Source organism: Luteimicrobium sp. NPDC057192, from assembly GCF_042670205.1.
Lineage (GTDB): Bacteria > Actinomycetota > Actinomycetes > Actinomycetales > Cellulomonadaceae > Luteimicrobium.
Map to the genome: position 1 here is coordinate 54,885 of NZ_JBHUWD010000010.1, position 41,286 is coordinate 96,170.

General features: G+C 73.4%; 37 protein-coding genes (1 of these 37 cut by a window edge). 19 read left to right on the forward strand and 18 right to left on the reverse strand.

Annotation, left to right across the window (positions count from 1 at the left end):
- Positions 1 to 1,752, reverse strand: partial view of an ATP-binding protein gene (locus ACFT5B_RS07150; protein ID WP_386797295.1) — the start only. 2,352 nt of this gene lie to the left of the window's left edge; 1,752 of the gene's 4,104 nt are visible here — the first part of the coding sequence; the start codon lies at positions 1,750 to 1,752; its stop codon lies beyond the left edge, outside the window.
- 277 nt (positions 1,753 to 2,029) lie between these two features.
- On the opposite strand from ACFT5B_RS07150, the gene ACFT5B_RS07155 reads away from it, so the two are divergent.
- On the forward strand, positions 2,030 to 3,019 hold the full coding sequence (locus tag ACFT5B_RS07155) for an NAD(P)H-quinone oxidoreductase (RefSeq protein WP_386797296.1): 990 nt from the start codon (positions 2,030 to 2,032) through the stop codon (positions 3,017 to 3,019).
- Between the two features lie 18 nt (positions 3,020 to 3,037).
- The gene (locus ACFT5B_RS07160; RefSeq protein ID WP_386797297.1) at positions 3,038 to 3,718 is read left to right on the forward strand and encodes a bacterial proteasome activator family protein; all 681 of its coding nucleotides are present in this window, start codon (positions 3,038 to 3,040) and stop codon (positions 3,716 to 3,718) included.
- A gap of 81 nt (positions 3,719 to 3,799) precedes the next feature.
- On the opposite strand, the gene ACFT5B_RS07165 is transcribed toward ACFT5B_RS07160, so the two are convergent.
- Positions 3,800 to 4,699 (reverse strand): DMT family transporter, encoded by a 900-nt coding sequence (locus ACFT5B_RS07165; RefSeq protein ID WP_386797298.1) that lies wholly within the window; start codon positions 4,697 to 4,699, stop codon positions 3,800 to 3,802.
- A gap of 153 nt (positions 4,700 to 4,852) precedes the next feature.
- Between ACFT5B_RS07165 and ACFT5B_RS07170 the strand changes: the two genes are divergently transcribed.
- Positions 4,853 to 5,239, forward strand: coding sequence for a DUF805 domain-containing protein (locus tag ACFT5B_RS07170; protein ID WP_386797299.1), 387 nt, complete (start codon positions 4,853 to 4,855; stop codon positions 5,237 to 5,239).
- 58 nt (positions 5,240 to 5,297) lie between these two features.
- Here ACFT5B_RS07170 and ACFT5B_RS07175 read toward each other — a convergent pair whose 3' ends face one another.
- The 6 genes from ACFT5B_RS07175 to serS form a co-directional block, all read right to left on the reverse strand.
- Positions 5,298 to 6,227 (reverse strand): carbohydrate ABC transporter permease, encoded by a 930-nt coding sequence (locus tag ACFT5B_RS07175; RefSeq protein WP_386797300.1) that lies wholly within the window; start codon positions 6,225 to 6,227, stop codon positions 5,298 to 5,300.
- Complete coding sequence (locus ACFT5B_RS07180; protein ID WP_386797301.1) at positions 6,227 to 7,207, reverse strand: carbohydrate ABC transporter permease; 981 nt, start codon at positions 7,205 to 7,207, stop codon at positions 6,227 to 6,229. The genes ACFT5B_RS07175 and ACFT5B_RS07180 overlap by 1 nt, the downstream gene beginning before the upstream one ends.
- A gap of 86 nt (positions 7,208 to 7,293) precedes the next feature.
- Complete coding sequence (locus tag ACFT5B_RS07185; RefSeq protein WP_386797302.1) at positions 7,294 to 8,700, reverse strand: ABC transporter substrate-binding protein; 1,407 nt, start codon at positions 8,698 to 8,700, stop codon at positions 7,294 to 7,296.
- A gap of 214 nt (positions 8,701 to 8,914) precedes the next feature.
- On the reverse strand, positions 8,915 to 9,940 hold the full coding sequence (locus ACFT5B_RS07190; protein WP_386797303.1) for a LacI family DNA-binding transcriptional regulator: 1,026 nt from the start codon (positions 9,938 to 9,940) through the stop codon (positions 8,915 to 8,917).
- A gap of 17 nt (positions 9,941 to 9,957) precedes the next feature.
- Entirely contained in the window at positions 9,958 to 10,773 is an 816-nt protein-coding gene (locus ACFT5B_RS07195) for an HAD family hydrolase (RefSeq protein ID WP_386797304.1), read from the reverse strand.
- Positions 10,774 to 10,778: 5 nt separating this feature from the next.
- A complete protein-coding gene (gene serS / locus ACFT5B_RS07200; protein ID WP_386797305.1) occupies positions 10,779 to 12,059 on the reverse strand; it encodes a serine--tRNA ligase in 1,281 nt (426 codons plus the stop codon).
- A gap of 99 nt (positions 12,060 to 12,158) precedes the next feature.
- On the opposite strand from serS, the gene ACFT5B_RS07205 reads away from it, so the two are divergent.
- The 4 genes from ACFT5B_RS07205 (at position 12,159) to ACFT5B_RS07220 (ending at position 18,069) form a co-directional block, all read left to right on the forward strand.
- Positions 12,159 to 13,298, forward strand: coding sequence for a diacylglycerol/lipid kinase family protein (locus tag ACFT5B_RS07205; protein WP_386797306.1), 1,140 nt, complete (start codon positions 12,159 to 12,161; stop codon positions 13,296 to 13,298).
- A gap of 295 nt (positions 13,299 to 13,593) precedes the next feature.
- Entirely contained in the window at positions 13,594 to 15,159 is a 1,566-nt protein-coding gene (locus ACFT5B_RS07210; RefSeq protein ID WP_386797307.1) for a Hint domain-containing protein, read from the forward strand.
- Positions 15,156 to 15,527 (forward strand): hypothetical protein, encoded by a 372-nt coding sequence (locus ACFT5B_RS07215; RefSeq protein WP_386797308.1) that lies wholly within the window; start codon positions 15,156 to 15,158, stop codon positions 15,525 to 15,527. Before ACFT5B_RS07210 ends, ACFT5B_RS07215 begins: the two co-directional genes overlap by 4 nt.
- A 139-nt stretch (positions 15,528 to 15,666) precedes the next feature.
- Positions 15,667 to 18,069 carry a hypothetical protein gene (locus ACFT5B_RS07220; RefSeq protein ID WP_386797309.1) on the forward strand — a complete coding sequence of 801 codons (2,403 nt, stop codon included), beginning with the start codon at positions 15,667 to 15,669 and terminating at the stop codon, positions 18,067 to 18,069.
- On the opposite strand, the gene ACFT5B_RS07225 is transcribed toward ACFT5B_RS07220, so the two are convergent.
- Together ACFT5B_RS07225 and ACFT5B_RS07230 are read right to left on the reverse strand one after the other, a co-directional pair.
- A complete protein-coding gene (locus ACFT5B_RS07225) occupies positions 18,008 to 18,793 on the reverse strand; it encodes a glycosyltransferase family 2 protein (protein WP_386797330.1) in 786 nt (261 codons plus the stop codon). The genes ACFT5B_RS07220 and ACFT5B_RS07225 overlap by 62 nt on opposite strands.
- Before the next feature lie 259 nt (positions 18,794 to 19,052).
- Positions 19,053 to 19,874, reverse strand: a complete 822-nt coding sequence (locus ACFT5B_RS07230) for a DUF5926 family protein (RefSeq protein WP_386797310.1) — start codon at positions 19,872 to 19,874, stop codon at positions 19,053 to 19,055.
- A gap of 51 nt (positions 19,875 to 19,925) precedes the next feature.
- Between ACFT5B_RS07230 and ACFT5B_RS07235 the strand changes: the two genes are divergently transcribed.
- On the forward strand, positions 19,926 to 20,555 hold the full coding sequence (locus ACFT5B_RS07235) for a GNAT family N-acetyltransferase (protein ID WP_386797311.1): 630 nt from the start codon (positions 19,926 to 19,928) through the stop codon (positions 20,553 to 20,555).
- A 58-nt stretch (positions 20,556 to 20,613) separates the two neighbouring features.
- Here ACFT5B_RS07235 and ACFT5B_RS07240 read toward each other — a convergent pair whose 3' ends face one another.
- Complete coding sequence (locus ACFT5B_RS07240; RefSeq protein WP_386797312.1) at positions 20,614 to 22,728, reverse strand: elongation factor G; 2,115 nt, start codon at positions 22,726 to 22,728, stop codon at positions 20,614 to 20,616.
- Positions 22,729 to 22,864: 136 nt separating this feature from the next.
- On the opposite strand from ACFT5B_RS07240, the gene ACFT5B_RS07245 reads away from it, so the two are divergent.
- Positions 22,865 to 23,950, forward strand: a complete 1,086-nt coding sequence (locus ACFT5B_RS07245; protein WP_386797313.1) for a DUF4037 domain-containing protein — start codon at positions 22,865 to 22,867, stop codon at positions 23,948 to 23,950.
- On the opposite strand, the gene ACFT5B_RS07250 is transcribed toward ACFT5B_RS07245, so the two are convergent.
- Together ACFT5B_RS07250 and ACFT5B_RS07255 are read right to left on the reverse strand one after the other, a co-directional pair.
- Positions 23,931 to 24,872, reverse strand: coding sequence for a DUF389 domain-containing protein (locus ACFT5B_RS07250; protein WP_386797331.1), 942 nt, complete (start codon positions 24,870 to 24,872; stop codon positions 23,931 to 23,933). The genes ACFT5B_RS07245 and ACFT5B_RS07250 overlap by 20 nt on opposite strands.
- A gap of 74 nt (positions 24,873 to 24,946) precedes the next feature.
- Entirely contained in the window at positions 24,947 to 25,726 is a 780-nt protein-coding gene (locus ACFT5B_RS07255; protein ID WP_386797314.1) for an LLM class F420-dependent oxidoreductase, read from the reverse strand.
- A 143-nt stretch (positions 25,727 to 25,869) separates the two neighbouring features.
- On the opposite strand from ACFT5B_RS07255, the gene ACFT5B_RS07260 reads away from it, so the two are divergent.
- Positions 25,870 to 26,778, forward strand: a complete 909-nt coding sequence (locus tag ACFT5B_RS07260; RefSeq protein WP_386797315.1) for a hypothetical protein — start codon at positions 25,870 to 25,872, stop codon at positions 26,776 to 26,778.
- Between the two features lie 28 nt (positions 26,779 to 26,806).
- On the opposite strand, the gene ACFT5B_RS07265 is transcribed toward ACFT5B_RS07260, so the two are convergent.
- A complete protein-coding gene (locus ACFT5B_RS07265; RefSeq protein WP_386797316.1) occupies positions 26,807 to 27,880 on the reverse strand; it encodes a M15 family metallopeptidase in 1,074 nt (357 codons plus the stop codon).
- Positions 27,881 to 27,936: 56 nt separating this feature from the next.
- Positions 27,937 to 28,464 carry a redox-sensitive transcriptional activator SoxR gene (gene soxR, locus ACFT5B_RS07270; protein WP_386797317.1) on the reverse strand — a complete coding sequence of 176 codons (528 nt, stop codon included), beginning with the start codon at positions 28,462 to 28,464 and terminating at the stop codon, positions 27,937 to 27,939.
- 64 nt (positions 28,465 to 28,528) lie between these two features.
- Here soxR and ACFT5B_RS07275 point away from each other — a divergent pair, with 64 nt between their 5' ends.
- The 5 genes from ACFT5B_RS07275 (at position 28,529) to ACFT5B_RS07295 (ending at position 35,405) form a co-directional block, all read left to right on the forward strand.
- Positions 28,529 to 30,067 carry an MFS transporter gene (locus ACFT5B_RS07275; protein ID WP_386797318.1) on the forward strand — a complete coding sequence of 513 codons (1,539 nt, stop codon included), beginning with the start codon at positions 28,529 to 28,531 and terminating at the stop codon, positions 30,065 to 30,067.
- Positions 30,068 to 30,117: 50 nt separating this feature from the next.
- On the forward strand, positions 30,118 to 31,818 hold the full coding sequence (gene pgm / locus ACFT5B_RS07280; protein ID WP_386797319.1) for a phosphoglucomutase (alpha-D-glucose-1,6-bisphosphate-dependent): 1,701 nt from the start codon (positions 30,118 to 30,120) through the stop codon (positions 31,816 to 31,818).
- Positions 31,819 to 31,932: 114 nt separating this feature from the next.
- Entirely contained in the window at positions 31,933 to 33,573 is a 1,641-nt protein-coding gene (locus tag ACFT5B_RS07285; RefSeq protein WP_386797320.1) for a heme peroxidase family protein, read from the forward strand.
- 193 nt (positions 33,574 to 33,766) lie between these two features.
- Positions 33,767 to 34,159 carry a YciI family protein gene (locus tag ACFT5B_RS07290; protein WP_386797332.1) on the forward strand — a complete coding sequence of 131 codons (393 nt, stop codon included), beginning with the start codon at positions 33,767 to 33,769 and terminating at the stop codon, positions 34,157 to 34,159.
- Entirely contained in the window at positions 34,089 to 35,405 is a 1,317-nt protein-coding gene (locus ACFT5B_RS07295; RefSeq protein WP_386797321.1) for an RNA polymerase sigma factor, read from the forward strand. Before ACFT5B_RS07290 ends, ACFT5B_RS07295 begins: the two co-directional genes overlap by 71 nt.
- A gap of 53 nt (positions 35,406 to 35,458) precedes the next feature.
- On the opposite strand, the gene ACFT5B_RS07300 is transcribed toward ACFT5B_RS07295, so the two are convergent.
- Positions 35,459 to 36,217, reverse strand: coding sequence for an SDR family NAD(P)-dependent oxidoreductase (locus ACFT5B_RS07300; protein WP_386797322.1), 759 nt, complete (start codon positions 36,215 to 36,217; stop codon positions 35,459 to 35,461).
- A gap of 163 nt (positions 36,218 to 36,380) precedes the next feature.
- Here ACFT5B_RS07300 and ACFT5B_RS07305 point away from each other — a divergent pair, with 163 nt between their 5' ends.
- The 3 genes from ACFT5B_RS07305 to ACFT5B_RS07315 all read left to right on the forward strand — a co-directional run bounded on the left by ACFT5B_RS07305 (position 36,381) and on the right by ACFT5B_RS07315 (position 37,734).
- A complete protein-coding gene (locus tag ACFT5B_RS07305) occupies positions 36,381 to 36,914 on the forward strand; it encodes a MarR family winged helix-turn-helix transcriptional regulator (protein WP_386797323.1) in 534 nt (177 codons plus the stop codon).
- Entirely contained in the window at positions 36,911 to 37,150 is a 240-nt protein-coding gene (locus ACFT5B_RS07310; protein ID WP_386797324.1) for a hypothetical protein, read from the forward strand. The genes ACFT5B_RS07305 and ACFT5B_RS07310 overlap by 4 nt, the downstream gene beginning before the upstream one ends.
- Positions 37,151 to 37,248: 98 nt before the next feature.
- A complete protein-coding gene (locus ACFT5B_RS07315; RefSeq protein WP_386797325.1) occupies positions 37,249 to 37,734 on the forward strand; it encodes a hypothetical protein in 486 nt (161 codons plus the stop codon).
- Positions 37,735 to 37,755: 21 nt separating this feature from the next.
- Here ACFT5B_RS07315 and ACFT5B_RS07320 read toward each other — a convergent pair whose 3' ends face one another.
- Positions 37,756 to 38,508 (reverse strand): alkaline phosphatase family protein, encoded by a 753-nt coding sequence (locus tag ACFT5B_RS07320; protein WP_386797326.1) that lies wholly within the window; start codon positions 38,506 to 38,508, stop codon positions 37,756 to 37,758.
- 485 nt (positions 38,509 to 38,993) lie between these two features.
- Here ACFT5B_RS07320 and ACFT5B_RS07325 point away from each other — a divergent pair, with 485 nt between their 5' ends.
- Positions 38,994 to 40,673 carry an esterase-like activity of phytase family protein gene (locus tag ACFT5B_RS07325; protein WP_386797327.1) on the forward strand — a complete coding sequence of 560 codons (1,680 nt, stop codon included), beginning with the start codon at positions 38,994 to 38,996 and terminating at the stop codon, positions 40,671 to 40,673.
- A 170-nt stretch (positions 40,674 to 40,843) separates the two neighbouring features.
- Here ACFT5B_RS07325 and ACFT5B_RS07330 read toward each other — a convergent pair whose 3' ends face one another.
- Positions 40,844 to 41,173, reverse strand: coding sequence for a GNAT family N-acetyltransferase (locus tag ACFT5B_RS07330; RefSeq protein WP_386797328.1), 330 nt, complete (start codon positions 41,171 to 41,173; stop codon positions 40,844 to 40,846).
- Positions 41,174 to 41,286 lie beyond the last annotated feature (113 nt).

Here is a 41,286-nt window from a genome sequence, read left to right on the forward strand (position 1 = left end):
GTAGTCGCGGATGATGATCTGCACGCCCGACGACGTGCGGTTCGTCGAGACCTCGACGGGGGTGTGCGGCTCCGAGAAGCGCGTCGCGTTCTCGAGCAGCTCGGCGAGCAGGTGCGCCGCGGAGAGCGCGTTGTGACCGAGCATCAGCGGGTCGACCGGGAGGATGAGGCGCACGCGGTCGTACATCTCGATCTCGGACGACGCCGTACGGATGACGTCCGAGGTCGGCATGGGCTGGCGGACGCGACGACCCGAGTCGATGCCCGCGAGGACGAGGAGCGACTCCGCGTTACGACGCATCCGGGTCGCGAGGTGGTCGAGCCGGAACAGGTTCGACAGCGAGCTCGGGTCCTCTTCGGTGCGCTCCAGGTCGTCGAGGAACGACAGCTGCCGGTTGAGGAGCACCTGGTCGCGGCGGGCGACGTTGACGAACATCTCGGCGATGGAGCCGCGGAGGGCCGCCTGCTCCTTCGCGACGGTGATGGTCGTGGCGTTCACGTCGTTGAACGCGCGGGCGAGCTGCCCGACCTCGTCGTTCGACTCGACCGGGATCTCCTCGAGCGCGAGGTCCGGGCCGCGGCCGGGCTCGGCCACCTGCTCGACGAGCGTCGGGAGCTCCTCCCGGACCGTCGAGGCCGCATCGGTGAGGCGACGCAGCGGGCGGACGATCGTGCGGGCGATCGCGAGGGCGATGATCACCGAGAGCGCGAACGCGAGGACGCCGATGCCGAGCGTGATGGCCGCGCGCGTGGTCGCGGACGACTGCAGGTCGGCCGCCTTGGCGTCGACGGCGGTGGCGACGTCGTCGCGCATGGACGCCGTCGCGGCCGTCTGGTTCTGGGACAGCTCGACCCACTGGTTGGCGTTCGCCGCCGAGGCTGCGGAGACCTCGGACGACCGGATCGCGTTGCGGAGGATCTGGTACGGCCCGGACACCGACGGCACGTCGGCGTGGATGCCGAGCGCAGAGAGCGTGTTGGAGAGCTGGCTGGCGCGCGTCGTGTCGTCGGAGATGAGACCCGAGATCTGCACGGCGTTGGCGACGACGCCGGCCCCGACGAGCTGGTCCAGCGTCGCGTTCTTGTCGAACTTGTCGCTGAGGACGAGGTAGCCGCCGGCCGTCTCGGTGTGCATCTGGTTCGTGAGCGTCGCCGCCGAGTTGTACGCGTCGACGATCTGCGCGAGCGTGCGGTCCGCGGCGGTCTCGGAGAGCAGGGTCCCGATGTTCGTCGCGAGGCCGAGGACGTTCTCGTACGAGTTGTCGACGTACGTCGACGTCAGCTTGGACGAGCCGGTCTGCTCCGCGACGTCGAACTGGCGGCGGACGGTCTCGAGCCGGTCCTTGGCCGCGAGCGACGTCGTGATCGTCGAGGTGAGCTGGTTGTTGTACTGCCCCAGCGACAGGTCGCGCAGCTGCCGGTCGCGATTGGCGAGCGTCGTGTCGGTGAGGTTGCGAGCCTTCTTCAGCTCGGCCATGCCGGCAGCGACCTGGTCGGGGTCGACCAACGACGCGACGACCTCGCCCTTCGCGTTGGTCGGGCTCTGTGCGGCCGTCACCTGGCTGGTCGCGAACCGCTCCGCCTGGACGGCGTCGAGGAACGCGTCCTGGCTCGCGAAGACGGACGTCAGCTGGTGCGCCGCACGCGCCTCGCGCGCGTCGGCGATCGCCTGGGACGAGATGTACGCGGCGGCCACGAAGAGGACGAGGACCGGCACAGCGAGGGCGGCGAGGATCTTCCCTCGAACGCTCAACCTGCGGAGCATACGCACCTTCCTGTCGACGCTGTGACCAGCGCCTTCTCCTGCCGGGACGGCTCGCGCACGTCACGGGACCGCGCGCGTAGGGCAACGCCACGAACGAACTTCCCGCTAACTATCCGGGATCGAGCCACGATCACCTAATCCGGACCACGGCCCGGGCCAGCCCCCACCGGCGTCGGGGCCCGCGGTGCGAGCGGGCGTCCGAGCGCCTCCCACCTTCGGCGATGACCACCCCCGAGCGCAACCCCCTCCGCCTAGGCTCGTGGACATGCGCGCCGTCGAGATCACCCGCCCGGGCGGGCCCGAGCAGCTGCACGTCCGCGAGGTCGAGGACCCGCGCCCGGGACCGGGCGAGGTGCTCGTCGAGGTCGCGGCCGCGGGGGTCAACCGAGCCGACCTGCTGCAACGCGAGGGCCACTACCCGCCGCCCCCCGGCGCGCCACCGTGGCCCGGGCTCGAGGCCTCGGGGACCGTCGTCGCTCTCGGGGACGACCTGGACACCTGGGCCGTCGGGGACCGCGTCGCGGCCCTCGTGTCCGGCGGCGGGTACGCCGAGCTCCTCGCCGTGCCGACCGGCCAGCTCCTCCGGGTGCCCGACCACCTCGACCTCGTCGACGCCGCAGGGCTTCCCGAGGCCGTCTGCACCGCCTGGAGCAACCTCACCGGACCCGGACGCCTCGGGGTGGGTCCGGCGTCGGGCGCGCGGGTGCTCGTGCACGGTGGCTCGGGCGGGATCGGCACGGTCGCGCTGCAGCTCCTCGCCGCGCAGGGCGCCTGGGTCGCGACGACGGCCGGCGGCACCGAGCGGACCGCCCGGTGCCGCGAGCTCGGCGCCGACCTCGCGGTCGACCACCGGACCGAGGACTTCGTCACGGCGGTCCGCGAGGCGACGGGCGGACGCGGGGTCGACGTCGTGCTCGACGTCGTGGGCGGGGCCTACCTGGGACGCAATCTCGAGGTCCTCGCCGACGAGGGCCGCCTCGTCGTGATCGGCACGCAGCGCGGCCGGAACGCCGAGCTCGACCTGGGCGCCGTGATGGCGCGCCGCCTCACGGTCACGGGGACGACGCTGCGCTCGCGCAGCCTCGAGGCCAAGGCGGCGATCGTCGCGGACGTCGCGGCGCACGCGTGGCCCTGGCTCGACGACGGCCGCCTGCGTCCCGTCGTCGGCGCCCGGGTCCCGCTCGACGAGGCACCGCGCGCCCACGAGCTCGTCGAGTCGGGGACGGTCTTCGGCAAGGTGCTGCTGCTCCCCTGACGGGGCAGACTGGACGGCATGCCCGACGACGCACAGCAGCAGGTCCCCCCGCCGCCCGACGACGCGGAGCAGGACACCGACCAGGAGCGTGACGACGAGGACCAGGCCGAGCGCGAGGCCCGGCGAGCGGCTGAGGAAGCGGTCCGTGAGGCCGCTGCGGCGCAGCAGGCGTCGCAGCTGATCCTCCCGCCCGGTGTCACGGTGTCGGGCGAGGACGCGGGCGAGGAGGGCGAACGCGCCTCGATCGAGGAACCCGCGAAGGTCATGCGGATCGGCACCATGATCAAGCGCCTGCTCGACGAGGTCCGCGAGTCCCCGCTCGACGAGGCCGCGCGCGCCCGCCTCGCGTCGATCCACGAACGGTCGCTCCACGAGCTCGAGGACGGCCTCTCCCCCGACCTCATCGACGAGCTGCACCGGATCACGCTGCCGTTCACGGACGACCAGACGCCGTCGGACGCGGAGCTCCGGATCGCCCAGGCCCAGCTCGTCGGCTGGCTGGAGGGGCTGTTCCACGGCATCCAGACGGCGCTCGTGGCGCAGCAGCTCGCCGCGCAGCAGCAGCTCACGCAGATGCGGCGCACCCTGCCGCCCGGACTGTTCGGCCCGTCGGGCCCGGGGCAGCCGGGTCAGGTTCCCGGCGCCCCGGGAGGGTCGCAGGGCGACGACCAGCGCCCCACGCCCGGCCAGTACCTCTGACCCCCGCGAGATACCGAGATCCGGCCGAGATACCGAGGATGCATCGGTATCTCGGCCGGATCTCGGTATCTCGGCGGGTGCTCAGACGAGCGGCGGCGTCTCCGCCGGCGGGGTCCGACGGCGCAGCTGCCCGGTCATGAGCAGCGCGCCCGTGACGCACGCGAGTCCCGCGAGCTCGCCCGCCGACGGCACCTGCTGGAGCCCGAGCGCACCGACGACGGCCGCGGTCGCGGGCAGCAGCGCCATCAGGACGGAGAACGTCGCGGCGCCGACGCGGCGCAGCACGACCTGCTCGAGCGCGTAGGGCACGACCGACGACAGCAGCGCCACGACGACGGCTCGCCACGCGAGGCTCACCTCGGTGAACGCGACCGCTGCCGGGGCGGCGAGGGGCGGCGCGAGCGCGACCGCCCCCACGCTCATCGCGACCGCGAGCGTCGTGATGCCCGAGCCCGCGGCCGCGACGTTGCGCCCCAGCAGGATGTACGCGGCCCAGGCGGCCGCGGCGACCGCGATCGCCACGAGCCCCACGACGACGTCGTGCCGGTCATGCCCCGGCCCGGGGTCCAGCGCGACCCCCGCGAGCAGGACGACCCCCGCGGCCGCGACGACGATCGCGCCGCGCTCGCGCCAGCCGCGCCCCGTGAACGCCGCGACGGCGACGGGCCCGGTGAACTCGATCGCGACCGCCGTCCCGAGCGGCAGGTGGTCGATCGCCACGTAGAACGAGACGTTCATGACGGCCAGCGCGAGCCCGAACGCCACCGCCGCGCGCCACCGGCCCGCCGTCCACCGCTCGCGCCACGGCCGCCGCCACGCGACGAGGACGACGGCGGCGATCGCGGTCCGGAGCCAGGCGACCTCGGGCGCCCCCACGGCGGCGAACAGGCCGACCGCGACCGCAGCGCCGACGTACATCGCCGTCCCCGAGCCGACCAGCACGACCGGCGCGGGCACGCGGTCGAGGGTCCGGCGGCTCACCGCCCGAGCCTACGTGCGCCGACGTCGGGGCAGCAGTGGCGGCCGAGCGTGGTCCGGGGTCGTGGGGCGGTCTTTTCCACCATGGACCGAAACCCCTATGCTCTGGCCGCCCGGCAACGTCGCCGGATACCTTCGAACCACAGGTGGTCATCGATGTCCCTGCCCGAGTCCGTCCGCTCCGTCCTGACGAACTACGCCAACTTCACCGGGCGCGCGCGTCGCTCCGAGTACTGGTGGTTCACGCTGGCGGCCTTCGTCGTCTACGTCGTGCTCGGTTCCCTGGGCCGGGCCAGCTCGATCTTCACGGTCCTGTACCTGCTCGTGGCGCTGGCTCTGCTCGTGCCCAGCCTCGCCGTCGGGGTCCGCCGCCTCCACGACACGGACAAGTCCGGATGGTTCATCCTGCTCGCGCTCGTCCCGCTCGTCGGCGGGATCGTCCTGCTCGTCTTCTACGCCACGGCGGGCACCGACGGCCCCAACCGGTTCGGGCCGTCACCCAAGGCGGCGCCGGTCGGCGCGGCGCCCGCGTACCAGGCCTGACCCACGAGAACGGGCCGCCTCCCACGCAAGGAGGCGGCCCGTCGTCGTCGGGTGCAGGTCAGCCCTTGACGGAGCCGGCCAGGAGCCCGCGGACGAAGTACCGCTGGAGCGCGAGGAACACGACGACCGGGATGACCATCGAGATGAACGCGCCCGCCGACAGCAGGTACCACGCGGTCCCGCGCGAGCCGGTGAGGTCGAACAGGAACTTGGTCATCGGCGCCGTCGCCGTCCCTGGACCCGCGAACGTCAGGGCGACGAGCAGGTCGTTCCACACCCAGAGGAACTGGTAGATGCCGAAGGCCGCGAGCGCGGGCTTGAGCATCGGCAGCATCATCCGGAAGAAGATCGTGACGTGCCCGGCACCGTCGACGCGCGCGGCCTCGATGAGCTCGTTCGGGATCTCCCGCATGAAGTTGTGCAGCAGGAAGATCGCGAGGGGCAGCCCGAACATGGTGTGCGACAGCCAGATCGCCCAGAACGTGCCGTTGAGGTTCAGCTTCACGTAGAGCGTCAGCAGCGGCAGGAGCGTGACCTGGATGGGCACGACCTGGAGCGCGAACACCGCGACGAACAGCACGTTGCGGCCCTTGAACTTCGTCCACGCGAACGCGTACGCCGCGAGGCACGCGAGCAGGATCGGCAGCAGCACCGCGGGGATCGTGATGACGATCGAGTTGATGAGGTACGGCGTCAGGGACGTCGTCTGGCTGGTGTCGAGGACCTGCTTGTAGTTGTCGAGCGTGAAGTCCGGGTTGGTGAAGACGGTCCACCAGCCGGTCTTGTTGATGTCGACCGCCGGCCGGAACGACGTGATGAGCAGGCCGGCCGTCGGGATCGTCCAGACGACCGCGAGGATCACGGCGACGAGCGACGCCCACGGCGAGCTCAGCCCGCGCTTGGCGATCTCGCCGCGCGTCCGGCGCGGGGGCGGGCTGCCGGCGGTGGCGCCGGCGATGTCGACGTCGGGAGCGGTGAGCTCGGCCATCAGCGGGCCTCCGATGCGCGGAGCTGGCGGACGTTGTAGACGATGATCGGCACGACCAGGATGAACAGCACGACAGCGAGCGCGGCGCCGAGACCTTGGTTGGCCGCGCTGAACGTCTGCGAGTAGAACTCGTTGGCGATCACGTTGGTGTCGAAGTTCCCTCCGGTCATCGTTCTCACGATGTCGAAGACCTTGAGGCAGGCGATGGCGATCGTCGTCAGCACGACGACGACCGCGGGCCGGATGCTCGGGAACGTGACGAACCGGAACATCTGGAAGGCTCCGACGCCGTCCAGCCGGGCGGCCTCGACGATGTCCGCGGGGATCGCCTTGATCGAGGCGGACAGGATCGTCATCGCGAAGCCCGCCTGGATCCAGATCATCACGACGATGAGCCAGAAGGTGTTCTGCGGTGAGTTGAGCAGGAAGTTCACGGGATCCAGGTGCAGCCAGACGAGGATCTGGTTGAGGAACCCGATCTGCTGGGTGGGGTGCTTCGCCGTCCCGCCCGCCGGGTCCTTGTAGTCGTACATGAACTTCCAGATGATCGACGCCCCCACGAGGGAGATCGCCATCGGGAGGAAGATCAGGGCCTTGGCGACGGCCTCGCCCTTGGCGCGGTCGACGAGGATCGCGTAGATCATGCCGATCGCCGTCGCGACGAACGGGGTGACGAGGGTCCACAGGACCGTGTTGCGCAGCACGACCAGCTCGTCGGAGTTGGTGAAGATCTGCGTGTAGTTGTCGATCCCGACGAACTTCCCGCCAGTCGCGTCGAGGAACGAGTTCCAGACCGTCTTGAGCGCCGGGTACACGAGCCCGACGGCGAGGAGCGCGAGGGCCGGCCCGACGAACCACCCGCCGCCGCGGCGGCCGCCGCGGTTCTCGTAGAACGAGGCGAGCCCCAGGATCACAGCGATCACAGCGCCGAAGATGAGGATCGCCCACACCATGTCCAAGAGCTTGGGGGCCAGCTCCATCGTTGTGCCTCCAGGAAGTGGTTCAGAGCCTGTGGGGACGCGACGGGGCGCGTGACCAGCCGATCACGCGCCCCGTCGTGGGTGGATCAGGACGAGGGCCAGGCCGCCTGGATCTTGGTCACGGTGTCCTGGGTGGACTGACCGGTGATCCAGCTCGTGGCCTGCTTCCAGAACGCACCGGAGCCGACGGCGGCGGGCATCTGGTCGGAGCCGTCGAACCGGAACACGGTGTTCTTGTCGTTGAGGATCTCGACCGACAGCTTGTCGATCGGGTTCACGAGGTTCGCCGCGTCGAGCCCCTTGTTGCCGGAGATCCAGCCGCCGCCGGTGTCGTCGGAGCTGGCCTTGGCCTTGAGGTTCGCCCAGGTGTCGGTCGACCAGAAGGTCTGGAGCGCCTGGACCTCGGGACGGTCGGAGAACGCGGTCACGAACTCGCCGGCGCCGAGCACCGGGTGGTCCGACTCGGCCTTGCCCGGCAGGTAGAACGCGAAGACGTCGCCGTCGGGGCCGATGTTCGTGCCCTTCGGGAAGTTCGCCGCGTAGAACGACGCCTGGCGGTGCAGCCAGCAGGTGCCGCCGCCCTGCGTCGGGTCGATGCCGAGCCCGGCCTCCTGGAAGGTCTCGGTGGCGATCGACTTCACGTCGCCGATGCCGGCGTTCACGTACTCGGGGTTCTTGAGGTACGCGCCGACGGCGTCGAAGGCCTGGACGATCTGCGGGTCGGTGAACTTCACGTCGCCCGAGACCCACTTGTCGTAGACGTCGGCCCCGTCGAGGCGGAGCACGAAGTCCTCGACCCAGTCGGTGATCGGCCAGCCGGTCGCCTCACCGGAGTTGATCCCCGCGCACCACGGCTTGTTCCCGTCGGCGACCATCTTGTCGGAGAGCGCCTTGAGCTCGTCGAGCGTCTTGGGCACCTCGTAGCCGGCGTCCTTGAACTGCTTGGGCGAGTACCAGACGAGCGACTTGACGCTCGCTCCGGAGGGCGCGGCGTAGAACGTGCCGTCGACCGTGCCGTACTTCTTCCAGTCCGGCCCGAACCACTTGTCGACGTTGTCGGCCACGGCCTGCGGCGGCTTGACGACCTTCCCGGTCGCGACGAGCTGGGCGAGCAGACCAGGCTGCGGCACGATCGCGATGTCCGGCGGGTTGCCGGCCTTCGCCTGGACGAGCACCTGCTGCTCGAAGTTCTTGTCAGCGGTGTAGTTGACCTTCACGCCGGTGCACTTCTCGAACTGCTTGAACGAGTCCACGTAGGGCTGGTCCTCCGGCGCGACGATCCCGGCGTAGATCGTGACCGTCTTGCCCTTCAGGTCGCCGTACTGCGAGTAGTCGGCGCAGTCACTCCCGCCGCCCGCCGTGCTGGTCCCGGTGCCTCCACCGCCGCCGCCGCCGTTGTCGTCGCTCGAACAGCCGGCGAACACGAGTGCGATCGCGGCGGCGCCCGCCGCGAGTGCCACGCCCTGCCGGGCGCGGAGTCGAGTGCGTGTCATTTCCCCTCCACCTCGTCGTGGTGCTTCACAGGCGGCGGCGAGCTCCGACCACCCGAGGCCGAAGGCCTGGCGTCCGCCGCCCGCCTTCGAACCGCTACTAGCCATGCAAGCGTTTACATGGCCACTCTTCAAGCCCCGACACGTAACGATTGAGTCACGCGCCGGCGACGTCGCGCGTGAGGTGTGGGAACCCTCCCACACCCCGTCACCGACGCTAGCGCCCGAAGGCGCGGTGCGCGCGCGGACCGCCCGTCGACGACCGCGCCACCAGCCGGGTCGGGTACGTGACCGACTCGGGCGCCCGCTCTCCCAGCACCATCTGCAGCAGCACGAGCGCCGCGTCCTGGCCCTGCTGGAAGGCGTCCTGCGCGATCGTCGTCAGACCCACGAGCTCGCCGAACGGATGCCCGTCCACACCGATCACCGACAGGTCCGCTGGCACCCTCAGCCCGAGGTCGCGGGCCGCGAGGATCACCCCCATCGCCATCTCGTCCGACGACGCGAAGACGGCCGTGAGCTCCGGGTGCGCCGCGAGCAGCGCATGACCCGCGCTCCGGCCACCCTCGAGGTCGAAGTTGCCGTCCACCTCCCACGACGACGGCGCGTCGACGCCCACCTCGAGCAGCGCGCGGCGCCAGCCGGCCCGCCGCCCCATCGCCGGGGACCACTCGGACACCGGGTCCTGCGCCCCGGCCACGTGCCCGACGGCGTGGTGCCCGAGCGCCGTCAGGTACCGCGTCGCGGCCAGGCCCGTCGCGACGTCGTCGACCCGGTGCGTGACCTGGCCGCGAGGCCCCGACCCGACGAACGCGAGCGGCACCCCGAGCGCCGCGAGCGACGAGATCTCCTCGGCCTCGAGCGGCAGCCCGACGACGAGCGTCCCGTCGACGCGCCGGCGCAGGACGTTCGGGTCGACGCGTGGCCGCGGCAGCTCGTCGCGCGGCGAGCCGAGCGCGTACAGGAGCACGTCGAACCCCAGCCCGCGGAGCGCGTGCTCGACGCCGTCGACCACCTCGCCGAAGTACCACCGGGCGATGCCCGGCGTCAGGACCCCGATGGTGCGGGTGCGGCCCGAGGCCAGCGAGGCCGCGGACGGCGACGGCACGTACCCGAGCTCCGCGACCGCCGTGAGGACCTTGACCCGCGTCGCCTCCGTGACGTTCGGCAGCCCGCGGAGCGCGCGCGAGACCGTCGCGGTGGAGACCCCCGCCGTGCGCGCCACGTCCTCGATGCTCGCCACGGTCCCCGATTCTGCCGCTACGTGAGCAGGCTGCGCAGGACGGCGGCCGCGCCGTCCTCGTCGATGCTGCCCGTCACCTCGTCCGCGGCGTCCTTCACGGCGTCCTCCGCATGGCCCATCGCAACCCCGCGCGCGGCCCAGCCGAGCATCCCGACGTCGTTGAGCCCGTCGCCGATCGCGACGGTCGCCCACGGCTCGACGCCGAGCCGCCGGCGCACGACCTCGAGAGCGGTCGCCTTGGTGACGCCCTGGGGTGCGATGTCCATCCACGCGGTCCAGCCGACCGCGTACGTCACGTCCTCGAGGCCCAGGCGCTCGACCAGGTCGTGGAAGTCGTCGCGGGTCCGCTCCGGGCTCCGGACGACGACGCGCGTCACCGGCTCCGACGCGAGCTGCTCGAACGGCACGACGGACTGCAGGCCCGTGATCTCGCCGTCGGGCCAGGGCGCGTTGACGCGGTGGCCGAGCGCCACGTCCTCGACCGCGACGAGGGCGCCGGGGATACCGTCCAGCACCGCGCGGAGCGCGGGTGCCGGGTCGAACGTCACGCGCTCCTCGACGACGAACCCGCCCGGCGCGCCCGGCTCGATGCGTGCCGTCACCGCGCCGTTCGAGCACACGAGCCACCCGTCCGTCAGACCCAGGTCGCGGACGACGCGGATCGCACCGAGGACGGTCCGGCCCGTCGAGATGACGGGGTGGTGCCCGGCGTCGCGGACCGCCGCGACCGACTCGCGGACGGCGTCGGAGATCCGCTCGACGTGCGGCGGCTCCTCCTCCCACGCCAGGAGGGTGCCGTCGATGTCGAGCGCGACGAGGTGCGGCGCGGGCACGCGGGTCACCCGACCGGCTCGAGCACCTCGAGGCCGCCGAGGTAGCCGCGCAGGCCCTCGGGCACCACCACCGAGCCGTCCGGCTGCTGGTGGTTCTCGAGGATCGCGACGATCCAGCGGGTCGTGGCCAGGGTGCCGTTGAGCGTGGCCACCTGGCGCGTCTCCGAGCGCCCGTCAGCCTCGACCCGCTCGCGGACGCCGAGGCGACGCGCCTGGAAGGTCGTGCAGTTCGACGTCGACGTCAGCTCGAGGTAGCGGTCCTGCGTCGGCAGCCACGCCTCGCAGTCGAACTTGCGCGCGGCGCTCGAGCCCAGGTCGCCCGCAGCGGTGTCGATCACGCGGTACGGCAGGCCGGCCTTCTGGAGCATCTGCTCCTCCCACGCGAGGAGGCGCTGGTGCTCGTCCGTCGCGTCCTCGATGCGGCAGTAGCTGAACATCTCGACCTTGTGGAACTGGTGGACCCGGATGATGCCCCGGGTGTCCTTGCCGTACGAGCCGGCCTCGCGGCGGTAGCAGGCGCTCCAGCCGGCGTAGCGCTTGGGCCCGTCCGACAGGTCGAGGATCTCGCCGCTGTGGTACCCCGCGAGCGCGACCTCGCTGGTCCCGACGAGGTACAGGTCGTCGGTGCCGAGGTGGTAGATCTCGTCCGCGTGCTTGCCGAGGAAGCCCGTGCCGGCCATGACCTCGGGCTTGACGAGCGTCGGGGTGATGACGGGCGTGAACCCGGCCGCGACCGCCTGGTCGACGGCCGCGTTGAGCAGCGCCAGCTCGAGGCGGGCGCCGACGCCGGTCAGGTAGTAGAAGCGCGCACCCGAGACCTTGGCCCCGCGCTCGGTGTCGATCGCGCGCAGGCCCTCGCCGAGCTCCAGGTGGTCGCGCGGCGTGAAGCCCTCCGCCGCGAAGTCGCGCGGCGTGCCTTCGTGCCGCAGCACCACGTAGTCGTCCTCGCCCCCGGGGGGCGCGCCCTCGACGACGTTCGCGATCTGGAACAGCAGCGCGTCGAGCTCCTCGCCCGCCGCGGTCGCGTCGGCCTGCAGCGACTTGACCTGCTCCGCGAGCTCCTTGGTGTGGACCAGGAGCGCCTGCTTCTCGTCGCCCTGGGCCTGCGCGACCTGCTTGCCGATCGCCTTCTGCTCGGCGCGACGCGACTCGAAGTCGGTCAGCGCGGAGCGGCGGCGCGAGTCCGCGTCGAGCGCGGCGTCGACGAGTGCGGGGTCGTCGCCGCGGGCGGTCTGGCTGGCACGGACCGTGTCCGGGTCCTCCCGGAGGAGCTTGAGGTCGATCACGGGACCCAGCGTATCGGGGCGCGCCGACGGTCCCGACCCCCTTTCCGCCCGGAGGAATCCGCCAGGTCGCGGAGGGCCCGTCCGGATACGGTGGGGCCCATGAGCGTGGGCTGGGAGACGTGGATCGGCGTGGCGGCGCTCGTCGTCGCGCTCGTCGCGCTCGTCGTCGCGCTCGTCGTCTACCTCCAGGCCCGCCGTGCCGGACGGCGCATGGGACGCCCCGCCCGGCGCTACGGCACGGGGCTCGGGCCGCGCGAGCAGGACGGGCCCGCCGAACGGCTCGTCGCGTTCGTCGCCAACCCGTCCAAGCCCGGCGTCACCGAGCTGCGGTCCACGCTCGTCGAGGCCTGCCTCGACGCCGCGCTGCCCGAGCCCCTCTGGTTCGAGACGACGGTCGAGGACCCGGGCCGCGGCCAGGCGCTGGACGCCCTCGCCGCCGGGGCGGACGTCGTCGTCGCGGTGGGCGGTGACGGGACGGTCCGCGCGGTCGCCGAGGCGATGGCGGGCAGCGGCAAGGCGATGGGGATCCTCCCGCGCGGCACCGGCAACCTGCTCGCCCGCAACCTCGACATCTCGACGGCCTCGGTCGACGACGCGCTCGCGACCGTGCTCTCCGGGCACGACCGGCACGTCGACGTCGGCCGGCTGCGCGTCGACGAGTTCGCTGAGGAGCCCGAGCCCGGCAGCGAGGGCGCCCGCGACGTCGACCACGTGTTCCTCGTGATCGCGGGGCTCGGCTTCGACGCGGCGATGGTGGCCGACGCGGACCCCGCGCTGAAGTCCAGGGTCGGCTGGATGGCCTACTTCTTCGCCGGCGTCCGGCACCTGCACGGGCGGCGCACGCGCATGCGCATCGAGATCGACGACGCCCCCGCCGTCGAGACCCGGGTCCGCAGCCTCATGGTCGGCAACTGCGGGCTGCTGCCGGGCGGGATCACCCTCATCCCCGACGCCGTGATCGACGACGGCCGCCTCGACGTCGTCGCGATCGACGCGCGCGCGGGGCTCGTCGGCTGGGCGCAGGTGTTCGGGGAGGTCGTCATGCAGGGCATCGGGGTGTCGTCGGACAACCTGCCAGCGCGCGCAGGGCGGATCGACACCAGCCCGGCTCGCCGGGTCGTCGTCGAGGTCGACGGCACCGCCGGTGAGCACGTCCAGGTCGACGGCGACCTGCTCGGACGCGCCCGCCGCGTCACGGCGTGGGTCGAGCCCGGGGCGCTCGTCGTGCGGTCGGCCTGACTGGCCGCCATCATCTCCGACGATGGGGAGAGCTCCCCATCGGCACGGTCGTGACCTGTGGTTATGCTCGGCGGGCTAGCGGTAGGCAGGGTCCGTCGAGCAGGGGGTAAGGATGTCGCGTCCGAGCGATTGGTCGCCGGTGGGGTTGGACGTGGACCCGACGCCGGGAGATCCGGTGCTGGTGCTGTCCGGTGGCAGGGAGTATCAGGACGTCGCGGAGTCCATCGAGGGTGCGGCGTCGGCGATGGCGCGTCTTGATGTGGCGGGGGCTGTGTCGGCCGCGGTGGACGCGTTGATGGACCGCAAGGAAGACACGATCGGTGAGGTCCGGAAGGCGCACGCCCGGTATCAGGCCGCGGGTGACGCGCTGGTGTCCTATGCGGGGACGTTGGAGCAGGTGCAGTCCGACACGTTGGCCGCGTTGAACAAGGCTCGGGGTGCGCACGCTGATGCTGCTGACGCGTCCCGGACCCAGTCCTACTACCAGGACCTGGCCGAGTCGGAGTCCGACACGGCGACCAAGACGGCGTACAAGCACAAGGCTGAGACCGCGGCGAACGGTGCCGCGTCGGCCCAGCATGTGATCGCCGGGGCGCAGGACGACATCAACTCCGCGGTCCACACGAGGGACCGGGCGGCGGACAGTGCTGCGGATCAGATCAACGAGATCACCTCCCACGATGATCTGAACGACTCGTGGTGGGACAACTGGGGTTCCAAGCTGGTCGCCGCGATCGCCGACATCGCCGACCTCGTGTCGACCATTGCGGGGATCTTGGCGGTGGTGGTGGCGTTCATCCCCGTCGTCGGGACCGCCCTCGCCGGTGTCCTCATCGTCGTGGCCGCGGTGGCGGCGATCGTCAGTGCGCTCGCGAACATCGCCCTGGCCGCGACCGGGGAACGGTCGTGGGGTGAGGCGGGGATCGCGATCGCCGGCGCGGCCCTGTCGGTGATCGGGCTCGGCGCCGCGGCGAAGGCAGCGACCGGGATCTCCAAGGCCGCGTTCAAGGCCGGTGCCCGCGAGACCATGGTCGGACTCAAGGGCGGGTTGAAGGGCGGGCTGAAGGGCTTCGGGAAGAAGGCCTGGTGCAAGGTGCGCTTCGGGGCGTGCTTCACCGCCGGCACCCTGGTCCGCACCCCCGACGGGGACAAGGCGATCGAGGACCTCCGGCCCGGGGACAAGGTCTGGACCCGCAACATCCAGACCGGGCTGGACGAGCTCCAGATCGTCGAAGAGTCCCTCGTCCGGGACGTCGAAGCGCTGTTCGACGTCACCATCGGCGGCAACGTCGTCACGACGACGGCCGAGCACCCCTTCATGGTGCAGGAACGCGGCTGGGTCTCGGCCGACGAGCTGCAGCCGGGCGACCTCCTCGTCACCCCCACGGGAACGGTCGCGGTCCGGGACGTCGCGGTCCGGTTCGCGCCGGAGACGGTCTACAACCTCCGCGTCACCGGGAACCACACCTACTACGTCCTGGCCGGGGACACGTTCGTCCTCGTCCACAACGCCGGCGGGTACAGCGAGCCGGTCCAGAACCTCATCGACGCCATGTCCCACGGCGTCAACAGCGCGAACCCCATCGGCGACGGCACCGCGCTCGCCGCCGCGAGCCACCAGGTGAAGACCGGTGAGCTGGTCGAGGGCATCGACCACGTCAAGAGCACGCAGCAGTACAAGAACCGCCTCGTGAAGATGCGCGACGGCGTCCCGATCGGACCGACCAGACGCACCGCGCAGGTGATCCCGCTGACGGACGTCGACCGGCAAGGCGTGCACGGCCTGATCAAGGCGATCGACGACGCGCACGCCGGCCAGTACACGAAGCTCACCGACTACGGAATCCGAGGTTGCGCATGACCAGTCCCGACGAACGGTTCTCGCTCGAGCTGGCCGAGCGCTTCCCGGCGCTCGGCACGAACATCGACTTCTACTACGACGCCCCGGACGAGTTCCTCGCCCACGTCTACTTCGGCGTCGACGTCACCCCGAAGGTCGTGGCGGCGTACCTCGCCGAAGCCGACGGTCGGACGCCTGCCGTCGACTGGCGCGCGGTGCTCGCCTTCCTCGACGAGCAGGCGCGCACGGGCGGCAACGACGTCAAGACCGTCATCGGGACCTCGTTCCTGTTCCAGCTGCCGAACCCGGGGCAGGCCGGGTACGGCATCGTCGATGCCCTCCCGGACGAGCTGGCCCGGCTCTTCCGGCTCGCTCGGCCCGGCGGCTGAGGCACGCCGGCCCCGGTGGTCGCCCGACCTCCCCGGATCGGACCCCACGGGGCGGACCTGTGGGGATGCGGTGCGGATGCGTCCGACGGCGCCCGCCCCCGGCCGGGCCGCGCAGCCGCGCTCCCCTAGGCTGGGGGCCGTGCCGACCGCCCTCTCGACGCCCGCTGCCCGCCCTCGACGCCGGCTCCTCGGGCGGACGTCCGCCCTGGTCGCGGCCGTCGCGGTCGCGCTCGGGCTCGCCGGTGCGCTCGGCGCGGGCAGCGCGACCGCCAGCACGCAGGCGGCCGCGGCCGCGTCCGACGCCGCCGCCACCGCACCGTTCGTGCTCGTGGGCACCGGTGGCGTGCAGCCCGACGACGTCTCGCCGACCGCCACCCCGAACATCTGGCGCGCGCTCGGCGGCGAGACGAAGGACGCGTCGGCCCCTCCCGTCGCCGTCGCACCGGGGGCGAACGTCGTCCGGTCCGTGCGGTCGAGCACGTGCCCTGCCGACGGCTGGCTCGCGGTGTCGTCGGGCCGGCGCGCGGGCGACATCGCCCCGAACGTGCAGCCGACGTGCCGGACGCTCGAGGACCCTACGGGCCAAGCCGTGCCCGCCTGGGCGGAGTACCAGGACGCCGTCGCGCACCAGGGCTTCGACGCCGTCCCCGGCGCCCTCGGCGACGCCGTGGAGAAGTCGGGTCTCAACGCGACGTCGATCGGCCCGGGCGCGGCGATCGCGCTCGCCGACCACGACGGCGCCGTCGTGGGGACGCACGTGGACGGGCCGTCGAGCGCGCAGGGCCTCCAGGACGCCGTCGAGTCGGCGCTCGGGTCGTCGACGCTCGTCGTCGTCGACGCGGGGGCCGTGCTCGACCCGACCGCGAAGCCCGACGAGGAGCCGCTCACCCCCGAGACCGTCGCGGCCGACCACGCGCGCCAGGTCAAGGACGTCGACGCCCGCATCGGGGCGGTCCTCGCCGCGGTCGCCGCGTCGCCGCGCGCGAACGACACGTCCGTCCTGGTCGCGTCGCTCGCCGACTCGAGCCGCACCCCCCACCTCCAGCTCGCCCTCGGCGCGGGACCCGCGCTGTCCACCCACGGCGATGCGAGCGGCGGGACGACGGTCCTCGCGTCGACGTCGACGCGGCAGCCCGGCATGGTCCAGGACACGGACGTCCTGCCGACCGTCGTGCAGGCCGTCGGGATCCGGGACCAGGTGGCGTCGACCGCCGTCGTCGGCTCGCCCATCGGGACGGCGCACAGCGCCGCGACGGGGACGGACCGCCTCGACCCCCTCGTCGACGCGAGCGTGCACGCGTCGAAGGTCCGTCCGCTCATCGCGAACTTCTACCTCCTGCTCATCCTCGCGAACCTCGCGCTCTACGCGTTCGTCACCGTGGTGCTGCGGCTCGACGCGAAGCGCCTCGGGGCGCTCGGCCGGTGGCTGCGGGAAAACCCGTCCGGCGTCCTGCGCGGCCTGGTGGCCGTGGGCATCGCGCTGGGCTCGGTGCCGGTCGCGACGACGCTCGCCAACGCGGTCCCCTGGTGGCACGCGGGCGCACCCGCGTGGACCCTGACCGCCGTGGTGGTGGGGCTCGACCTCGTGATCACGGTCGTCGCGATGCTCGTGCCCTGGCGGCGCGCCCCGCTGTGGCCGTTCGGCGTCGTCGGGGGGATCACGGCGCTCGTCCTGGCCGTCGACGTGCTCGGCGGCGCGCCGCTCCAGCTCTCGGGGCTCATGGGCACGCAGCCGCTCGTCGCGGGTCGCTTCTACGGCATGAACAACACGTCGTACGCGCTGTTCGGGACGGCGTGCGTCATGGTGACGGTCGCGCTCGTGAATCCCCTCGTGCTGCGCGGGCGACGGGCCGCGGCGGCTGCGGTGGTCGCCGTCGTCGGGGTGGTCGCGACCGCGCTCGACGGCCTGCCGTCCATCGGCGCCGACTTCGGCGGCCCGCCCGGGCTCGTCGCCGGGTTCGCGCTCCTCGCGCTCATGGCGGCCGGCATCAAGCTCACGTGGCGCCGCGTGCTCGCGGTGCTCGGGGCGGCGGTGCTCGTCGTGGTCGCGCTCGCGGTCGCCGACTGGCTCCGCCCCCCGGACGACCGCACCCACCTCGGACGGTTCGTCGACGACTCGCTGCACGGCGAGCTCTGGCACATCGTGCAGCGCAAGCTCGCCCAGAACGTCGACACGCTGAGCAACAACCTCACGCTCGTCGCGATCGCGGGCCTGCTCGTCGTCGTCTACGTGCTGGGGCGGCCGCTGCGCGGCGCGCTCGCGCACCCGGCCGGCGGCCCGCTCGAGTGGATCACCACGGACGCGCCGCTGAGCCAGCTCAACGCCTACGCGCCCATGCTGCGACCCGGCATCATCGCGACCGGGGTGGTGCTCGGGATCGGGTTCCTCGTCAACGACTCGGGGATCCTCGTGCCCGCCACGGGCATCGTCCTCGCGCTGCCCGTGCTGCTCGCGGTCTACGCGAACTGGCTGCGGGACGTCAGGATGCGGGGTGGTGCGGCCGCACCACGTCCACGGTCCGACGCACCCGCCGCGCGCTGATCGCGAGCTGCACGTCGCGGTACTGCGCCGCGCGGTGCAGCTGGCCCTTGAAGTCCTTGCCCGACGGGCGGTGGCGCAGCTCGCACGGGATCTCGACGGCCACGTAGCCCTGCCGCAGCAGGTCGATCGTGAGCCCGACCTCGACGCCCCACCCGCGAGCCAGCGGCGTCGCGGCCTCGAACGCCTGCCGGGTCATGCAGCGCATCCCCGACAGCGGCTGCGTGGGGGTCCAGCCCGTCATGCCCGCGATGGCGCGGCGGGCGGCGCCCACCACGAAGCCGTGACCGCCCGCGCCGACCTGCGGCGGGATGATCGCGATCGCCATGTCGGCCACACCCTCGAGCACGGGCGGGACGAGCGGCGCGGTGTTGACCGCGGTGTCCGCGAGGTCCGCGTCGATGAACAGGAGCACGCGCTCGGGGCGCCCGGGGACGTCGCGCATCGCGACGACCGCGGCGCCCGTCTCCATCGCCGAGGCCTTGCCGCGGTTGTGCGAGTGCCGCACGACGACGGCGCCCGCCTCGCGGGCGACGTGCTGGGTGTTGTCCTCGGAGCCGTCGTCGACCACGAGGACGAGGTCCACGTTGGGGATCGCCCGCGCCGAGCGGACCGTCGCGGCGATGCGCCGGGCCTCGTCCTTGGCCGGGATCACGACGGCGACGCGCTGCCGGAACCGTCCGGGCTGCGCACCCTCCGGCGCCTGGGGGCGTGGCGTCTTGGCCACGGGAAGGGTTCCCGACGACGCGCCGGGCGTGCCCGCCGCCCCGGCGGGCCCGCTATCCCCGGTGTCGTCGGCCGCGGCCTCGCCGGCCGCGGCAGGAGCCTTCGAGGCACCCGCCTCGACGCCGACCTCCCCTGCCGCGTCGGACGTCGGAGCGGCGCCGATGTCTGACCTGTCGCGCTGCTTCCTCGTCACGTTCATCAGCCTAGTCGAGTCAAGAGTTGGACGCAGATTCCCCTGCGCACAGGCAAGAGGGCGTGTCTCACCGGAGGGTGACCTGGCGCGCCACGATGCCCGCGCGGGCGCGGCGCTCGTTGGCGTCGAGCGGCGCGTCGGCGGCGATCGCCTCGTCGAGCGTGGCCTTGAACGCCGCCGCCGGCTCCTCGAGGTCCGCCGCCTCCGTGCCGCGCGGCAGCTCCCACACCGGGACGACCAGGCCGGACGAACGGAACGCCCCGACGAACTTGCCGCCCGCGAAACCGCTGGCACGACGCGCCTGCAGCCGGGCCAGCGCGTCGATGACCGTGTCCTCGTCCTCGGGCCGCGCCCAGCGCAGGAACTCGCGGTTCATGCGGCACCAGTAGGCCGACGGCACCGACGCGAGCTTGACCGTCGGGATGATGGACTCCGCGGCCTGCTCGAGCGACGCCTCGACCTCGTCGGTCCGCTCGGCGCCTCCGTCGAGCCAGTACTCGAAGCCGTCCTGCACGGTGACCTCGAACGGCACCGTGAGGTCGAGGACGTCCTGGAGGCGCGGGCCGTCGGCCGGCGGGTCGATGAGCACCGACGTGCCGGGCTCGCTCGCGAGCGCCTCGAGCAGCGCGGCGGCGAGGTAGCGGCTCGTGTCGTTCGACGCGCCCACGCCCTGGAGCGCCAGCAGGACGGTGCCGTCCTCGCGGTGCAGAGCCTGCCAGCCGCCCGGGAGGACGGTCGTCACGACGACGTCCCTCGAGCCGTGCTCCGCCGTCGTGCGGGCGGTCGCTGTCGCGGCGGGGACGACCTCGCGCATCGCGACCCAGTCCGGCTCGCCGGGGAGTCCCTCGAAGGGGCGCAGCACGAAGTCGGTCGCAGTAGAGGACGCCATGGGGCCCGAGTCTACTGGCGCGCGCGACGGGCCCCGCTACCGTGGATCGGCATGGGGACGACAGCGGCGACGCCACCGGTCGACGGCCTGACCACGACCGCGGACGTGCGGATCGAGCACCTCGACGTGGTGTTCGCGCGCGGCGACGCGAACTACTGCTGGTGCCAGTGGGACCGGCGGCGAGGCAGGGCCTTCGACGACCTCGAGCGGTCGGAGCGCCGGGACCTCACCGCCGCCCTGCTCGACGACGCCCACGCGGGCACGGCGCCCAGCCCGGGCGTGGTGGCGCTCGCGGGGGACGAGCCGGTCGGGTGGTGCGCCGTCGCGCCGCGGACCGAGCTGCCACGCCTGTTCACGAGCCCGTCCGCCCTCAAGAAGCTCCCCGAGGACCAGCGCGGGGACGACACGACCTGGGCGGTGACGTGCTTCGTCGTGCGACCCGGGCACCGGCGCCAGGGCGTCGCGGGCCGGCTCCTCGACGCCGCCCTCGAGCACGCGTTCGGCCACGGCGCGACGGCCGTCGAGGCCTACCCGGTGGACCTCACGGAGAAGCCGAAGACGTCGTCGTCGGGCCTGTACCGCGGGAGTCTCTCGCTCTACGAGGCGCACGGCTTCGCGGTGGTGGCGCGGCCGCTGCCGGGCCGCGCCGTCGTCCGCCGCCCCGCACCTCCCGCGAAGTAGTACGGCCGCCCGCATACCTCGCGAAGTAGGAGGGCCGCCCGCATACCTCGCGACGAGCTCAGCGGTGGGGGGCGACGTCGTAGCGCTCGGGCTCCATGGTCAGCTCCGCCTGCCCCGCGGTCAGGGAGCGCAGGTCCAGCACGTAGCGGGCGAGCTCGGCCTCGGGGACGCTCGCGACGACGCTCACCCGGCCGGCGTCGTCGGGCCCCTCGGTCGCGACGACGTGCCCGCGCCGCCCGGACAGGTCGGTCAGCACCGAGCCCTGCACGTCCGACGGCACGGTCACGACGACCCGGCTCACGGGCTCGAGCACGACGGTCCCGGCGTCCGCGAGCGCCTCGCGCAGGCCCGCGGCGGCGGCCGTCCGGAACGCCATCTCCGAGGAGTCGACGGGGTGGGCCTTGCCGTCGTAGACCTCGACGCGCACGTCCACGACGGGATACCCGTGGGGGCCGCCCGCGGCGAGGGCGTCGTGCAGGCCCTTCTCGACGGCAGCCAGGTAGCCGCGCGGGATCGCCCCGCCCACGACCTTGTCGACGAGCTCGAAACCGGTCCCGCGGGGCAGCGGCTCGGCGCGGAGGTCGACCACCGCGAACTGCCCGTGCCCGCCGGACTGCTTCTTCACCTTGCCCTCGGCCTGCGCGCGCCGGGCGATCGTCTCGCGGTACGCGACGGGCACGGCCCCTGTGGTCACGTGCACCCCGAACACCCGCTCGAGGCGTTCGAGCGCGACCGCGAGGTGCGTGTCCCCGAGCCCGCGCAGGACGGTCGCGTCGCCGCCCGGGGCCGCGACGCGTTCGGCGAGCAGCGTCGGGTCCTCGGCGACGAGCCGCGCGAGCGCGGTCGACATGCGGTCGTCGTCGGACTGCGACACGGGGGCGAGGCTGAGCCCGAAGACCGGCTGGCGCGCCGGTGGTGACACGGGGCGCGCGCCCGTCCCCGCGGCCCCGGCGGGCCGCGCCCACAGGATCGTGCCCGACGGCGTCCCCACGAGCTTGGCGACCGCGCCCACCTCCCCCGCGGCGACGGCGTCGACGGGCTGGTGGTCCTTGCCCTGCACGCGGAACAGGCCGTGGAGGCGTTCGGCGGCGCCGGTCGTCGCGTTGGTCAGCCGGTCCCCCGACCGCACCGTCCCCGACAGCACCCGGAAGAGCGACACCTGCCCGACGAACGGGTCCGCGACCGTCCGGAACACGTGCGCGAGCGCCTCGCCACCCGGGTCCGCGGCCACGGCGACCCGCTCCTCCCCGAGCATGACGGTGCCGTCCCGCTCGTGCGCGGGCGGTGCGAGCTCCCACAGCAGGTCGGCGACGCGGTCCACGCCCGTCCGGGTCAGCCCCGACGCGACGAGCACGGGGAACGCCGCGCCTGCCGCGACCTCGTGCGCGAGGGTGCGCTCGAGCTCGGTCGCCGCGGGCTCCTCGCCGCCCAGGTACGCCTCGAGCTGGGCGTCGTCGTGGGACACGATGTCCTCGGTCACCTCGACGTGCAACGCGTGCTCCTGCGCGGCCACCGCGTCCGGGAGGGGCTCGTCGTGGTGGTGGCCGTCGTCGTCGTACGCGTAGCCCGCCTCCGTGAGGACGTCCGCGATCCCGTGGAACGCGGCCTCCTCGCCCAGCGGCAGCTCGAGCGGCACCAGCTCGTCGCCGTCCGTTCCGAGCGAGGCCCGCAGGTCGTCGAGGACCGCCTGGAAGTCGGCGCGTGCCTTGTCCTCCTGCGTCACCACGACGACGCGCGGCACGCCCGCCTCCCGCGCCGCCGCCCACGCCTTCCGGGTCCCGGCCTGCACGCCGTCCGCCGCGCTCACGACGACGACGGCGACGTCCGCGACCGCGAGCGCCGTGTCGACCTGGCCGGCGAAGTCCGGGTGGCCGGGCGCGTCGAGGAGGGTCAGGGTGCGGGGCGCACCGTCAGGGCCGGACCACATGGCGTGCGCGACGCCCAGCGTGAGCGACATGCCGCGCGCGATCTCCTCGGGCTCCGTGTCGGTGACGGTCGAGCCGTCCTCGACGCGGCCGGGACGCGGGATCGCGCCGGTGACGTGGAGGATCGCCTCGGCGAGGGTCGTCTTGCCGGCGCCGGCGTGGCCGACGAGCGCGACGACCCGGGTCGCGGACCCCGGGGGCGCACCGCCCGGGCCGGTCTCCTGGGTCTGGGTGCTCGCGCTGCTCATGGACGCCTCCCGCCGCGCCGCCGGATGGCCCCAGTCTCGCGCGGGCGCGGGCGGCGCGCGACCCCTCCCGCACCCCACCTCTCCCGTTGAGTGCGGACGCACTCACGGGGGTGGGCGGCGCTGGTAGGTTCCGCGGGTGACGACGCAGCCGCCGCTCTCCGGCGCCGCCCTGGCGCAGACGTTCTACGACGACGCCGTCGCGCCCGTCCTCGCGGCCGCGGGTGTCACGCACGCGGCGGGCCGGCTGGGGAGCGGGTCGGACGTCCTCGGGTTCGACGACGGCACGTCCCGCGACCACGACTGGGGGTTGCGGCTCACGGTCCTCGTGAGCCCCGACGACGTCGCGGACGTCGACGCGCTGCTCGACGCCCGGCTCCCGGAGTCGTGGCAGGGCCACCCGGTGCGGTTCGCGACGACGTGGGATCCGGAGGTCCGGCACCGCGTGGAGGTCGCCAGCGTGCGGGCACTCGCACTGGCGCGCCTGGGTATCGATCCGACGGACGGGCTGGAGCCGCGGCAGTGGCTCGCGCTGACCGGGCAGAGCGTGCTGGAGGTGTGCGCGGGGCCGGTGCTCCACGACGGCCCCGGCGAGCTGACGGCCCTGCGTGCGCGCCTCGCCGGCTATCCCGACGACGTCCGCCGCTACGTCGTCGCCGCCGGCTGGGCGCACCTGGGGCAGGAGCTGCCGTTCGTCGGTCGGACCGGGAGCCGCGGCGACGAGCTCGGGTCGGCGGTCCTCACGGGGCGGCTGGCGCGCGTCGCGATGCACCTCGGGCACGTCCTCGAGGGCCGGTGGGCCCCGTACGCGAAGTGGCTCGGGACGTCGTTCGCGACGCTGCCGTCGGCGTCGGCGGCCGGCCCGCACCTGCGCGACGCGCTCGCCGCGACCGCGTGGCCCGCGCGCGAGGCCGCCCTGGCTCGCGCGTTCGACGTGCTCCTGGGCGTCCAGGCCGCGGTGGGGCTCCCCGTACCGGCGCCCACCCCCGACGGCGGCGCGACGATCCCGTTCTTCGACCGCCCGTTCCGCGGCGTGGCGCCGGTCCCCGAGGTGGTCCGCGCGTCGATCACGGACCCGTCGGTGCTCGCCCTGCCCGCGGGGGTGGGCTGCGTCGAGCAGTGGGTCGACGACGTCCACGTCCTCATGGACCCGGCGCGCCGGCTCTCCGTGACGCAGGCCGTGCTGCGGGACCGCGCGGACGACGTCAGGCCCGGCGCGATCTGAGGCGCCGCTCGTCGAGCACCTGGCCGCCGCGTTGGACGAGGAGCGCGACCACGGCACCCACGACGATCATCGCGACGTTCACGACGAGCTGGCGTCCGGCCTCGCCCGCCTTCGCGGTCTCGCCGTACGCGAGCGCCGCGCCGATCACGCCCGCGGCGGGGATCGTCGTGACGGAGATGAGGACGCCGACCAGCGCCCCCGTGCGCGACGTCGACAGGGAGACCGCGCCGGCGACGCCCGCGAGGAACGCGACGACCGCACCGAGGCCGCCCGGCTGGTAGACGAAGTCGGTGAGCGCGTGGCGCGCGACGAGGTCGTGCTCGTCGATCAAGCCCCACGAGCGCAGCACCCACGCGGCGAGGATCGCACCCACCATCCCCGCGGCGTAGCCGAGGACGGTCGAACGGAGCCCCCCGACGACCATCTCCCCGCTCCGCCGGACGATCCCGTACGCGAGCGCCGACAGCGGGCCGAAGTCCGGCCCGACCGCCATCGCGCCGACGACGAGGATCGGCTGGTTCGTCACGACGCCGACCATGCCGATCACGCATGCGACAGCCATGAGCACGAGGAACGTCACCGAGAGCCGGTTCTCCGCGCCCGCGCGCTCGCGCAGCTGCTGCCAGACGACGGCGTCCGTCGGCTCTCCCGGAGCCGCCGCGACGGCGCGGTCCGCGGCCCGGGACAGCACGGCGTCGGCCTCCTCGACCGCGACGGCGCCGCGCTCGGGAACGCCGAGCGCGACCAACCGGTCGATGACCTCGGACGCCGCCTCGCGGGCCACGTCCGCGAGCACGAGGTCGCCGGGCGGGTCCACGGCCGCACCGGGAAGCACGACGACGTCGGTCACGGTCTCGTCGTCGCGCAGCTGCGCGACGACCCGCTCGGTCAGCTCGCCGGGGACCACGAGCCGCAGGTGCATCACCGGGTCAACCTACGACCGTCGGGGCGGGCGCCCGTGCACCGGCACGCGGCGCCCGCCCGCCCGGTCCGGTCTCAGCCCTGCGCGTCGCGCCAGGCGACCCACTCCTCGACGCGCGACAGGTCGTAGTCCGGCCCGCTGACGCCGACGGTGAAGAGGGTCGCGCCTCCCGCGACGAACGCGTCCGCGACCTCGGCGGGCGAGTGCCGGCTGACCTCGACGGACCGCTCGACGAGCGTCGCGGTGTCGCGCCCGACGGCCTCGCCGTGCTCGTCGAGGATCGCCGACTTGCGGACGAGGGTCTCGGCGTCGGCGAAGCTGTGCCAGATGTCGGCGTGCTGCGCGACCATCCGGAGGGTCTTCTTCTCGCCGCCGCCGCCGATCATCACCGGGATGTGGCGCGTCGGTGCGGGGTTGCCTGCGGCGAGGCGCTTCTCGATCCGGGGCAGCGCCTGGGCGAGGTCGGCGAGGCGGGTGCCGGGGGTGCCGAACTCGTAGCCGAACTGGTCGTAGTCCTTCTCGAACCAGCCGGCGCCGATCCCGAGGATGAGGCGCCCGCCGGAGATGTGGTCGACGGTGCGGGCCATGTCCGCGAGGAGCTCGGGGTTGCGGTACGAGTTGCAGGTGACGAGCGCGCCGATCTCGACGCGGCTCGTCTGCTCGGCCCACGCGCCGAGCATCGTCCAGCACTCGAAGTGCTTGCCGTCGGGGTCGCCCGAGAGCGGGAAGAAGTGGTCCCAGTTGAAGACGACGTCGACGCCGATCTCCTCGGCGCGCAGGACGGCGTCGCGGATCTGGGCGTAGTCCGCGTGCTGGGGCTGGAGCTGGACCGCGATGCGGTAGGGGTGTGACATGCGGCGAGCCTACGTCGCGGCCCTGGGCTCGCCCGCCCTCTCGCCGAGCAAGCGAGTTCTCCGCCGAGCAAGCGGCCGCGACCCGCTTGCTCGACACGAAACCCGCTTGCTCGGCGGCGGGGCGCCGGTGGTAGACCGGGGCCATGCGCCTCACGTCCGACGTCGCCCGCGGTGACTGGATCCTGCCCCGCCTGCGTCGCGGTGGCATCGTCGACGGCGGCGTCGTCGGCGGGGTGGTGCCGCGAGGGTTCGAGGCGTACGCGCGCGTCCTGCACCCGGTGACGGCATTCGTCCCGACGATCCGCACGGACGTCCCGCCCGAGACCCTGCGGTGGTCCGAGGTCGCCGCCCTGTCGTCGCGCCAGCCTCGGGCGGTCGTGCACCCCCTCGTGCAGTGGTCGTCGATCGCGGGCGACCCGTCCCGCGACGTCGCACTCACCGATGGACGGGAGGCGTCAGCGCCCCTGGACGGTGCTCTCGCACCGGCTGCGTGGAGCGCGCTCGCCCGTCACCTCGCGGCGCACACCACCGAGCCCGCGCTCCTCACGGCCGGGGTCTGGAACGGGTACGGCGCGCTCCGCCCGAGCACGTCCTCGCAGGCGTTCGTCGCGGTGTACGACGACGGCGCCCACCCGGTGTCCCGGGCCGACCTCGCGCGGGCCCAGGCCAACGCGGAGGCGGAGCTGTTCGCCTCGGTGGCTCCGGACGTGACGTCGGCCGCCGACAGCGGCCCCCTCCTCGCGCTCCCGGGCCGCGACTACGTGCTGCTCGACGCGACGACGGACGAGCTCGTCGACGGGTCGTGGACGCGCACGTCGGGGCTCGGGTGGCACGGCAGCCTGCACGGCGTGAGCCCCAACCTCCTGTGGCCGGCCGACCGCGCATGGTGCGTCGCGAGCGAGATCGACTTCGACTCGACCCTGGTGGGCGGGGCGAGGGCCCTGGTCGACGCGATCTGCGCCGACGAGACCCTGGAGGCGTTCGAGGTGACGGAGGACGACGACCTCACCTGGACCGGGGACACGGTCAACCCGGTGCCGGGAGGCGCGTGACGTCGTCGAACGCGGCGGGGCGCGACCGTCAGTAGGTGCGGGCCGCGGGGAGACCGAAGAAGTCCTCGAGGGTCTTCGCGCCGGTCGCGCGGACGTCGGCGGCGACCTTCTTCCCGACGTACCGCACGTGCCACGGCTCGTACATGTAGCCGGTCGTCTTCTCCTGGCCCTTCGGGTACCGGACGACGAACCCGTACCGCCAGCCGTTCTTCGCGACCCACGCGGCCTGGTCGGTCGAGCCGAAGCAGCCCATCGCGGTGCAGCTCCCCGTCGAGGCGACGACGTCGACGCCCAGTCCCGTCTGGTGCTCCGAGTAGCCGGGGCGCGCCGACTCGTTGTCGGCCTGCTTCTTGCCGTGCGCGGCCACCCAGCCCTCGTAGGTGCTGGCCTGGACCTCGTACGCACGGTAGGCGCTGTGGACGGCGAGCGGCAGCCCGGCCTTCGACGCGCCGCGGAACATGGCACGGAGCGCCGACGCCGCCTCGGGCCGCATGACCTCGGCCGGCCCTGCGACCGCGACGAGCTTCTTCGGGGAGAAGGTCTTCGGGTCGAGCGGACGCTTCTTGTTGACGATCACGAGGTCGGTGCCCGGGTCGCCGGTCTGCGCGACCGTGACCGTGCCGCCCCTGCCGGGGACCGCGGCGTCCTTCGCGGGGCGCCACACCAGCGTCCCCCCGGCGTACGCCTGCGTGCAGCGCGTCGGGTCGGCGACGCTCCCCGCGCACGACGCCGGGCCCTTCGCCTTCCCGAGGAAGCCCGCGCTCCCCCGCCAGCGGTCCGTCCAGGCGGCGGTGATCGTCGCGGCGGCACGCTCACGGGCCGTCGGGGTGGGGGTCGGGGTGGGCGTCGGGCGGGACGCGACGGCTGCGGTCGGCGCCGCCTCGGGCGCGCCGCCGCTGTCCCGGCCGAGGAGCGCGGGCACCGCGGCGGCCGCCGCGGCGAGGAGCAGCACGACCACCCCGGCCACGAGGAACGTGCGCCGGCGCCGCGCCCGGCGACGGTCACGAGCGCGAGCGGCGGCCTCGGCGCGGCGCACCGCGGCCGGACGAGGGGCGCGCGCCACGTGCGGCGGTGCCGGCCGCTGCCGGCCCGTCGTGGTCATGGGGTCGATGGTACGGAGCGGACCTGGGACGCGGCGCGACGGAGCGTGTGCGCCCCTCAGCCCCGTCCGCGCCGGCCGGGCCCGACCGCGCCCCGCGCACGCTCGACGACGCCGTCGGCCTCGGCCGCCGACTCGGTCAGCAACCGTCGCGGCCCCGAGCCGGTGTCCGCGAGCAGGTCGTCGGGGTTGTTGAGCGTGCAGGTGCGCAGGGACAGGCAGCCGCAGCCGATGCAGCCGTCGAGACCGTCGCGCAGGCGCTGGAGCTGGTCGATCCGGGCGTCGAGGTGGTCACGCCAGCCCCGCGAGAGCCGGGCCCAGTCGGCCTTGGTGGGTGTCCGACCGTCGGGGAGGGTCGCGAGCGCCGCACGGATGTCCGCGAGTGCGATGCCGACACGCTGGGACACCCGGACGAACGCCAGCCGGCGCAGCACGTCGCGGTGGTAGCGGCGCTGGTTGCCGCTGGTCCGGACGCTGGTGACGAGGCCCTCGCGCTCGTAGAAGTGGAGCGCGGAGACCGTGATCCCGGCCCGCTCGGCGACCTGCCCGGGCGTCAGCTCGTGACGTCGGACCTCCGCGCTGCTCATCACGGCACCTCCGCTGGTCGGCACCTCTTGACCTTAACCATGGTTGAGGTTGTGCGATAGGGGGATGGCGGACGCGACGGCCCTCGACGGGCGCACGGGGCAGGACACCGACGACGAGCAGCGCACGGCCGGGAGCGACCCCGCCGGCGGACGCGAACGCCTCTGGGCGGGGGCGCAGGGGCGGGTGCTCGTCGGGGTGTTCGTCCTCGCGTTCCTCGAGGCGTTCGAGTCGATGGCGGTCTCGACCGCGATGCCCGCCGTCGCGCGCGACCTCCACGCGCTCGGCGCGATCGCGCTCGCGTTCTCCGTCCCGCTCGCGGTGAGCGTCGTCGCGCGGACCGCGGCGGGCACCTCGATGGACCGCCGCGGGCCCGGACGCGGGCTGCGGCTCGGGGTCGCCCTGTTCGTCGTCGGGCTGGTCGTCGCAGGGCTCGCCCCGAGCATGCCGGTGTTCCTGCTGGGGCGGGCCGTCCAGGGGTACGCGACGGGCCTGACCGGCGTCGGGCTGTGGGTGCTCGTGGGGCGGGTGTTCCCCGAGCACCTGCGCGCCCGCGTGTTCAGCGTCATGGCCGGGGCGTGGGTGCTCCCGGCGCTGGTCGGGCCGGGGATCGCCGGGATCGTCAGCGAGCTCGCCGGCTGGCGCTGGGTGTTCCTGTCGGTGCCGCCGCTCGCGATGGCGTCGTTCGGGCTGCTGCGGACCTCGCTGCGCCAGGTCGACGCCACGTTCGCGCGCCAGCGCGAGGCCGAGGCCACGGATCCGGACGCCGACGCTGCCGACCCGGGTCCGGACGCAGCCGAGCCCCTGGCCCCGCCGCGCGACCAGCGTCCCGCGACGGGCCGGCGCGCGCTCGCGTGGTCGCTCCCCATCTCGGTCGCGCTGCTCGTGACGAGCGGGTCCGGTCAGGGCGGCGGCGTCCTCGGTCCGGTGCTGCTCGTGGTCGCGGTCGCGGCCGTCGTCGTCGCGGCACCCCGGCTGCTCCCGGCAGGCACGTGGACGGGGCGGCGCGGGCTCCCCAGCACGATGAGCGCGCGGAGCCTCGTCGCGGCCGGCTATCTCGGGGCCGAGGCCTACCTGCCGCTGTCGCTCGTCGAGCACCAGGGGATGTCGCTCACGGCGGCGGGCCTGCTGCTCACCGCGTCGGCGGTCGCGTGGTCGGCGGCCGCGTGGCTGGGCGCGCACGCCCCGGCGCTCGCGTCGCCCGCGCGGCGGGTGCGGCTGGGGTCCGTGTGCGTCGTCGTCGGCGCCGCCGGGACCGCGCTCGCCGTGAGCCCCGGAGCCCCTCTCTGGCCGGTCGCAGCGCTGTGGACGCTCGCCGGGTTCGGGATGGGCCTGTCGAACCCGACGTTCGCGGTCCTCGTCATGGACGCCTCCGGCCCGCGCGAGCAGGGCGTCAACAGCGCGGCCATGCAGACCAACGACGTCGTCGTGCAGTCGCTCGTCCTCGCGGTCGGGGCCGCGGTGTTCGCGGGCCTCGTCACCGCGCTCCCGACGGGCGCGTTCCTGGGGGTCGCCGCGCTCGCCGTCGCGATCGCGGCGCTCGGGGCCGCGCTCACCGGCCGGCTCGGCCCGCGTCGTCGTGCCGAGGCGCTCCCCGCGGTGTGACGTGCGGCGCGGCCCGCGCGTCGCCGTCCGGGCGCTGGCAGGATGGCGCCATGGATCCGCGTGCAGGAACCCCCGCTCAGCCTCAGGACCTCATCGACGTCGACGCCGTGGTCGGCGCCTACTACGACCGTCACCCGGACCCCGAGGACCCCGCCCAGAAGGTCGTCTTCGGCACCTCCGGACACCGGGGCTCGAGCCTCGACTCCGCGTTCAACGAGGACCACATCGTCGCGATCACCCAGGCCATCCTCGAGTACCGCCGCAGCCAGGGGACCGACGGCCCCCTCTACATCGGCCGCGACACGCACGCGCTGTCGCTGCCCGCCTGGGAGTCGGCCCTGCAGGTGCTCGCGGCCGCCGGTGTGGAGGTTCGGATCGACGCGCGCGACTCCTGGACGCCGACCCCCGCCGTGTCCCACGCGATCCTCACCTACAACGGCGCCACGTCCGCGGACGGCGTCCGCACCGGCGGGCCGGGGCTCGCCGACGGCATCGTGGTGACGCCGTCCCACAACCCGCCGCGCGACGGAGGGTTCAAGTACAACCCGCCGCACGGCGGCCCCGCGGGCTCCGAGGCGACGTCCTGGATCGCGGACCGCGCGAACGAGATCCTGCGGACCGGCGTCGGGCAGGTCAAGCGCGTGCCCCTGTCGGTGGCGGTCAGCGTCCCGAGCACCCAGAAGCACGACTACCTCACGGCGTACGTCGACGACCTGCAGAACGTGATCGACGTCGACGCGATCCGCGGCGCGGGCGTCCGCATCGGCGCCGACCCCCTGGGCGGCGCGTCGGTGGACTACTGGGGCGCGATCGGCGAGCGCTACGGGCTCGACCTGACCGTCGTGAACCCGACCGTCGACCCCGCGTGGAGCTTCATGACGCTCGACTGGGACGGCAAGATCCGCATGGACTGCTCGTCCCCGTACGCGATGGCGTCGCTGCGGCACCGCATGGAGCCCGCCGACGACGGCACCACGCCGTACGACATCGCGACCGGCAACGACGCGGACTCGGACCGCCACGGCATCGTCACCCCCGACGCCGGGCTGATGAACCCCAACCACTACCTCGCCGTCGCGATCTCCTACCTGTACGGGACCGGGGACGACGGCGCGCGCCGCCCCGGCTGGCCGTCGTCGGCCGCCGTGGGCAAGACGCTCGTGTCCTCCGCCCTGATCGACCGCGTGGTCGAGGGGCTCGGGCGCAAGCTCGTCGAGGTGCCCGTCGGGTTCAAGTGGTTCGTGCCCGGCCTGCTCGACGGGTCCGTCGCGTTCGGCGGCGAGGAGTCGGCGGGCGGGTCGTTCCTGCGCCGCGACGGCCGCGTCTGGACGACCGACAAGGACGGCCTCATCCTCGCGCTCCTCGCGAGCGAGATCCTCGCCACGACCGGCCGCAGCCCGTCGCAGCACCACGCGGACCTCGTCGAGCGGTACGGCGAGTCCTGGTACGCCCGCGTCGACGCGCCCGCGAGCCTCGAGGAGAAGGCGACGCTCGCGAAGCTCTCGCCCGAGCAGGTGAGCGCGACGACGCTCGCCGGGGAGTCGATCACGGCCAAGCTGACCAACGCCCCCGGCAACGACGCCCCGGTCGGCGGGCTCAAGGTCACGACCGAGAACGCGTGGTTCGCGGCCCGGCCGTCGGGCACGGAGAACGTGTACAAGATCTACGCCGAGTCGTTCGTGTCCGCCGACCACCTCGCGCAGGTGCAGGCGGAGGCGAAGGACGTCGTCTCCGACGCGCTCGGCGGCTGAGCCACGGCGGGTGCGGCGCGCGGCTGTCACAAGACCGCGCGCCGCGCCCTCCCCCAGGGTGGAGCCCCACGGAGCACGCCCGTGCCCCGCGCCTCCTCGACCCTGGAGGATGAGATGAGCGCGTTGTCCGGGCAGCCGGTGCCCACCACGTCGACCTCGCCCCGCCCGCACGGCACCCCGCTGCGTGGCCTCGCGACCACCCCCGCGTCGTCGACGACGCGCGGCAGGTTCGGCCGCATGTTCCGCCACGTCCCCGTGTGGTCCCAGAACCAGGGCGACCTGGCCAAGCTCGGCCAGGCCATGGTCCAGGAGCTCGAGGGCGGCATGATCGACAAGCCGCTGGGCGACGTGGACGACGACGAGAACACCGCCACCCTGGACGACGGCGAGCTCCGCCTCCCCGCCGGCTACACCTACTTCGGCCAGTTCGTCGACCACGACATCACGTTCGACCCCGTCTCGAGCCTGACGCGCCAGTCCGACCCGGACGCGCTCACGGACTACCGCACGCCCCGGTTCGACCTGGACAACGTCTACGGTCGCGGGCCCTCCGACGAACCGTTCCTCTACGAGCACGACGGCCTGCACCTCACCGTCGGCAAGGACGTCTCGGCCGACGAGGCGTTCCGCGGTCCGGACCTGCCGCGCACCGAGACCACGCAGATCGCGATCATCGGGGACCCCCGCAACGACGAGAACCTCGTCGTCTCCCAGCTCCAGTCCGCGATGCTGCGGCTCCACAACCGCGTCGTCGACCGTGTCGAGCGCGACACCCGGGGCCGCGGTCTGAGCAAGGACGACGTCTTCAAGCTCGCGCAGCAGGAGGTCCGCTGGCACTACCAGTGGGTCGTCGTGCAGGACTTCCTGCCGCGGCTCGTCGGCCGCGACGTCGTCGACGACATCCTGTCGACGGAGGAGTACGCGGTCCCCGGCGGCGGGACGGTCGAGACGCTCGTACCGCACTGCCGGTTCTTCGACTGGAAGGAGGAGCCGTTCATGCCGGTCGAGTTCTCGGTCGCCGCCTACCGGTACGGGCACTCGATGGTCCGGCCGAGCTACGCGATCAACGACCGCATCCCGCTGCCCGTGCGGGGGGTCACTGACGCGCACCGGATCCCGATCTTCTCCCACGACGCCGACCCGCTCCACAACCTCAACGGCTTCCGGACGCTGCCCGGCGAGTGGGGTTTCCAGTGGAAGTACTTCCTGCCCGGGATCGACGACGCCGCGGGCCCCGTCGACGAGCACCTGCCGCAGCCCAGCTACAAGATCGACCACGTCCTCGCCCGCCCGCTGTCCACGCTCCCCGACTCCGTCGCGGGCCCCGAGAGGGTCGTCTCCGGCATGCCGAAGGAGCTCGCCCAGGAGCTCGCGGTCCGCAACCTCCTGCGCGGCATGCGGCTCGGGATCCCGTGCGGCGAGGACGTCGCGCGCGCCATGTCGATCGCTCCCCTGACGCCCGAGCAGGTGTTCGCCGACGACGCCGTCGACCTGCCCGACGCCGTCCGCGACCGCCTCGCCGGGCACACGCCGCTCTGGTTCTACGTGCTCCGGGAGGCCGACGTGCGCGCCCGCGGGGCGCACCTGGGCCCGGTCGGCGGGCGGATCGTCGCGGAGGTGCTCATCGGGCTGCTGCACGGCGACCCGCTGTCGTTCCTGTCCGTCGACCCGACGTGGAAGCCCACGCTGCCGAGCCGCGTGGCCGGCACGTTCACGCTGTCCGACCTGGTGAACTTCGCCGTCCACGGCGCCTGACGGGCCGCAAGGAGCCGGTGCGGGCGCGCCGCGCTCCCGGCTCCTTGGCGCCGGCCTGAGAAGAAAGCAGGATGGATCCGGGTACTCGATGTCGAGAACGACGCGTCGGCTCCGACGTCCCCCGTGAAGGCCGCCGCTCGGCGTCCTCGACCGGCACCAGCACACGGAGGTCACCATCAAGTACGTCGTCCTCATCCACTCCAACCCCGACCCGTGGGGCCACCCGACCATCGACCACACGCCCGAGGGCCGGAGCGTCCCCGCCGAGCAGCGGGCCGTCATGGACCGCGAGTTCGACGCGCTGCTCACCGAGCTCAACGAGAGCGGCGAGTTCGTGGTCGCCGAGGCGCTCGCGTCGCCGGCGTCGTCGACGGTGTACCGCTGGGATGGCGACCGCCACGTCACCACGGACGGGCCGTTCGCCGAGACGAAGGAGCAGCTCGCCGGCTTCTTCCTCATCGACTGCGAGACGCGCGAGCGTGCGGAGGCCGTCGCGGCCCGCTTCGCGGGGCCCGGTGACACGGTCGAGCTGCGGCCGGGCATGGTCTTCGAGGACGACCGGATCGGGGCCGACGACGTCCTCTGACGACGTCGAGGACGTCTGGCGCCGGTGCGCGCCCGACGTCCTCGGCGCGGTCGCGCGGCACCACGGCGACTTCGGCCGCGCCGAGGACGCGGTGCAGGAGGCGCTGGCCGCAGCGGCCCGGACCTGGCCGGCCGACGGAGTCCCCGACGACCCGCGGGCGTGGCTCATCACGGTCGCCTCGCGCCGCTACGTCGACGCCTGGCGCTCCGACAGCGCGCGGGAGCGGCGCGAGCTCCTCGCGGCCGCGCGGTCGCCGTCGGACGCGTTCCTCGCTCCCGCGGCGGACGCGCCCGGCGGCCCCCACCACGACGACACGCTCACCCTGCTCGTGCTGTGCTGCCACCCGGCCCTGCCGCGGGCGTCGCAGGTCGCGCTGACGCTGCGCGCGGTCGCGGGCCTCACGACGGCGCAGGTCGCCCGGGCGTACCTCGTCCCCGAGGCGACCATGGCGCAGCGCATCTCGCGCGCGAAGGCCAAGCTGCGGGAGGCCGGGGCCCGGTTCGTCCCGCCGTCCGCGGAGGAGCTGCCGGGGCGCGTCGCCGCGGTCTCCGAGGTGCTCTACCTCGTCTTCACCGAGGGCCACACGACGACGACCGGTTCGGGCCTCGTCGACGTGTCGCTCGCGGACGAGGCGATCCGGCTCGCCCGCGAGCTGCACCGCCTGCTCCCGAGCGACGGCGAGGTGACCGGGCTGCTGGCGCTCATGCTGCTCACCCACGCCCGTCGCGCGGCGCGCAGCACGCCCGACGGCGCCCTCGTCCCCCTCGCGGAACAGGACCGCACCCGCTGGGACGGTGCGCTGGTCCGCGAGGGCACGGCGCTCGTCGAGGCCGTGCTGCCGACGGGACGCGTCGGGCCGTACCAGCTCCAGGCGGCGATCGCCGCGGTGCACGACGAGGCCGCGACCGCCGCGGAGACCGACTGGGTCCAGATCGACCTGCTCTACGAGATGCTCGAGCAGCTCGCGCCGAGCCCGGTCGTGACCATGAACCACGCGGTCGCGGTCGCGGAGGTCGCCGGGCCCCGCGCCGGGCTCGCGATGGTCGAGCCGCTGCGGTCCGACCGCGCTCTGCGACGCCACCACCGGCTGCACGCGGTGCGCGCGCACCTGCTCGAGCGGCTCGGCGAGACCGAGGAGGCGTGCGCGGAGTACGCCGTGGCGGCCGAGCTCACGACGAGCGTCGTCGAACAGCGGTACCTCAACGCCCGCGCCGCCGTGCTCCGGGAGGCGTCGACCCGGCGTTGACGGCACCCGCTCCTCGCCGTGCCCCTCCGCCCTCGCGGACCCCGGCGGCGCCGTCAGAGGATCGTCGTCAGGACCCCGCCGTCGGCGCGGACGGCCGCACCGTTGGTGGCCGACGCGAGCGGGCTCGCGAGGTAGGCGGCGAGGGACGCGATCTCGGCCGGCTCGATGAACCGCTGGAGCAGCGACGTCCGGTTCCCGGCGGCGATCGCGTCCTTGAGATCGTCGACCGGGACCCCCTGCGCACGCGAGAGCCCCTCGACGGCCCGGGCGACGCCGTCCGAGTACGTCGGGCCGCCGAGGATCGTGTTCACCGTGACACCCGTGCCCCGCGTGAGCTTCGCGAGGCCGTTTCCGAGCGCCAGCATGCCGGCCTTGGTCACGCCGTAGTGGGTCATGTCGCCCGGGACGTCCACGCCCGACTCGCTCGACACGAAGAGGATCCGGCCCCAGCCCCGAGCCAGCATCCCGCCCAGCACGTGCCGGGAGAGCCGCACCCCGCTCATGACGTTGACGTCGAAGTGGCGCTGCCAGTCCTCGTCGGTGATGTCCTCGAAGTCCTTGACCTCGAAGACGCCCACGTTGTTCACGAGGACGTCGACCTCCCCCAGGGCGGCGAGCATGCGGCGGACCTGCTCGGCGTCCTCGACGTCGGCCGCGATGCCGGAGACGTCGCTCCCCGGCACCACGGCTCGCAGCGTGTCGACGGCGGTGCGCACGCGCTCCTCGGTGCGCCCGTTGACCACCACGGCCGCCCCTTCACCGAGCAGCGCCTCGGCGACCGCGTAGCCGATGCCCTGCGTCGACCCGCTCACGAAGGCCCTCTTCCCTGCCAGTCCCAGATCCATGTCGTCCCGTCGTCCTGCGCCGGCTCCCACCGGCGTCACTTGCTCAAGCAAGTCGATGCTAGGCGAGCACGACTTTCCTGGGCAAGTGAAACGGGCACAGGGCGGGGTTGCCGCTCGCTACGCTGCTGCCATGCCGGCCACCCCCACCCCCGCGGCGCTCGAGGGCGACGACCTCGAGACCTGGTCCGCCCTGGCGACCGTGCTCGAGTGGCTCCCCGCCGCGCTCGACACCCAGCTGCAGCGCGACGCCCAGCTCACCCACTTCGAGTACGGCGTCCTGTACGCCCTGTCCCGGGCGCCCGGCGGCACCCTGCGGATGAGCGTCCTCGCGGGGTACGCGAACAGCTCGCTCTCACGCCTGTCCCGGGCGGTCACCCGCCTCCAGTCCCGGGGGTGGGTGCGACGCTCCCCCGACCCCACCGACGGCCGCTTCACCCTCGCGACGCTCACGGACCTCGGACGGGAGAAGGTCGACGACGCCACCCCGGGCCACGTGGAGACGGTCCACCGGTTGGTCCTCGACCGGCTGACGCAGCCCCAGGCCCGGCAGCTGCGCGAGATCAGCCGGCGCATCGTGCGGGCCATCAGGGACGAGGGCGCCTGGTCGCCGCACGACTCGACGGACGCCGTCGCGGTCGTCCCGACGACCGGGAGGACCTCGTGACGGACCTCGTCATCCGCACCGGCTCCCCGGGATCAGGAAAGACGACCGTCGCCAGGCTCGTCGCCCGGCGCTACCCCCGCAGCGTCCGTCTCCGCACGGACGACTTCTGGCACTTCATCGCCCGGGGCGCCTTCCCGCCCTCTGAGCCGGGGGCCGACGAGCCGAACCAGCTCGCGGCAGACCACGTCGGCTGTCTCCTCGGCGTCGGGGGCGGACGTGTCGAGGGCGTGGTCTGACGACGCGGCCCGAGCCGGCGCCGGTCGCCCGGCCTGCTGACCCGACCACATCAAAAATCCGACCACGTCAGAGGTCCGACCACGTCAGGATGGACACCATGACCTCGACCGAACCCTCGCACGCCCACGCCCTCCGCGTCGCCCGTGTCCTCGGAGTCACCGAGCAGGTCTGCACGGTCTGGGAAGCCTCCGGACCGAAGGACGTTCCGTTCGCGACGACGTTCCCTGCCCCCAGGAGGGAGCGCGTCGCACCGGGACACCTGGCGGCGGTCGCCACCGGACCCGACGGCGCCGACGTCGTGGTGTGGCGCTGGTACGACGCGGTCGTGCTCGGGTCCGCCGAGGGCGACGGCACCGTACGACTCTGGGAGCCTGCACACGGTGAAGTGACTGCCCGGCGCCGCCGGACCGACGCTCCGCTCGAGCCGGGGACCCGGGCCTTCGCGTCGGCGGGGCTCCCCGGCGCGGACTGGTGGGTCAACGGTCCCGCGGACCGACTGCCGCGGGACGGAGCCATCGACCTCGCCCAGGTGGAGAGCTTGTACACGGACAACGGACTCTGGGAGTCCGTGTTCGGGTCCTGACCACGGGCCGGCGACGGCACCTCACAGTCCGAATGCCGACCCCATGTCCGGCGCACCTCGGGCGTTGCCCAGCGGCGCCACTCCGAGGACCTCGTCAAGGAACCGGGTGAGGGAGTAGTGCGTCAGCGGGGTCCTCACGACCAGGTGACTCACCCGGGGCGTGAGCACCGACGTCAGCACGACGTTCCCCGACCTGCGATCGTCCTCGTCGGCGGTCACGACGACGACGAGCCGCCCCGACCTGAAGTCCGTGCTCGCGAGGACGGGCGTGAGCGTGCGCTTCAGCCACCGGTCCGCTCGGGCCAGCGATGCGTCGTGCGCGTCGTTGTCGACGTCGGGAATCAGGAGGCCGACGTCGGGCAACCGGTTCGCCACCGCGTCCGCACGGAACGTGTCCGTGCTCAGGTCGCCGGCGCGGCACGCCGCTCGGTCCGCCGCGAAGTACGTCCAGGGGTTGTGGCGGACGGCGTACGCACCGTGGTCGCGGACAGCGCACCTGCTCGGCATCGACTCCGCATAGGTCCGCGCCGACCTGCCGGCCTGCCGCGCCTGGGAGAAGACCGAGCGGGCGTGCCCGACCTTTGACGCGTTCTGTGCCGGTGGACGATCGTCGCGGATCCCGAAGGTCGATCCGCCGACGATCGCCAGGTAGTTCGGCTCGCTGGGGTGGGTCAGCGCATGCCACCGGGTCGCGTACCCGTACCGGTTCGAGAGCGCCGCCACGTACGGCATCTCGGACAGCATCTCGTGCAGCGAGTGGTTCTCCTCGATCACGACCAGCACCTTCGTCGGATGCGATCCGGCACGCGACGCCGAGGATGAACCGTGCGGCGTGGGCGGGGCCGCAGTCACGGTGGGCGCCGCCCCAGCCTGGGGGGCCGAGCCTGCCGAAGACGCCTGCTGGGAGGTCTCCACCGGCCGCGACGTGCCGGACACGCTGCTCGGCCCGCAGCCCGCCAGCGCCAGCGCGGCGGCCACGATCACGACGAGATGTCGTCCGATCGACACGAGGAAAATCGTAGGTTCGGCGCCCGTCCTTCGCCACCACGTGCCACGGCTGGCTGGGCTCCGACCGGCCGTGCCGGCGCGCCCGTCGCAGCAGACGACGTCACGCTCAACGTTCACCCGCGCGACGACAGCCGGACACCGGCCGGACCCCGCGTTCTTCGCCGGGCGGCCTAGCGTCCGACCGTCGCTCTCCGCCGGTGCGAGTCGGACGCCGCCCCACCGGTGGAGCCCCTCGGACGAGAGGTCACCCCATGCTCAGGTCCCGCAGCGCCGCCGTCGCGGCGCTCCTCGGTCTCGGACTCGCCGGCGTCGCCGCCCCGGCGATCGCCCACGGCCGCGCCCCGCACCCCTCCCACCCCGCGCACGCGGCGTCGTCGGCACCGCGCGCCGACAAGGTCGCCGTGAGCGGCGGCGTGACCAGCGTGCTGACGCCCCTCGCCAACGACCCGAAGGGCCTCCAGCTCGTCTCGTCGACGAAGACCGCGCACGGCGCCCTCACGCGCCAGGCCGACGGCTCGTTCCTCTACACGCCCGACAAGGGCTTCCGCGGCACGGACTCCTTCAGCTACGCGACGACGGATGCCGCGCGGCTCTACGCGACCGACGTCGCCCCGCTCGGGAAGGTCGGTGACGTCGAGATCTCGGGCGGCGCGTACGGGTCGGCGGTCGTCACGAAGCCCGGGAGCGACGACGTGGTCTACGGGCTCACGGACCGCGGCCCGAACGTCGACGGCCCCGACGGCTCCAAGGTCGAGCCGCTGCCCGACTTCACGCCCTCGATCGGTGAGTTCCGGCTCGGCTCGGACGGCCGCGCGACCCTCGTGCGGACCATCCCGCTCAAGGCGAAGGACGGCACCCCGCTCAACGGTCAGGAGAACCCGGAGGCCGACGCGGGCGAGACGATCCTCGGGATGGACGGCACCGCGCTGCCCACGTCCGCGAACGGCCTCGACACCGAGGGCCTGGTCGCCGCGAAGGACGGCACGTTCTGGGTCTCCGACGAGTACGGGCCGTACATCGTGCACTTCGACCGGAGCGGTAGGGAGCTCGAGCGGTTCTCGCCGTTCGACGGCTCGCTGCCGCGCGAGCTGAGGTTCCGTGAGCCCAACAAGGGCATGGAGGGCCTGACGGTCACGCCCGACGGGAGGACGCTCGTCGGGATCATGCAGGCCGCCCTCACGATCGACTCCGACCACCAGGCGAAGAGCAAGAACATCCCGTTCACGCGCATCGTCACGTTCGACCTCACGACGCACCGGGTGCACGAGTACGCCTACGTCCTGGCCGACCCGGCGACGAACGGCACCGCGGTCAGCGAGATCACGGCGGTCTCGGCGACGAAGTTCCTCGTCGACGAGCGCGACGGCCACACGGAGCCCGGCGCCTTCAAGAAGGTCTACGAGATCGACCTGTCGAAGGCGACCGACATCGGGCCGTCCGCGAAGGTCGCGGGCGCGCACTACGACGCGACGTACGGTCTCGAGGTGTCCGGCACGAGCACGGGCGTCGGGCCGCTCGAGTACCTGTTCACGGACAAGTCGCAGAGCCCCGACGGCGACGCGATCCTCCGCGCCGCGGGCGTCACCCCGGTCGCGAAGTCGCTCTACCTCGACCTCGGCGCCCTCGTGACGAAGCTCGACGCGACCGGCGGGTTCTTCGGCCACGACAAGGTCGAGGGCATCGACCTCGTCGACGGCGGCCGCAAGCTGCTCGTGTCGAACGACTCGGACTTCGGGATCGACGGGCTGTCCGACGCGAACGGCGACGCCTCGACCGACGTCGCGCCGCCCTTCGCCCTGCACACCAAGCTCCAGCCGAACGGCACCCAGGACGACGGCGCGTACCTCGTCGTCGACCTCGCCAAGGCGAAGGACGTGCTGTCCGGCAAGGACGCGACCCGGTCCGCGACGGTGACGATCGCCGTCCGCTGACCCTTCTCGCCGGCTACCCCTTCTCGCCGGGCACCCCCACTCGCCGAGCACGGGGCCTGCGCCCGTCCGCACCGCCGGACGGGCGGAGGCCCCGTGCTCGGCCGTCGGGAATCCCGTGCTCGGCAAGAGGGAGAGGACGTGCGCGTCGTCGAGCGAGGGTGCGGGACCGCTCAGGCGTCCGGGTCGAGATCCTCGGGACGCGCCGGGTCGACGAGGTCGTCGTACTCGTGGTGCCGTTCCACGTACGCGTGGATGAACGGGCAGACGGCGACGACGCGCATCCCCCGCGACCGGACGTCGTCGAGCGCGTAGGACGCGAGGAACGAGCCCACGCCCTTGCCCTCGAACTCCTCCTTGACGACCGTGTGGATGAACACGACCCGGTCGCCGCGGACCCAGTAGGCCGCGAAGCCCGCGAACCGGCCGTCGTCGGTGCGGATCTCGTACCGCTCGTGCTCGCGGTTGTCCGTCGCGACCAGGTGCAGTGCGTCGTCGCTCACCCGCCCATCATGGCCGACGACGCCGCCCGCCGTCAGCCCGTCGGCCGAGCACGGGATCCGTGCCCGCCGAGCACGGGGTCTGCGCCCGTCCGACGGCGCGGACGGGCGCAGAC

Bases quoted from the DNA above. Each gene is read 5' to 3' on its own strand.
- ACFT5B_RS07325 (WP_386797327.1), top strand. From the start codon at position 38,994: ATGCTCAGGTCCCGCAGCGCCGCCGTCGCGGCGCTCCTCGGTCTCGGA.
- ACFT5B_RS07305 (WP_386797323.1), top strand. From the start codon at position 36,381: ATGCCGGCCACCCCCACCCCCGCGGCGCTCGAGGGCGACGACCTCGAG.
- ACFT5B_RS07160 (WP_386797297.1), top strand. From the start codon at position 3,038: ATGCCCGACGACGCACAGCAGCAGGTCCCCCCGCCGCCCGACGACGCG.
- ACFT5B_RS07180 (WP_386797301.1), bottom strand. From the start codon at position 7,207: ATGGAGCTGGCCCCCAAGCTCTTGGACATGGTGTGGGCGATCCTCATC.
- ACFT5B_RS07175 (WP_386797300.1), bottom strand. From the start codon at position 6,227: ATGGCCGAGCTCACCGCTCCCGACGTCGACATCGCCGGCGCCACCGCC.
- ACFT5B_RS07155 (WP_386797296.1), top strand. From the start codon at position 2,030: ATGCGCGCCGTCGAGATCACCCGCCCGGGCGGGCCCGAGCAGCTGCAC.
- ACFT5B_RS07185 (WP_386797302.1), bottom strand. From the start codon at position 8,700: ATGACACGCACTCGACTCCGCGCCCGGCAGGGCGTGGCACTCGCGGCG.
- ACFT5B_RS07235 (WP_386797311.1), top strand. From the start codon at position 19,926: ATGGGGACGACAGCGGCGACGCCACCGGTCGACGGCCTGACCACGACC.
- ACFT5B_RS07275 (WP_386797318.1), top strand. From the start codon at position 28,529: ATGGCGGACGCGACGGCCCTCGACGGGCGCACGGGGCAGGACACCGAC.
- ACFT5B_RS07170 (WP_386797299.1), top strand. From the start codon at position 4,853: ATGTCCCTGCCCGAGTCCGTCCGCTCCGTCCTGACGAACTACGCCAAC.
- ACFT5B_RS07285 (WP_386797320.1), top strand. From the start codon at position 31,933: ATGAGCGCGTTGTCCGGGCAGCCGGTGCCCACCACGTCGACCTCGCCC.
- ACFT5B_RS07230 (WP_386797310.1), bottom strand. From the start codon at position 19,874: ATGGCGTCCTCTACTGCGACCGACTTCGTGCTGCGCCCCTTCGAGGGA.
- ACFT5B_RS07210 (WP_386797307.1), top strand. From the start codon at position 13,594: ATGGACCGCAAGGAAGACACGATCGGTGAGGTCCGGAAGGCGCACGCC.
- pgm (WP_386797319.1), top strand. From the start codon at position 30,118: ATGGATCCGCGTGCAGGAACCCCCGCTCAGCCTCAGGACCTCATCGAC.
- ACFT5B_RS07240 (WP_386797312.1), bottom strand. From the start codon at position 22,728: ATGAGCAGCGCGAGCACCCAGACCCAGGAGACCGGCCCGGGCGGTGCG.
- ACFT5B_RS07255 (WP_386797314.1), bottom strand. From the start codon at position 25,726: ATGTCACACCCCTACCGCATCGCGGTCCAGCTCCAGCCCCAGCACGCG.
- soxR (WP_386797317.1), bottom strand. From the start codon at position 28,464: ATGAGCAGCGCGGAGGTCCGACGTCACGAGCTGACGCCCGGGCAGGTC.
- ACFT5B_RS07260 (WP_386797315.1), top strand. From the start codon at position 25,870: ATGCGCCTCACGTCCGACGTCGCCCGCGGTGACTGGATCCTGCCCCGC.
- ACFT5B_RS07250 (WP_386797331.1), bottom strand. From the start codon at position 24,872: ATGCACCTGCGGCTCGTGGTCCCCGGCGAGCTGACCGAGCGGGTCGTC.
- ACFT5B_RS07215 (WP_386797308.1), top strand. From the start codon at position 15,156: ATGACCAGTCCCGACGAACGGTTCTCGCTCGAGCTGGCCGAGCGCTTC.
- ACFT5B_RS07265 (WP_386797316.1), bottom strand. From the start codon at position 27,880: ATGACCACGACGGGCCGGCAGCGGCCGGCACCGCCGCACGTGGCGCGC.
- ACFT5B_RS07315 (WP_386797325.1), top strand. From the start codon at position 37,249: ATGACCTCGACCGAACCCTCGCACGCCCACGCCCTCCGCGTCGCCCGT.
- ACFT5B_RS07205 (WP_386797306.1), top strand. From the start codon at position 12,159: ATGAGCGTGGGCTGGGAGACGTGGATCGGCGTGGCGGCGCTCGTCGTC.